Raw genomic sequence first — 48,408 nt, 5'->3', positions numbered from 1 at the left:
CCGTTCCCATACCGAACACGGAAGTTAAGCTCTCTAGCGCCGATGGTAGTTGGGACCTTGTCCCTGTGAGAGTAGGACGTCGCCAAGCAACTAAAAACACAAGTCTTTTGACTTGTGTTTTTTTTGTATTGTTAAAAAGAATGGGAAAGAAGTAATGGTAATACAAACACGTTGCCCAAGAGTTAATCATATTATATAAGAGATGGGTGTATATTTTTCTGGAAATTGTTAAGGATTAGAAGTATAAAATAGGTTCACTTAAATAGGGAGGGAAGGTTATGAAATTACAAAGTGAAGTTTGTATTGTTTGTGAGACAAAAAGAAAAGAAGGTATATATGTTTATAATAATTTAATATGTTATGAATGTGAAAAGGATATGGTGAATACAGAGACAGATGATCCGAAATATATACATTATTTAAAGCAACTTCGAAAATTAGAAGTATCATATTTTTAAATAGGCATATGCCTATTATTTTTTTTGTTCTGTATAATAGATGGAGAATGAATAATAAGGAAGAGATGTAGATGAATCAAAATCATATGCCTTTATATGAGGCGTTAATCGAGTTTAAAGAAAGAGGGCCGTTATCCTTTCATGTCCCAGGTCATAAGAATGGTTTAAACTTCCCTCAGAAGGCAATAAGAGAGTTTAAAGATATTCTATCTATTGATGTAACTGAGTTAGCAGGACTAGATGATTTGCATAGTCCGTTTGAATGTATAGATGAGGCACAACAATTATTGGCTGAAGTGTATGATACAAAGAAAAGTTATTTTTTAATTAATGGTTCAACAGTCGGGAACTTAGCGATGATTTTGTCTTGTTGTGGGGAACATGATATTGTTCTTGTACAAAGAAATTGTCATAAATCAATTATTAATGGTTTAAAACTAGCGGGAGCAAATCCCATTTTTTTAGATCCATGGATTGATGAAACTTATAATGTACCAGTGGGAGTTCGTAATGAAATTATTAAGAAAGCAATTGGAAAATATCCAAATGCGAAAGCACTCATTCTAACGCATCCTAATTATTATGGTATGGGGATGGATTTAGAGGCAAGCATCGCTTTTGCTCATGCACATGAAATTCCTGTTTTGATAGATGAGGCACATGGGGCACATCTTTGTTTAGGAGAACCATTTCCGAAATCAGCGTTAACATATGGTGCAGATATTGTAGTGCATTCTGCACATAAGACATTACCCGCAATGACAATGGGTTCCTATTTACATATAAATAGTCACTTAGTAGACGAAGAGAAGGTTACTACTTATTTAAGTATGCTACAATCTAGTAGTCCATCGTATCCAATTATGGCTTCCTTGGATATAGCACGCTTTACAATGGCGCGTATAAAAGAAGAAGGTCATGGTGAAATTGTTGAGTTTTTACGGAGATTTAAGGAACGGTTACGTTCTATTCCCCAAATCGCCATTTTAGAATATCCGTTGCAAGACGAGTTAAAGGTTACCGTACAAACTCGTTGTCAGTTATCAGGGTACGAATTACAGTCCGTATTTGAAAAGGTCGGTATATATACAGAGATGGCTGATCCGTACAATGTCCTATTTATTTTACCCTTGCAAGCAAATGAGGGGTATATGAAGGTTATAGAGATGATCCGAGTAGCATTGCAACATTATGACGTGAAAGACAAGAGGGAATCTATTCGTTATACTTATAAAGGTGAATTCTCTCCGTTGCCGTATACGTATAAACAACTAGAAAGATATGGAACAAGGATAGTATCTATAGAAGAGGCTGTTGGAATGATAGCGGCAGAAATGGTGATTCCGTATCCACCTGGGATTCCATTGGTTATGTATGGAGAGAGAATTACTTCAGAGCATAAAGAGCAAATTATGTATTTAGAGAGAGCAGGAGCTCGTTTTCAAGGTAATACGAAATATATGAAAGTGTATGATATAGAAAGTAGGTTTTAGGATGAAGGGATTATTTGTAACAATTGAAGGCCCAGAAGGTTCAGGTAAAACAACGTTAATTAAAAGCTTATTGCCATATTTTGAACAAAAAGCACAAAAGGTAATGGCGACAAGGGAACCAGGTGGTATTGCAATTTCTGAGGACATTAGGACGATTTTACATAAACAAGAATATACGATGATGGAAGCACGTACAGAAGCGCTTCTTTATGCTGCTGCGCGCAGACAACATTTAGTAGAAAAAGTTATGCCAGCACTTAATGAGAACTATCTCGTGTTATGTGATCGTTTTATAGATAGTTCTTTAGCATATCAAGGCTATGCAAGAGGATTGGGTATGGATAAGGTATTTGAAATAAATCGTTTCGCAACAGAGGACTGTATGCCTAGTTTAACAATTTATCTAGACATTGAGCCTGAGGTTGGCTTGGCTCGGATTGAAAAAGATGCAGGACGTGAAGTAAATCGACTAGATATGGAAGATATCTCTTTCCATAAACGTGTGCGCGAAGGGTATTTACAAGTTGTAGAACGTTTCTCGGAGCGTATTGTATTGGTAAATGCTGATCAGCCGATGGAAAAACTTATAGAAGAAGTTGTTCAGATTATAGAAGATAAATTGTTATAATAGAAGGAAAGAATGAAATAAGTGAGGTATGCATTATGATGAAGACGTGGGAGCAGCTTTCTGCTATACAACCCATCGGTGTAAAAATGTTGATGAATAGCATTGCAAAAGAGCGTATATCCCACGCTTACTTGTTAGAGGGAGGGAAAGGTACGGGAAAGTTTGCGACAGCAATTCAAATGGCAAAGAGTTTCCTCTGTTCTCAGCGGAATGGAGTAGAGCCCTGTCATGTATGCACAAATTGTAAGCGAATTGATTCAGGTAACCACCCTAACTTACATATTGTAAAACCAGACGGATTATCTATTAAGAAGCAGCAAATTCATGATTTACAAGAAGAGTTTTCAAAAACAGGATTAGAGGCAAATAAAAAATTATATATTATTGAGCACGCAGATCGTATGACGGCAAATGCGGCAAATACACTTTTGAAATTTTTAGAAGAACCAAGTAGTGATACAACCGCTATTTTACTTACTGAACAAAGTCATCAAATTTTAAATACGATTTTATCTCGTTGCCAAGTTGTTACGTTTAGACCGTTACCTACAGAATCTTTAATTAGAAGATTACAGGAAGAAGGTATTACAGCATCTTTATCGACACTTGCTGCTCAACTCACAAATAGTTTTGATGAAGCTTTAGCTTTATGTAGTGATGAATGGTTTGCACAAGCACGAGCTTTAGTGATAAAATTATGTGAAGCGCTCGAAAAAGATACAACCTCTATTTTTTTTGTACAAGAAAAATGGGGAAAACACTTTGGAGAGAAAGAACAATTACAGCAAGGGTTAGATATGTTACTCCTTATTTATAAGGATTTACTATATGTTCAACTTGGAGAAGAAGATCGTCTTGTTTTTCATGAGCAGAAAGAGATGTTTGAATCGTTTTCCTATGCTCAGAAGCGCATTGTATCAGCTCTCTTTAATATATTAGAGGCAAAAAATAGAATCAACGCTAATGTAAATGCGCAGCTTGTGTTCGAACAGTTAGTGTTGCGGTTGCAGGAGGGATGACCGTTTTGTATGATGTAGTAGGTGTTCGCTTTAAGAAGGCCGGAAAGGTATATTACTTTGATCCAAATCAGTTCGATATCTCTGAAAATGAGTTTGTTATTGTAGAAACGGTAAGAGGTATTGAATACGGAAAAGTAGTTATTACCAAAAAGCAAGTTGATGAAAACGACGTTGTATTACCGCTAAAAAAGGTTATTCGTATTGCAAATGAAAATGATCGTACCATTGTTGAAGAGAACAAACATGCTGCAAAAGAAGCATATCAAGTCTGTCAGCAAAAGGTAGTAGAGCATAATCTTGATATGAAACTTGTAGATGTAGAGTATACATTCGATCGTAATAAGATTATTTTCTATTTTACTGCGGATGGTCGGATTGATTTCCGCGAACTAGTGAAGGACTTAGCGGCAATTTTTAGAACAAGAATTGAACTAAGACAAATTGGTGTTCGTGATGAAGCGAAGATGCTAGGTGGTATTGGTCCATGTGGTCGTATGCTTTGTTGTTCTACTTTTTTAGGAGATTTTGAACCTGTATCCATTAAAATGGCAAAGGATCAAAATTTATCATTAAATCCTGCAAAAATCTCTGGTTTATGTGGTCGCTTAATGTGTTGCTTAAAATATGAGAATGATGAATATGAGGCAGCAAAGGAACAACTTCCTGATTTAGATCAACGTATACAAACCCCGCATGGTACTGGCCGTGTGATCGGATTAAATATTTTAGAAAGATTAATTCAAGTGGAACTAGTAGACAAGGAACGGATAGTAGAATATACGTTAGATGAGTTAGTGAATAAAGGGGTCGTTTCGAGTCAAACCACAGATTAATGAGGTGGGTGCTTGTGGAGAAAAAAGATATTTTTGAATCGGTTTCTAGTATGGAAGAGCAAATTGGACATTTATACAAACAGTTGGGAGAGTTAAAACAGCATCTTGCAGAGTTGTTGGAAGAAAACCAGCATATAAAAATGGAAAATAACAATTTGCGACACCGTTTTGAAGAAGTGCAGAATAAAGAAAAACAAAAAACTCAAAAGCGTAAAGAAGTGAAGCCGAAGACAGATATTGGTGAAGGCTATGACAATTTAGCGAGACTGTATCAAGAAGGTTTTCATATTTGCAATCTACATTATGGAAGTGTACGTAAAGAGGGAGATTGTTTGTTCTGTCTGTCATTCTTAAATAAAAAGTGAAATTACCTTTCCAATTATAATTGGAAAGGTAATTTTTTATACATGAAATAGGGTAGGTTAAGGGTAAGAAAAGGAGCAGTATATGAATTTATATGAAGATGAACGTTTAGATTACTTATTAGCGCAAGACATGAAGATTATACAAAGCCCATCAGTATTTAATTTTTCTTTAGATGCTGTTTTACTAGCAGATTTTGCATGGGTACCAATTCAAAAGGGGAATTTACTTGATTTGTGTACAGGTAACGCAGTTGTCCCCCTTCTATTAAGTACAAGAACAAAAGGAAAGATTACTGGTGTGGAAATTCAAGAACGCTTATATGATATGGGAGTAAGAAGTGTTCAATATAATGGGCTGGAAGAAAGAATTCACCTCATACATGGAGATTTGAAAGATATGCCAGAGAAACTCGGACGTCATCAATATGATGTTGTTACATGTAATCCACCATATTTTCAAACACCTCAAACTTCAGAGAAAAATATGAATGAACATTTAGCGATAGCTCGTCATGAAATTATGTGTACATTAGAAGATGTTGTATCTGCAAGTAGTCAGTTAGTAAAACAAGGTGGGAAAGTGGCGTTTGTACATCGTCCAGGGCGATTACTCGACATTGTCACATTAATGCGTAAATATAAAATTGAACCAAAGCGTGTGCGATTTGTTTATCCTAAGGTTGGAAAAGAAGCAAATACATTGTTAATTGAAGGAATTAAGGATGGAAATGCAGATTTAAAAATTTTACCACCTCTCGTTGTATATGAGAACAATAACGAATATACAAAGGAGATACGTTCAATTTTATATGGAGAAGAATAAGCATTTTTTTTATGTGGTAGAGTGCTCTGATGGAAGTTATTATGCTGGATATACAAACCATATAGAAAAACGAATACAGACTCATAATAGCGGCAAAGGAGCTAAGTATACACGCGTCAGGCTTCCTGTCGTTTTAAAATATGTAGAGACCCATGATGATAAACGTACAGCTATGCAAGCGGAGTATTACTTTAAGCAATTAACGAGAAAACAAAAAGAGGCATATATGCAAAAAGGAGAACGCTATGTGGCAACAAAAAAGCTTTCAACAAAATGAAAAGGGAGTTTTATATTTAGTACCAACTCCTATTGGAAATTTAGAAGATATGACATTTCGTGCAATCCGAATTTTAAAAGAAGTTGATTTAATTGCTGCTGAAGATACGAGACAAACGAAAAAACTTTGTAATTATTTTGAAATTGAAACACCTGTCACGAGTTATCATGAGCATAATAAAGAAGTAAGTGGAAAGAGAATATTAGAGAAGTTAGAGGATGGAAAGAATGTAGCACTTGTTAGTGACGCTGGTATGCCGTGTATTTCTGATCCGGGTTACGATATTGTTGTTGAGGCAGTAGCTGAGCAATATCATGTAATTCCGCTTCCTGGAGCAAATGCAGCCCTTACAGCATTAATTGCATCCGGTCTTGAAACAAAGCAGTTTTATTTCTATGGTTTCTTGCAGAGAAACAAAAAGGAACGGAAGATGGAGTTAGAAAAGCTTCGTTATGTACAAACTACAATGATGTTTTATGAAGCGCCTCATCGTTTAGATGATACTTTAATTTCGATGCAGGAAGTGTTGGGAAATAGAGAGATTGTATTGTGTCGAGAGTTAACGAAAAAATTTGAGGAATTTATTCGAGGGACAATTCAAGAAGCAATTGAGTGGACGAAGCAAAATGAAGTACGTGGTGAGTTTTGTATTTTAGTAGCTGGTTCAACAGAAGAACCTGCTCCAGAAGAACAATGGTGGGAATCTCTTTCAGTATATGATCATATTGAACACTATATAAATGAAAAAGGTATGAATTCAAAAGAAGCGATTAAAACAGTCGCTAAAGATCGAGATTTGTCGAAAAGAGATGTATATCAAATCTATCATGTCGATAAAAAATAAGCTTCTCATAATTGAGAAGCTTATTTTGCTGTTTCGATATAATCTTGAAGTTCGTTTAAGATTTGCTCAGCGCCTTCTTTGCTTAAGATGATTTTACCTTCAGCTAAAGAAAGGTTACCGTCAGATACTTCACCAGTTACTTGGCAAGTCATGTTTGGTTTATATTTCTTTAAGATGATTTTTTCGTCATCAACATAGATTTCAAGAGCGTCCTTTTCTGCAATACCTAAAGTACGGCGTAATTCGATTGGAATTACTACACGACCTAATTCATCAACTTTACGAACAATACCAGTAGATTTCATAATTTTTTTCCTCCTAAATAAATAGTTTATAAGTTTCGAGTCTATTTTTAGATTCGTCATTTTTCGACAAAATACCCTATGGACATATGATACCAATCATTTACATTTCCGTCAATTCTTAAATTCTATATTTTTTAAAAAGATTTATAGATTTCTTATTTCTTATATATAATAGATTGAGAGGAAATTCCACAATTATTTACAATATTTTCAGAAAAAAATAACAAATTCCAAGTGGAGATTGTATATTTTTTTGAAATATGAGCAATAGATGATAAAGATATCGAGCATTAAGACCCAGAATTCAAAATTAGGTTGGCTTAAAGAAGATAAGTGAGATTCGGGCTGCTCGTAAAAGCCCGATTGATGTGGGCTAATAATCAGTGGGGATGAAGAAAAACCCCACTGATTAAAGTTTCACTTTATATATGAGTTTTTGATATACTGTTTATAAATACATATGAGGTTATTCGGGAGGTCCAAAACAATGACAGAGGAAAATAAGTCCTTTTATATTACTACCCCAATTTATTATCCAAGTGGAAAATTACACATTGGACATGCTTATACGACAGTAGCAGGAGATGCAATGGCACGATATAAGCGTATGCAAGGATATAATGTGCATTATTTAACAGGAACTGATGAGCATGGACAGAAGATCCAAAAGAAAGCAGAAGAGTTAAATATTACGCCACAGGCATATGTTGATAATATTGTTGCAGGAATTAAAGAGCTTTGGGAGAAGATGGATATTTCTTATGATGATTTTATTCGTACAACTGAAGATCGTCATAAAGATGTTGTCGAAAAAATCTTTAAGCAATTAGTAGATCAAGGTGACATTTATCTTGATGAATATGAAGGTTGGTATTCTGTACAAGATGAGACGTTCTATACAGAGCACCAATTAGTAGATCCAATTATGGAAGGTGACAAAGTAGTTGGAGGAAAAAGTCCAGATAGTGGTCATGATGTAGAACTTGTTCGTGAAGAATCTTATTTCTTTAGAATGGGTAAATATGTCGACAGACTATTAAAGTTCTATGAAGATAATCCACATTTCATTCAGCCGGAGTCTCGTAAAAATGAAATGATTAATAATTTTATTAAACCAGGATTAGAAGATTTAGCAGTTTCTCGTACTTCATTTGACTGGGGAGTTCGTGTTCCTGGTAACCCAAAACACGTTATTTACGTATGGGTTGACGCATTATCTAACTATATTACGGCGTTAGGTTATGGAACAGCAAATGAAGAGAAATATAAAAAATTCTGGCCTGCAGATGTGCATTTAGTTGGGAAAGAAATCGTTCGTTTCCATACAATTTATTGGCCGATAATTTTAATGGCATTAGATTTACCTCTTCCAAAGAAAGTCTTTGCTCATGGCTGGATTTTAATGAAGGATGGAAAGATGAGTAAGTCAAAAGGAAACGTAGTAGATCCAGTTACATTAATCGATCGTTATGGATTGGATGCATTACGTTATTACTTACTTCGTGAAGTTCCATTTGGATCTGATGGCGTATTTACACCAGAAGGATTTGTGGAGCGTATTAATTTCGACTTAGCAAATGACTTAGGTAATTTATTAAATCGTACAGTAGCTATGATTGATAAGTACTTTAACGGAGAAATCCCTGCATTTAAAGCAAATGTAACAGAATTTGATGAAACGTTAGTAGTGTTTGCACAAGATACTTTGAAAAAAGTAGAAGAAGCAATGGAGAATATGGAGTTCTCTGTAGCGTTAGGATCTATTTGGCAATTGGTTAGTCGTACGAATAAATATATTGATGAAACACAACCATGGGTATTAGCAAAAGATGAGAATGATCGTGAAAAGTTAGCTTCCGTAATGGCTCATTTAGCAGAAGTACTTCGTCAAACAGGTATTATGCTTATGCCATTCTTAACAGTAGCACCAAGCAAGATGTTTGCTCAGCTTGGCCTTACTGATGAGGCTCATAAATCTTGGGAAAGTCTATCTACAATTGGCTGTATTCCAGCTGGAACAAAAGTAGAAAAAGGAAACCCAATTTTCCCTCGTTTAGAAATAGAAGTGGAAGTAGAGTACATTAAAGAACAAATGAAAAGCTCTGCCCCTAAAGTAGAAGAGAAAAAAGAAGAAGAGCCGAAGGCAGAAGAAATTACAATTGATGATTTCTTTAAAGTAGAATTACGCGTAGCTGAAGTACTATCTGCTGAACCTGTGAAAAAAGCAGACAAGTTGTTAAAAATTCAACTAGACTTAGGCACAGAAAAGCGTCAAGTTGTTTCTGGAATTGCAAAATTCTATTCGCCAGAAGACCTAAAAGGTAAAAAGGTTATTTGTGTAACAAACTTAAAACCTGTAAAATTACGCGGTGAATTATCGCAAGGTATGATTTTAGCGGGTGAAGAGAATGGTGTATTGTCATTAGCATCAATTGACCAAAATCTACCAAATGGTACAAAAATCAAGTAATTAAGACAAGAAAAGAGATGTTTCACGTGTAACATGTGTGAAGCGTCTTTTTTCTTTTTACATTCTCTATTTTTGCATTAAGATTGTAGTATTGTTATCGTTAAGTTATTAAAGAACTTATTTTTGTAGAATAAACTTGATTTCAATATAAAAGGAGTTATGTATTATGTTGTTTGATACACATTCGCATTTGAATGCAGAGCAATTTGAAGAAGATTTGCAAGAAGTTATTGCCCGAATGAAAGAAGCGGGAGTTACTTATACAGTTGTTGTTGGTTTTGATGAAGTAACGATAAAAAAGGCGATGGAATTAGCTGAAGCTTATGATTTTATTTACGCTGCGGTTGGATGGCATCCAGTTGATGCAATTGACATGACAGAAGAACATTTAGCTTGGTTAGAAGAACTTGCTTCTCATCCTAAAGTCGTTGCACTTGGAGAAATGGGTTTAGATTATCATTGGGATAAGTCTCCAAAAGAAATACAGAAAGAAGTATTTCGTAAACAAATTGCATTAGCGAAAAAAGTGAAATTGCCGATTATTATACATAATCGCGATGCAACTCAAGATATTGTTGATATTCTAGAAGAAGAGAATGCAGCTGAAGTAGGAGGCATTATGCATTGTTTTAGCGGCAGCGTAGAAGTAGCAGAGCGATGTGTTGATATGAACTTTCTAATTTCGTTAGGCGGACCAGTTACATTTAAAAACGCTAAAAAGCCGAAAGAGGTTGCTACGGAGATTCCATTAGAGAAATTGTTAATAGAGACGGATTGTCCATATCTAACGCCGCATCCATTTCGAGGGAAACGAAATGAACCGAGTTATGTAAAACTCGTAGCAGAAGAAATTGCGAATTTAAAAGGTGTTTCTTATGAGGAAGTAGCAGAAATGACAACCAAAAATGCAAAAGCTTTATTTGGTGTTGAATAAAAAAGAATGGGGAAACCTGTTCTTTTTTATTTTGAAAAAACACTAGTAGAAGTGATGAAGAAAATAAATGTGAATGATGAAGTGTTACAATAAGGACAGAGAACAAAGATTTTTCTATTCTATTTTTTAAAATATAAGAATGAGGAAAATAATAATGGAAAAGTCGTCATTTTTTTGTTTTACTAAGTAGAGACGAAACGAGTGTGGAGGCAAGCATGAAAATAAAAGAGATTATCGTTGTAGAAGGTAAAGATGATACAGTTGCGATTAAGCGTGCTGTTGATGCGGATACAATTGAAACGAACGGTTCAGCAATCGGTGATCATGTTATTGAGCAAGTTAAATTAGCGCAGCAAAAAAGGGGCGTTATTATTTTCACAGATCCAGATTATCCTGGAGAGCGTATTCGAAAAATTATTTCTGACAAGGTTCCCGGCTGTAAGCATGCCTTTTTACCGAAGGAAGAAGCGCTTGCTAAAAGGAAAAAGGGAGTTGGGATCGAACATGCTTCTAATGAGTCGATTCGCCGTGCTCTAGAGAATATACATGAAGAAATGGAAGCTTATACAAGTGAAATTAGTTGGAGTGATTTAGTCGATGCAGGCTTAGTGGGCGGAGAAATGGCAAAGAGCCGCAGAGAAAGAATGGGTAAGCTATTAAAGATTGGTTATACAAATGCAAAACAGTTACATAAACGATTACAGATGTTTCAAGTTTCAAAGGAATCATTTGGAGAAGCTTATAAGCAAGTAATACAGGAGGAAAAAAAATGAAGGATATCGCAACGCCAAATCGTACAAAAGACATTGTTGAAAAGTATGGATTTTCATTCAAAAAAAGTTTAGGACAAAACTTTTTAATTGATACAAATGTATTAAATCGTATTGTCGATCATGCAGAAATTGGTTCAGAAAGTGGTGCAATTGAAATTGGACCAGGTATCGGTGCATTAACAGAGCAATTAGCGAAGCGTGCTAAAAAAGTAGTGGCTTTTGAAATTGATCAAAGACTATTACCAATTTTAGATGAGACGTTAGCACCATATGGTAACGTTACAGTTATTAATAAAGACGTACTAAAAGCGGATGTACATGAAGTATTTAATGAGCAATTTGAAGAAGGGCAAGATGTAATGGTAGTAGCTAACTTGCCATACTATATTACAACGCCAATTTTATTTAAATTGCTTGAAGAAAAGTTACCAGTTCGTGGATTTGTTGTTATGATGCAAAAAGAAGTTGGAGATCGTTTAGCTGCTAAACCTGGAACGAAAGAGTATGGTTCTTTATCGATTGCTATTCAGTATTATACAGAAGTTGAAACAGTTATGACTGTACCGCGTACAGTGTTTGTACCACAGCCAAATGTTGATTCTGCAATTATTCGCCTTCTAAAGCGTCCGAAACCGGTTGTAGAGGTGACAGATGAAACATTCTTCTTTGAAGTAGTACGAGCAAGTTTCGCACAGCGCCGTAAAACTTTGATGAATAATTTATCAAATAATTTAAATGGTTTCCCGAAAGATAAGGAATTATTGGATCGAATTTTAACAGAAGTAGGAATTGATCCAAAGCGAAGAGGCGAAACGCTATCTATTGAAGAGTTTGCAACATTAAGTAATGCATTGGTTCTTCATAAATTATCATAAGAATATGAAAGGGACAGTTCAACTTGAACTGTCCCTTTTGTCACCTTTCTCCCTCTAAATTCATATTTTAAAAACAGGTAAGATGGCCTAATGAGTTTGGAGGTAGGAGAATGGCTTTACATGTTGGAGAATTAGTGGAACGATATTCTCATAAGAGGGATATTCTTTTTCGTATTATAGAAATAAAAGGCGAGATAGCTATATTGTTTGGAGAGGAAATTAGACTGGTGGCGGATGCGCCACTTGAAGATTTAATTAGTATAGATCAACGAGAACATAAAAAAAGGGTGAAGCGTGAGAAAGAAACAATGGAGCGCACGTATCGTTTGTTTCAACAAGATTATGTGTTAATGAAACAAAGGCATGAACATACTTCAACTGGTGGATACACAAGTGAGGTGAATTATTTTCAAATGCCGGGACGTGTATTGCATATAGATGGAGACCCTTTATATTTGCGCAAGTGCTTAGACTTATATAACAAAATTGGCGTTCCTGTACAAGGTATTCATTGTAAAGAAACGGAGATGCATGAAAAAGTAGTAGACTTAATAGATCACTTTCGCCCAGACATTCTCGTTATTACGGGGCATGATGCATATACAAAATCGAAAGGAGTGAAGGGAGATTTAGCGGCATATAGGCATTCAAGGCATTTTGTACAGGCTGTTCGAGAAGTGCGAAAAAAATATCCATCATTGGATCAACTTGTTATTTTTGCTGGGGCATGTCAATCGCACTTTGAGGCACTAATTCGTGCAGGGGCCAATTTCGCTAGTTCACCATCTAGAATTAATATTCATGCACTAGATCCTGTATATGTAGTTGGTAAAATTAGTTTTACTTCATTTATGGAGAGAGTCAATGTATGGGATGTCGTACGTAATACAATTACTGGTGAAAAGGGACTAGGTGGAATTGAAACGAGAGGGATTTTACGAACGGGATTACCTTTTCAACATTACGAAGAGTAAGCAGGGTACATATGTATCTTGCTTTTTTGTATGGAAGGATTTAAATGAATTTGGATAAAAAGAGACAAGAACGTACAGACTACGTAATGATACTTTTACAATATAGTATTTCTTCTATCTATTCAAACGCAAGATGATATTAGCTGTGAATCGAGGTTAATAATTAGGATAGATATATCGTGTTTTAAGTGTTCAATCTAAATTACAGCGAGGTGTAGCGAAGTATATGTCAAAACGTTTAGATGAAATTAAAAGCGAATTAGATCACCATCTTGGACAGCGACTTATGTTAAAAGCAAATAGTGGAAGAAGAAAAACTGTGGAGCAATCAGGTGTACTAGCAGAAACATACCGTTCTGTTTTTGTTGTACAATTGGATCAACAAGAAGATGCGTTGCAACGTGTATCTTATAGTTATGCAGATGTTTTAACAGAGACAGTAGAGTTAACATTTTATGGAGACCCTCATGATGAGGTCATTTTATAATCCGTATATCATTACATATATTTCCATAAATGAAAAGCTATATTATTTTGCATACTAACTATACCGTAGCAAAATAAGGAGGGACTCTGCATTGAGTAGACGAAGAGGTGTCATGTCAAACCAATTTAAAGAAGAGCTAGCAAAAGAGCTTGGTTTTTATGATGTTGTTCAGAAAGAAGGATGGGGCGGAATTCGTGCGAAAGATGCTGGTAACATGGTGAAACGTGCTATAGAAATTGCAGAACAGCAATTAATGAAACGAAACCAGTAGTTGTAAGATACTTTCTATGCTACGGTAGCCGAGGAGACATTCCTCGGCTTTTTGTACTCTAAAAGGTGCCATCATTTTACATAAGTAGTTTCATTCTGAATGCTTTTCGTTATAATTAGGGAAGTGTCATCGTCTTACTATAAATTTATGGTAAAATAAACGATAAAAGATTGAGTACATAGAGTGGGTGAATAGATTGAAGCTACTAGTGAAAGCACCAGCAAAGATTAATCTGTCGTTAGATGTACTGGGAAAAAGACAAGACGGATATCATGAAGTGAAAATGATTATGACAACCATTGATTTAGCAGATCGTCTAGAACTAACGGAATTAGCAGAAGACCGTATTGAAATTTTATCCCATAATCGGTATGTCCCAGACGACCAACGAAATTTAGCTTATCAGGCAGCGAAATTATTAAAAGAGAAGTTTAATGTAAAAAAAGGTGTATCTATTACTATTGAAAAAACGATTCCAGTAGCAGCTGGATTAGCAGGTGGAAGTAGTGATGCAGCAGCGACATTACGTGGTCTTAATAAATTATGGAATTTAGGGCTTACAATTGATGAGTTAGCAGAGCTTGGCGCAGAAATTGGATCAGATGTATCTTTCTGTGTATACGGCGGCACAGCAATTGCCACTGGAAGAGGAGAGAAAATTGAGCATATAAAGACTCCGCCTTCTTGTTGGGTTATTTTAGCGAAACCACATATAGGTGTATCTACTGCTGATGTGTATGGAAATTTAAAGTTAAATCGAGTTACACATCCAAATGTAGATAAAATGGTTGATGTCATAAATTCTGGAGATTATAAAGGGATTTGTGATACTGTTGGTAACGTTTTAGAAGATGTAACATTTGGAATGCATCCTGAAGTTGCACGTATTAAATCACAGATGAAGCGATTCGGAGCGGATGCTGTATTGATGAGTGGAAGTGGTCCAACTGTATTTGGACTTGTACACCATGATTCTCGAATGCATCGCATTTATAACGGATTAAAAGGATTTTGTGAACAGGTCTATGCGGTACGTTTATTAGGAGAGCGAGAAACGCTTGAATAAAGACGTATAATACGTTATGATTTGTTTAGAATATTCGTGATTTGAGGTGAGAGTATGAAAATTAGAAGAAGTACAAGATTAGTCGATATGACTTATTACTTGCTACAAAACCCTCGTCAGCTAGTATCTCTCACTTTTTTTGCTGAAAGGTATCAATCGGCTAAGTCTTCCATTAGTGAGGATTTAGTTATTATTAAGCAAACGTTTGAGCAACAAGGGGTCGGCACATTGCAAACGATACCAGGAGCAGCAGGAGGAGTGAAATATATACCGTATATAAGTGAAGAAGAGGCAGATCTAATTATTGATGAGCTTTGTGGCTTATTTGAAAACCCAGATCGTATTTTGCCTGGCGGTTACTTATACATGACAGATTTATTGAGTAATCCTCGCCATATTAATGGCGCAGGTCGTTTGTTTGCTTCTGTTTTTGCTAGGCAATCAATTGATGCGGTTATGACAGTGGCAACGAAAGGGATTCCACTTGCTTATGCAGTGGCAAATTACTTAGATGTACCAGTTGTAATTGCAAGGAAAGATAATAAGGTAACAGAAGGTCCGACTGTTAGTATTAACTATGTGTCGGGTTCTTCTAAACGAATTCAAACAATGACGTTAGCAAAACGCAGCCTTCCAGAAGGATCGAATGTTTTAATTATTGATGACTTCATGAAAGCTGGTGGAACGATTCAAGGTATGATGAGTATGTTAGAAGAGTTCAAGGCTAATGTTGTTGGTATTGGTGTATTAGTAGAATCCACAGATATTGAAGAACGACTAATTAATAATTTTGTATCATTAATTCGTCTATCGGAAGTTGATGTGAAAGAAAAAACGATTCAAGTGGAAAAAGGGAATTATTCTCTTGCACCATTTGATGAAGGGCTTGTAGAGGCTGAATAAAAGGTAGAGCAGATAGCTCTATCTTTTTTTATTTTATTTATAGATTATAAAATAGATGGACAAACTGCCTTTCGTACACTATTTTTAAAGAGTAAAATAAATAATAAAAGGGTGAAAAGTATGAAAGTTGTTCAAACAAGCAAGGCACCACAAGCGATTGGACCTTACTCACAAGGGATTATTGTAAATAATATGTTTTATAGCTCAGGACAAATTCCATTAACGAAAAATGGGGAGCTTGTAACAGGAGATGTAACAGTACAAACAGAACAAGTATTTCAAAATTTACAAGCGGTATTAGAGGAAGCGGGTGCTTCATTTGATACAGTCGTAAAAACAACAGTATTTTTAAAGGACATGGATGATTTTAATGCTGTGAATGAAGTATATAGCTCTTATTTCTCTACTCATAAACCAGCTCGATCTTGTGTGCAAGTAGCAAAATTACCGAAAGATGTTTCCGTTGAAATTGAAGTAATCGCCCTAGTTAAGTAACCTTTTGTAAGCGATAACCTCCACTAATCTCTATATTCAACTACATTAAAAATTTTTATCTTAAAAATTTTTAAAAAATTAAAGGGAAAATAGAAAATTTGTGGAATTTATACAAATATATCGCTTATTTAGAAAAGGGTGGTGAACACAAGATGGAAGTGACTGACGTAAGATTACGCCGCGTAAACACAGAAGGCCGCATGAGAGCAATTGCCTCTATTACTTTGGACCATGAATTTGTTGTTCATGATATTCGTGTAATTGATGGTAATAATGGATTATTTGTAGCAATGCCAAGTAAACGTACTCCAGATGGAGAGTTCCGTGACATTGCACATCCGATTAATTCTGGTACACGCTCTAAAATTCAAGATGCGGTTTTAACAGAGTATCATCGTTTAGGCGAGTTAGAAGAGGTTGAGTTTGAAGAAGCAGGTGCTTCGTAAAATTCGAATGAAAAGGGCTTTGACGAAAAGCCTTATAATTTTGTAGCAAACTCCTGTAAGCATTTACAGGAGTTTGTTTTTTTTTGCTTTATATTTGAAAATTTCATAATTCATTAACATAAAAAGAAGAAACTACTAATTTTTTCAAAATCATTTTAAATAGTATAGCTTATTTCTTAAAAAAGATACTAAAGAGTAAAACATCTTATAAGAATTATGGTAAAATTTAATAGTTAAAATGTGTTTCTTGAAATATATGATGATTTAGGATAATATCTTTAATGGATAAATAGGTTGCGATGGAGGGTCTATATGTCAAACAGATTTGCAGTGATTCTAGCTGCAGGTAAAGGCACACGTATGAAGTCTAAGCTATACAAAGTGCTGCATCCTGTATGTGGAAAACCTATGGTACAACACGTAGTCGATCAAGTATCTCAATTAGGATTGCAGAAACTTGTAACGGTTGTTGGGCATGGTGCTGAAATGGTACAAGAACAGCTAGGAAACGTAAGTGAGTTTGCATTACAAGCAGAACAACTTGGTACAGCACATGCTGTAGATCAAGCTGCAAGTGTACTTGCAAATGAAGAAGGAACAACTTTAGTTATTTGTGGGGATACGCCGCTAATAACTGCTGAAACGATGGAAGCATTACTTCAGCAACATAAAGAAGCGGGAGCAATGGCGACGGTGCTAACAGCGTACATAGAAGAACCTGCTGGATATGGCCGTATTGTTCGTAATGAGAATGGTCATGTTGAAAAGATTGTTGAGCATAAAGATGCAAATGAGAAAGAATTAGCTATTAAAGAAATCAATACAGGTACGTATTGTTTTGATAATAAGGCTTTATTTGCTTCACTTTCTAAAGTTTCAAATGATAACGTACAAGGTGAATATTACCTTCCAGATGTTATTGAGATTTTAAAAAATGAAGGTCATATCGTATCAGCTTATCAAACAGAGCAGTTCGATGAAACGTTAGGTGTTAACGACAGAGTCGCTCTATCGCAAGCGGAAATTATTATGAAAAACCGTATCAACCGAAAGAACATGGTAAATGGTGTTACAATTATTGATCCAAGTAACACTTATATTTCTGCTGATGCAATTATCGGTAGTGATACAGTTCTTCATCCAGGAACAATTATTGAGGGGAACACTGTAATTGGTTCTGATTGTGAAATTGGACCACATACAGTAATTCGTGATAGTGAAATTGGAGATCGTACGACAATTCGTCAATCTACTGTACATGATAGTAAACTTGGTACAGAAGTATCGGTTGGTCCATTTGCACACATTCGCCCAGATTCAGTTATTGGAGACGAAGTACGCGTTGGAAACTTCGTGGAAATCAAAAAAACTGTCTTTGGTAATAGAAGTAAAGCTTCACACTTGAGTTATATCGGGGATGCACAAGTTGGAGAAGACGTGAATCTTGGTTGTGGTTCAATTACGGTGAACTATGACGGTAAGAATAAATTCAAAACTGTGATTGGTAATGGGGTATTTATTGGATGTAATTCAAACCTTGTTGCTCCAGTAACAGTTGAAGATGGTGCTTATGTGGCAGCAGGCTCTACAATTACAGAGAATGTTCCATCAAAAGCATTATCGGTAGCACGTGCACGTCAAGTTAACAAAGAAGACTATGTTGATCAATTGCTGAATAAGAAAAAATCATAATGTGGAGGGTTAATCTAGATGTCGACTCAATATCTAAATTCTAATTTGAAAGTATTCTCTTTAAACTCTAATAAGGAACTTGCTGAGCAGATTGCAAAGCATATTGGAGTAGGACTAGGAAAATGTTCTGTTGATCGTTTTAGTGATGGAGAAGTTCAAATTAACATTGAAGAAAGTATCCGTGGTTGCGATGTATTCATTATTCAATCTACAAGCTTCCCAGTAAACGAACATATCATGGAATTACTTATTATGATCGATGCATTAAAACGTGCATCTGCGAAAACAATTAATATTGTTATTCCTTATTATGGTTATGCGCGTCAAGACCGTAAAGCGCGTTCTCGTGAACCAATTACATCGAAACTTGTAGCAAACTTGCTTGAAACAGCAGGTGCAACTCGTGTAATCACTCTAGATTTACATGCTCCACAAATTCAAGGGTTCTTTGATATCCCAATCGACCACTTAATGGGTGTACCGATTCTTTCTGATTACTTTGAAACAAAAGGTCTTAAAGATATCGTAATCGTGTCTCCTGATCATGGTGGTGTAACTCGTGCAAGAAAAATGGCAGATCGTCTAAAAGCGCCAATCGCTATTATTGATAAGCGTCGTCCTCGTCCGAACGTATCAGAGGTAATGAACATTATCGGTAATATTGAAGGCAAAACAGCGATTTTAATTGATGACATCATTGATACAGCTGGTACAATTACATTAGCAGCAAACGCTCTTGTTGAGAACGGTGCTTCTGAAGTATATGCTTGCTGTACACACCCAGTATTATCTGGCCCAGCAATTGAGCGTATTCAAAATTCAAATATTAAAGAGTTAGTTGTAACGAACTCTATCGTATTACCAGAAGAGAAGAAAATCGACAAAGTACATGAACTTTCAGTTGCTCCATTAATTGGAGAAGCAATCATTCGTGTGTACGAAGAAGAATCTGTGAGTGTATTATTCAATTAATTGGATAGAATGAGACGTAACCAATTTTGGTTACGTCTTTTCGTATCGAAAAAAGAAAGTAGTGGTACAAGAATGAAATTGATAGTAGGACTTGGGAACCCAGGTAGAGAATATGAATTAACAAGGCATAATATTGGATTTATGGCCATTGATGAACTTGCGAAGCGTTGGAACATTTCTTTGAATGAACAAAAATTTAAAGGTGTATTTGGTGCAGGGTTTGTTAATGGAGAAAAGGTAATCTTATTAAAGCCGCTAACATATATGAATTTATCTGGGGAAAGTATTCGTCCACTCATGGATTATTATAAAATTGATGTTGAGGACTTCGTTGTTATGTACGACGATTTAGACATTCCTGTAGGTAAATTGCGTCTTCGCATGAAAGGTAGTGCTGGTGGACATAATGGTGTAAAGTCAACGATTTCGCACCTAGGAACACAAGAATTTCAACGTATCCGTATGGGAATCGATCGCCCGAAAAATGGAATGAAGGTAGTCGATTATGTATTAGGACGCTTTACATCTGAAGAGATTCCGGATGTTAACCATTCTATTGAAAAAGCAGCGGATGCATGTGAAGAGTGGCTAAATAAGCCTTTTCTCCAAATCATGAATACTTTCAATAGTTAAAAATGAGATTGGGAATATTTCTCTTTTGTTTTACCCATACTAGTAGTAATTGAATTTTTAGGAGGCTAGTATGGAAGGGTATTATTATTGCAGACACTGCGGAGGTAATGTAGGCTCCATTAACGCAGAAAAAGTATATAGCGACGTTTTATTTCAACTAACAGAGCAGGAAGTAGTAGAGATGATTCATTTTCATGAGAATGGAAATATATATATAAAAACAATTTGTGAATCGTGTCAAGAAACGCTCGCATCTTATCCTGAGTATTATGAGTATGAAAAATTTCTGCAATAAAATGTTGTCGCTTTGGCATGTCCAAAGCATTTTTCTGTTTTCCTTTTCCAAAATATTTGCATAAAATAGAATGACTTGCTCTTTATGTTGAGAGGAGTTTTAAAAATGATAGGTTTATTAGAGCAATTTTATAAAAATGAAGAGATACAATCGGTTATTAATGGATTAGAAGATGGGTTAAAAGAACAACTTATATCAGGGATGGCAACGTCTTCTCGTTCATTATTAATGGCGGCTTTATATAAAAAAACAAAAAAATCACAATTAATCGTTACACATAACTTATACCAAGCACAAAAAGTACATGAAGATTTAGTGGCGTTACTTGGTGAAAAAGATGTGTGGCTATATCCAGTGAATGAACTGATAGCATCGGAAATTGGGGTTGCAAGTCCAGAATTGAAGGCGCAACGTATAGAAGTGTTAAATCGCTTGGCTGCGGGAGAGAATGGAATCATTGTAGCGCCAGTGGCAGGATTGCGTAGATTTTTACCAATAAAAGAATTGTGGAAGCAAAAGCAAGTTGAAATCAATCTAGGGCAAGAGATTGATTTAGATGCGCTCTTGCATACTTTACATCATATTGGCTATGAACGTAAGTCGATGGTAGAAGCTCCAGGGGAGTTCAGTTTGCGCGGGGGAATATTAGATATTTATCCTTTAACTGAAGAACTACCATTTCGTATTGAATTTTTTGATACAGAAGTCGATTCTATTCGATTATTTGATGTGGATGAACAGCGTTCTCAAGGTAAAAAAGAAAGCGTTAGGTTTGGTCCGGCAACAGAGTTTTTATTTTCACAGGAAGAATTAAAATCAGGAATTCAGCATCTTGAAGAAGGTTTGACTAAGACGATGCAAAAACTTTCTGATGATAAACTAAAGACTACAGTGCTTGAGACGGTAAGTCATGAAATTGAGATGTTGAAAAACGGGCAAAGTATAGAACAGATGTTTAAATACTTATCTATTTTCTATAAAGAACCTGCTAGTCTGATAGATTATTTACCAGAAGATGGTGTTGTAATTTTAGATGAGATTTCCCGTATTCAAGAAACAGCATCACATCTTGAAACAGAAGAGGCGGAATGGTATATATCACTTCTTGGTGAAGGAACAATTATTCAAGATTTATCTTTCTCTCACGCATTTGAGGGGTTTCTTCATCATAAAAAAAGAAGTTTTGTATATTTAACGTTATTCTTGCGTCATATCGCACACACACATCCGCAAAATATTGTAAATGTAACATGTAAAACAATGCAAGATTTCCATGGACAGATGAATTTGTTAAAAACAGAAATTGATAGATGGAATGAAGGGCATTTTACGACTGTTGTACTTGGAACAGATGATGAACGTGTGAAGAAATTACAACATATTTTAAGTGATTATGATATTGAGGCAGATATTGTAGAAGGCACAGATATCTTATTGCCTGGAAGGCTACAAATTGCTGTAGGTGATTTACATGCAGGGTTTGAAATGCCGATGCAAAAGCTTGTTGTCATTACTGAAAAGGAGCTTTTTCATAAGAAAGTTAAAAAATCACAACGTAAACAAAAGTTATCGAATGCTGAACGTATTAAAAGTTATTCGGAATTAAAAGTTGGAGATTATGTAGTTCACGTAAATCATGGTATAGGTAAATTTTTAGGTATTGAGACATTAGAGATTAATGGTGTTCATAAAGATTATTTAAATATTAAATATCAAGGTAATGATAAGTTATACGTTCCAATTGAACAAATTGATCAAGTCCAAAAATATGTAGGGTCTGAAGGTAAGGATCCGAAAGTTTACAAATTAGGTGGAAATGATTGGAAAAAGGTTAAAACGAAAGTTGAAAAATCTGTACAAGACATTGCGGATGACCTAATTAAACTATATGCTGAGCGCGAAGCTTCAAAAGGCTATGCATATACGCCAGATACGGCAGAACAACAAGAGTTCGAATCATCTTTCCCATATCAAGAGACAGAGGATCAGTTACGTTCTATTGACGAGATTAAAAAAGATATGGAACGCGGACGCCCGATGGATAGGCTCCTTTGTGGTGATGTAGGGTATGGAAAGACGGAAGTGGCTATTCGTGCGGCATTTAAAGCAATTATGGATGAAAAACAAGTTGCAATTTTAGTACCGACAACGATTCTTGCGCAGCAACACTATGAAACAATTCGAGAGCGTTTTCAAGATTATCCAATCAATATAGGATTATTAAGTAGATTCCGTACGAGAAAACAACAAAATGAAACGATTAAGGGCTTAAAGGATGGCACAATAGATATTGTAATCGGAACACATCGTATTTTATCTAAAGATGTCACTTATAAAGATTTAGGGCTTCTTATTATTGATGAAGAACAAAGATTTGGTGTAACGCATAAAGAAAAAATTAAACAATTGAAGGCGAATGTTGACGTATTAACATTAACGGCAACTCCGATTCCGCGGACGCTTCATATGTCTATGCTTGGTGTGCGCGACTTATCTGTTATTGAGACACCGCCAGAAAATCGTTTCCCAGTCCAAACGTATGTAGTAGAGTATAATCCAGCATTAATGCGAGAGGCGATAGAGCGAGAGCTTGCAAGAGGCGGTCAAATTTACTTCCTATATAACCGTGTAGAGGATATTGAAAGAAAAGCAGATGAAATTTCGATGTTAGTTCCAGATGCTCGCGTAACGTACGCACATGGGAAAATGAACGAAAGTGAATTAGAGTCTGTTATGCTATCATTTTTAGAAGGACAGCATGATGTTCTTGTAAGTACAACAATTATTGAGACGGGTGTAGATATTCCGAACGTAAATACGTTAATTGTATTTGATGCAGATCGTATGGGGTTATCACAGTTGTACCAGCTTCGTGGGCGTGTTGGACGTTCTAATCGTGTTGCATATGCATACTTTGCCTATAAACGTGACAAAGTGCTGTCAGAAGTTGCAGAGAAGCGTCTGCAAGCAATTAAAGAGTTCACAGAACTTGGATCTGGTTTCAAAATTGCGATGAGAGATTTATCTATTCGTGGAGCAGGTAATTTGTTAGGAGCAGAACAGCATGGGTTTATTGATTCTGTCGGATTTGATCTATATTCTCAAATGTTAAAAGATGCAATTGAACAGCGAAGAGGAACAGATGGAGCTGAAAATACAGTTAATGTTGAAATTGACTTAGAGGTAGATGCATACTTACCAGATGCTTATATTTCAGATAGTAAGCAAAAAATTATGATGTATAAACAATTTAGAGGTGTTTCTGCAATTGAGGATATTGAAGAATTGCAGGAAGAAATGATCGATAGATTCGGTGATTACCCACAAGAAGTTGGTTATTTATTACAAATTGCAAATATTAAAGTGTTGGCAATGAAAGAACAAATTGAGTTAATTAAGCAGAATAAATTTGAAGTAACATTCCTGTTTTCTGAACAAGCAAGTCAAAATATTGATGGTGGAAAATTATTCATGCTCGGAAATAGTTTTGGGCGTATGATTGGTCTAGGAATGGAAGGATCACAATTGAAAATTGTTATGAAAACAAATGGCTTAGAGACATCGAAGTGGTTAACAATTGCTGAAAATTTATTAAAAGGCTTACCAGATGTGAAAAAAGAAGTAATAAATGCCTAAAATAAGATAAAAAAATACAATTCGACGTGCATAGAAGAACTAATGTGTAAAATACTATGTCTAACAGTTGGTGATTTTTACATGAACAGGTAAATTCACCACTTTGATCATCAGTAGAAAGTGAGGCAGCATTAGAATGAAAGCAACTGGAATCGTACGTCGAATTGATGATTTAGGCAGGGTAGTAATCCCAAAGGAAATTCGTAGAACTTTACGTATTCGAGAAGGAGACCCACTAGAAATATTTGTTGATCGCGATGGAGAAGTAATTTTAAAGAAGTATTCTCCAATTAGTGAACTAGGTGATTTTGCAAAGGAATATGCTGAGGCTTTATATGACAGCTTAGGACATAATGTGCTTGTCTGTGACCGAGATTCTATCATCGCAGTATCAGGCGTATCGAAAAAAGAATACTTAAATAAAAGTGTTGGCGATCTAATCGAAAAAACGATGGAAGAAAGAAAGTCTGTTATTATGACGGACGAAAGTGATATTTCCATTATCGATGGTGTAACAGAAAAGGTTCATTCTTATACAGTTGGACCGATTGTTGCAAACGGAGACCCAATTGGAGCCGTCATTATTTTTTCAAAAGAAGCTATTATAAGCGAAATCGAGCATAAAGCGGTTAATACTGCTGCCAGTTTCTTAGCGAAACAAATGGAACAGTAAGGGTATATTGATTTTAGAAGTAGCAATCTTTCCTAATTATGATCTTTCTTTTTGAGAAATCAATTATTTGGAGATATATGTATATTGAATGAAGGTAGCGCTTTGCTACCTTTTTTCGTTGAATATTTTTAACGTGTAGGGACCTAGTATTACCCGTGGTGGTAAGGGATTTTGTACTTTTCTTTATGATATAATACGAGAGGTGAGAATAGAAAAAGGAGTTTTCTTGTATGGAAGCGAAGAAGTATCAAGCCTTTTGGCGTGGGGCTATTATATTAACGATTGCAAGTTTTGTTACAAAAGTATTAAGCGCTTTTTACCGTATTCCATATCAAAATATAGCAGGGGATATTGGTTTTTATATTTACCAACAAATTTACCCGTTTTATGGATTTTGTTTAATTTTAGCTACTTATGGGTTTCCTGTTATCATTTCAAAAATGGTTGCAGAACGACTAGAGTGGGGAAAACAGAGAGAAGCAGAAGAAATTATTTGTGTATCTTTTTGGTTTTTATTAGGAATTGGTTTTATAGGTTTCTTTACATTGTTTTTTGGGGCCGAAACAATCGCGATAGCTATGGGCGATATGCACTTAGATAAGTTGCTACGTGTTATTTCATTTTCGTTCTTATTGATGCCGTTTTTGTCTGTAGCAAGAGGGTATTTTCAAGGGTTCAATAATATGATGCCAACGGCTGTTTCGCAAGTAATAGAACAAACAATTCGAGTTTCTATTATTGTATTTTTATCGCTATTCCTAATTGCTCACGGATTTGATTTATATACAGTTGGTGCAGGGGCTATGTTAGGCTCAATTGCGGGTGGACTTATTGGGATTATTGTACTTATGTTGTATATGCGTCGAGATTTTCGTTCCATATTTTTTAAACGTGTAGCGAGAATTAAGGGTAAAAGGAAGATAATTAAAATCTTTTTTTGGCAGGGGTTAGCGATTTGTGTTAGTAATTTAGTGCTTATTTTTATACAGATGGCTGATTCAATGTCCTTGTACACTTTACTTATTGGTGTGGGAGAACAGACTGAAAGTGCAAAAGTATTAAAGGGTGTTTATGATAGAAGTATTCCGCTAATGCAATTAGGTACTGTTGTGACGACTTCTTTCTCGTTATCACTTATTCCAATTATTACAGCGGCGAAAGAAAGAGGAGATCTTTCCTTTATTCAAGAAAAGGTAAAGTTAGCAATGAAAATAACATTTGTTATTGGATTTGCAGCAGCTATTGGACTAACTTGTATTATTCAACCTACGAATATTATGTTGTTTGAAAATAGTGATGGATCAGATGTTTTATCTATTTTATCTTTATCTATTTTATTTAGTTCATTGTCAATTACGACGGCTTCTATTTTACAAGGGTTGGGACAAACATTTAAGCCAGCATTATTTGTTGTATTTGGAGGTTGCTTAAAGTTAGCGTTAAATTATATATTCATGCCTTATTTTGGTGTGAAAGGGGCAGCCTTAGCGACTTTATGTGCGTTAATCATAATTTCTGGACTAAATAGTTTGTTGCTTATGAGAGCTGTATCAGGGTCACTTATCAATAAGCGAAATATGTTAGGTGTAGTAATTAGTGGTATCTGTATGGGGTTTGTATTAATGATGTTCACGCGTGTGTTGCAGATGTCTGGATTAGTAATTGATACGGAACATAGAGCGAGCGCGACGCTTGAAGCGTTGTTAGGTGTAGCCATCGGCGGATTGACATATATGTTTTTTATTTTAAAATTACGTGTATTTACAAAAAAAGAATTAGGAACTGTTATGAAACAAGAGAAAAAAGAAGGTTCATTGAAGAAGAGTGGATAGAGGTGACAGGTTGTGAGTGGAATCATTACTGTTTTAGGTTTAGGTGCTGGTGAATTAGATCAGCTAACGATGGGTGTATATCGAAAAATAAAAGAAGCAGATCATCTGTTTGTTAGAACGAAGGAACATCCAGTTATAGAAGAATTGGAGAAAGAAGGCATACAATATACGGCTTTTGATGCTGTATATGAAGCACATGATACGTTTGAAATTGTATATGAAACAATTGCGAATAAATTGCTAGAACAAGCTGAAGGTACAGAAATTATCTATGCGGTTCCGGGGCATCCACTTGTAGCAGAAAGAACAGTTCAGCTATTGTTGGAAAAAGGAGACGTTTCAAATGTTGAAGTGCGAATTGAGGGTGGACAAAGTTTCCTTGATCCTATGTTTACAAGCCTAAAAATTGATCCGATTGAAGGATTTCAATTACTTGATGCTACATCATTTGAAAGAGGGCAATTAGAATTACGTCAACATTTAATCTTTTGCCAAGTATATGATGCATTCGTTGCATCTGATGTGAAATTAACATTAATGGAGATGTTGCCAGATGATTATGAAGTGTATATCGTAACAGCTGCAGGAACTTCATTTGAACAAGTAAAGAAGGTACCGTTGTACATGTTAGATCATGAAACGGAATTGAATAATTTAACAAGTGTGTACGTGCCACCTGTTCAGGAGCGTGCGTCCTTGTATCAACAGTTTGATGTTCTTAGAGAAATTATTGCAGACCTGCGTGGTCCAAATGGTTGTCCGTGGGATAAAAAGCAAACGCATCAATCATTAAAGAAATATTTAATTGAGGAAGCTTATGAGGTGTTGGAAGCAATTGATGAAGAGGATGATGATCACTTAGTAGAAGAATTAGGTGATATATTATTACAAGTTATGCTTCATGCTCAAATCGGAGAAGATGAAGGTTGGTTCTCTATAGATGATATCATTCGAACTCTATCTGAAAAAATGGTTCGTCGTCATCCACATGTATTTGGAAATACGGATGTAAACAATGCTGATGAAGTGATTGCCAATTGGGAAGAGATTAAAAAACAAGAAAAAGGATTCGTGAAAGAATCTGTTTTAAATGGCGTTCCTAAAAGTTTGCCGCAGTTACTACGCGCCTTTGAAATTCAGAAGAAAGCTGGTAAGGTTGGATTTGATTGGGTTGATGTGCAGCCGATGATAGAGAAAGCTTTGGAAGAATGGCAAGAGTTCCAACAAGAAGTTACAAACATGGATGAGGAAAAGATGCTAGGTGAGTTTGGTGATTTACTATTTGCATTTGTTAATATAGCCCGTCATTACAAAATAGATCCAGAAGAGGCGTTACGTTCAACTAATGAGAAATTTACTGGTCGTTTTTTATACATGGAGGCAAAAGTAGCTGAAATGAATAAAGAGATGGAAGATTTATCATTAGAACAGTTAGATGTTTTATGGGAAGAAGCGAAACAAACAGAGCGTTAATAGGGGGATTTGATATGCGTCTAGATAAGTTTTTAAAAGTGTCACGTTTAATTAAAAGAAGAACATTAGCGAAAGAAGTAGCTGATCAAGGAAGAATATCTATTAATGGTCAAGTGGCAAAAGCGAGTTCTGATGTGAAAGTAGCTGATGAATTAACAATTCGTTTTGGTCAAAAAATAGTGACTGTAAAAATAAATGAATTGAAAGAAACAACTAAAAAAGAAGATGCAGCAAATATGTATAGCTTAGTTCGTGAAGAAAAAGTAAAAGCGGAAGAAGGCTTGTTCTAAAATCATGTATCCCCTCATACATTACTATTAGCTAGTAAAAACCTATGGGGGGATTTACGTGAATAATGGTTACTCACCTACGTCTTCTAATCAACAAAATGTTTCTGTAGAACATGACATTATTATGCGTGGCAGGCGTATAATTGATATTACCGGTGTGAAGCAGGTAGAGAGTTTTGATAGCGAAGAGTTTTTGCTAGAGACCGTAATGGGTTTTTTAACGATTCGTGGTCAAAATTTACAAATGAAAAATTTAGATGTAGAAAAAGGTATTGTGTCGATTAAAGGGAAAGTTAATGAGATGCTGTATATTGATGAAAATCAAGGGGAAAAAACTAAAGGTTTCTTTAGTAAGTTGTTTAAATGAGTCTAACAATTCAGTTGTATACAATGCTTTCAATGATTGGAATGGGTGCTTGGATTGGAGCGTCTTTAGATACATATCAACGTTTTTTAAAGCGCCAAGAACGTAAACGTTGGCTTGTATTTATACAAGATATATTATTTTGGATTGTCCAAGCATTATTCGTCTTTTATGTATTGCTTCTCGTAAATGAAGCTGAACTACGTATATATGTGTTTTTGGCATTGTTATGTGGTTTTGCGGCATATCAAAGCTTACTGAAAGCACTATACATGAAGCTGTTAAATTTTCTCATCTATATTTTTATGCAAACAACATATTTTTTTGTTCGAATTATACAGCTACTCATGATAAAACCTGTTATTATTATAGCGCAGCTATTTATTGCATTTATATTATTCTTATTTCGTATACTGCTTTCAATTGGACATGTGTTATGGAAAATTGTGATTTGGATATTACTTTTCATATGGAAAGTTTTTTTCTGGCCTGTTCGATTTATTGCTTCGCTCATATGGAAACTTCTCCCTAATCGTGTTAAACTTTTTATAGTGAAACATATAGGGTTCCTGCAATATATAGCAAAATTGAAGGGACATATCTTCCAAATATGGGAGCGTATAAAAAAGAAGTTAGGGGGACCTCGGAAATGAGGGAACTGAGACAAAGAACAATCGAAAAACAGAGTCCAAATCCTGTTAAAGAGCATATAATACAAACGGATGAGAACAGGAAGCGACTTTATCGCCGTTTAGCGGTTTTTCTTGTCTTTACTTTTACAATTATTGCGAGTATTAGTGTAACGTTTTATCAACAAAACAGTTCCATTAAAGCAAAAGAAGCAAAAGTTAAGGACATGAAAAAAGAACTGGATTCATTAACGAATAAAGAAAAAAGTCTAAAAGACGAAGTTCAAAAGTTAAATGATGAAGAGTACGTATTAAAGATTGCTAGAAGGGATTATTTCTTCTCTGGTAAAGGGGAGATAATTTTTCCTGTTTCGAAGTAGAGTATGTCTTATTGACACTATATTTTAGGATTATATATAATAAAGTAAAATTTGACTTTTTAACCACTAAGGAGGAGCATTTTTTTTATGTCAATCGAGGTAGGCAGCAAGTTACAGGGTAAAGTAACAGGTATTACAAATTTTGGGGCTTTTGTGGAGCTGCCAGAAGGCTTAACTGGTCTTGTTCATATTAGTGAAGTTGCTGATAACTATGTAAAAGATATTAACGATCACTTAAAAGTGGGCGACCAAGTAGAAGTAAAAGTTATTAATGTTGAAAAAGATGGAAAGATTGGTTTATCTATCAAAAAAGCGAAAGAACGTGAAAAAACAGAAGGAGATCGTCCACGTGGTGAATACCAACGCGGTGGTGATCAACAACGTTCTGGACGTCCACAACGTAATAATCGCTCTTTCAACAGAGATAATCGTGGTGGCGGTAACGACCGAGCTCCAAAAGAAACATTTGAGCAAAAGATGGCACGCTTCTTAAAGGATAGCGAAGATCGTTTAACTTCTTTAAAGCGTAACACAGAGTCTAAACGTGGTGGCCGTGGCGCACGTCGCGGATAATAAGGCCGTTTAGTTTTTAACATATAGAGAGGTACCCAGAGTGATGGCTCAGGGTGCTTTTTTATATGTGAAAATATATTTTAAAAAAGTTTTCAAGATGTGTTGACTTTAAATAATATCTGATGTAAGATACTAATTGTCCGTTAAATACGACGACATGGCGGTGTAGCTCAGCTGGCTAGAGCGTACGGTTCATACCCGTGAGGTCGGGGGTTCGATCCCCTCCGCCGCTATATTTATTTTAACGGCCCGTTGGTCAAGTGGTTAAGACACCGCCCTTTCACGGCGGTAACACGGGTTCGAATCCCGTACGGGTCATCTAAAAAGATCATGCAAATTTGCATGATCTTTTTTTGTTAAATGGATTAAGACATACAACACTTCTACAAAATCACCCTATATTTTCTGAATATTTAATTAAAAAATCAAGGATAACTTACATACCGTGTATATCTGTAGAGTTATTTCGAATAAAAAGTCGAACGATTATAAAAGTGAAAACTGTTGTTTTGACAAAAATCCCAACAATCATCTTTTATAATGACAGTAATTAAACTATGCAGGTGGTGTTAAAAATATGCCTAAAGCAGGAAGGAATACTATGAATACAAGTGCATTGGCAATGAATGAGAGTCAGCTTGGAGGAATAAAGTGGACGAGTAAGTTGCGAATGAAATTCGAACAAGTTTTCTTTAGATGGGGATTTATTATTGTTGTTATTGGTTTTCTTTTGGGAAGAGCATATATATTAACAAATATTTTACCGTTTGCACTACCGTTTTTTGCTGCTGTTTATGTTATGAAGCGGGATAAGATGCCGCTAGCATTTTTAGCTCTAATGGGAGGAGCTCTTTCAGTCTCGATAGATAATTTGTTTTTTACTTTTGCATCTATCTTTACTTTCTTCATTTATAATATCTTCTTTAGTAGATTTACACGTAAAACCGTTGGACTTGTTCCATTTCAAGTATTTATCTCCGCATTAACCGCACACTTAGTTGTTGTATATTTTGCGCAACAAACTGTCACCATGTACGATTTACTCGTTAGTACCATTGAGGCTGGGCTTAGTTTCGTATTAACTATGATATTTTTACAAAGTGTCCCGCTTTTAGTGGAAAGGAAAGGAAAGCAACAGGCGTTAGAGACGGAAGAAATTGTTTGTTTGATTATATTACTAGCATCTGTTTTAACGGGTACAACAGATTGGTTTGTATATGATGCTTCTATTCAACATATTTTTACAAGGTATTTAGTACTAGTATTTGCATTTATTGCGGGTGCTGCTACAGGATCTACAGTGGGGGTCGTAACAGGATTGATATTAAGTTTAGCAAATGTGTCTAGTTTGTCTCAGCTTAGCCTTCTCGCTTTTTCTGGATTACTTGGTGGGTTGTTAAAAGAAGGGAAGCGTTTAGGTGTTAGTTTAGGTTTATTAATAGGGACAAGCTTAATTACATTATATGTAGACAAGCAGACAAATATTGTAACAACTTTAATTGAGTCAGGTGTAGCGATTGCTATCTTCTTATTAACGCCAAAGCTTGTTTTGGATCGTATTGCTAAATTTATGCCAGGTACACAAGAGCATTCGCAAGATCAACAACAATATTTAAGAAGGATGCGTGATGTTACAGCGAACAAAATCAACCAATTCGCAAATGTATTTGCTGCTTTATCTAATAGTTTTTCTGTATATGGGTATGTAGAGGAAGAAGATAAAGAGACAGAAGCAGATTTGTTTTTGAGTACAATTACTGCGAAAACATGTCAAACGTGCTTTAAAAAGGATCAATGCTGGGTAGTGAATTTCGATAAAACGTACGATTATATGAAACAAATAATGAATGAAACGGAAGAAGGAACCCTGCAACATAATCGTAAATTAGTTCGTGAGTGGGATAAGCATTGTGTGAGAGGGAAAAAAGTGACGGATTTAGTAGCGGGTGAATTAGATCACTTCTATGAGGGGCAAAAATTGCGAAAACAAATGAAGGAAAATCGTAGAATAGTAGCGGAGCAACTATTAGGTGTATCAAAGGTTATGGAAGATTTTGCTAAGGAGATACAACGAGAGCGTGAAAATCATCAAGTGCAGGAAGAGCAGATTATGCAAGCGTTCCGTGATTTTGGTGTCGAAGTAGAGCATGTTGATATTTATTGTTTAGATAGAGGAAGTATTGATATTGAAATGTTGATTCCAGTTGCATCTAATGAACATGGTGAATGTGAAAAGTTAGTTGCACCGATGCTTTCGGATATCCTTAAAGAAAATATTGTCGTTAAACATGAAGAAAAGTCTTCTTATCCGAATGGCCACAGTTTAATATCATTTGGTTCGGCGAAGACGTATTCTCTTGATACAGGATTGGCTACAGCCGCAAAAGGCGGTGGGTTTGTTTCGGGTGACTCTTATGCGATGATGGATTTAAGTGTTGGTAAATACGCACTTGCGATTAGTGATGGTATGGGTAATGGGCAAAGAGCTCATATGGAAAGTAAGGAAACGGTGAAATTATTACAAAAAATACTCCAATCAGGTATTGATGAAGAAATAGCTATTAAGTCTATCAATTCAATTCTTTCTTTGAGAACGACAGAAGAGATGTTTACAACATTAGATTTAGCTATGGTAGATTTGCGGGATGCGAGTGCTAGGTTTTTAAAGATTGGATCAACCCCGAGTTTTGTTAAACGCGCGAATAATATTTTGAAAATTGAAGCAAGTAATTTGCCGATGGGAATCATCGAAGATGTTGAAGTTGATGTGGTGGGTGAACAATTAAAAACGGGCGATATCCTTATTATGATGAGCGATGGGATTTTTGAGGGCGCGCAGCATGTAGAGAATCATGAATTATGGATGAAGCGGAAAATTAAAGAATTGCAAACCGAAGACCCGCAAGAAATTGCTGATATCATTATGGAAGAAGTGATTCGCTCTTGTGATGGTTATATAAATGATGATATGACTATTGTGGTGGCAAAAGTGAAGAAAAATATGCCGAAGTGGGCTACGATTCCGATTGTAGGAATGCAGGCGCAGTAAAATATAAGTGGAATGTTTATCTATAATTTGATTTTAAAAACCTAGGTGAATACCTAGGTTTTTTTGTGGGAAAAGGTAATGTTATTGATTTTATGAATATACACGGAGGATGTAAGATAAAAATGTAATTTTTGTATATCTTTTTTTTGCACAATGTTTGTAAAAGTTGTACCATTATAGACAAGGTAACTAACGTTGCTGTTCTTGTTTAATGAAAGGTGATTGCGAAGTTGAAAGATACATTTGTTGAAAAAGTAGATGACTTTGTAAAGCAGCATGATGTATTAAAGAATGATTCAACAATTGTTGTGGGAGTTTCTGGTGGTCCTGACTCGTTAGCCCTTTTATATTATTTATTAGAAAAAAGAGCGGAAAAACAGTTGGAAATTGTAGTAGCTCATGTAGATCATATGTTTAGAGGTGATGAATCTCATGAGGATTTACAGTTTGTGCAGGACCTTTGTGAAGAACTAGGAATTATTTGTGAAACGATAAGGATTAATGTATCACAATATCAACAGCAATACGGAATGAATGCACAGGTTGCTGCTAGAGAATGCAGATATGCATTTTTGGAAAGAATAATGAAGAAATATGATGCAAGATATGTTGCTCTTGGACATCATGGAGATGATCAAGTCGAGACAATTTTAATGCGTCTTGTAAGAGGGAGTACTCCGAAAGGATATGCAGGAATTGCAGTGAAGCGTCCTTTTCATAATGGATATTTAATTAGGCCGTTACTTGGGGTAACGAAGGAAGAAATTGTTGATTACTGTAATAAGCTAAATTTAATTCCACGTATAGATCCGAGTAATAAAAAGGAAGTATATACAAGGAATCGATTACGTAAATATGTCCTTCCTCACTTAAAAGAAGAAAATCCACAAATGCATGAGAAATTCCAAAAATTTAGCGTGCAGATGCAAGAGGATGAGGCTTATTTGCAGGAATTAGCTTTTGAGAAAATGAATAAAGTAATTACAAAAAAAAGTGATAAACAAATTAGCTTATCAATTCCTGCCTTTGAATCCATGTCTATGCCTTTACAAAGAAGAGGGATTCAACTAATATTAAACTATCTTTATGAATATAAGATTCCATCTTCTCTTTCTTCTATACATATTGACAAGGTGATTGAGTTTTTTAAGCGGACACAACCTTCAGGTTCACTTGATTTTCCAGGTGATTTGAAAATTGTTCGCACATACGAGGAGTGTAGCTTTAGATTTAAACAAGAAATTGTCTCTCCTTTTTTGCAAGATTTATCAGTACCCGGGACCATTACACTATTGAACGGGGATGAATTTGTAACAGAGGTGAGCGAAGATATACCAAGTAACATGAATGAAACAGTATTTGTTGCTAAGTATAATGATATATCATATCCACTTCGTATTCGTTCTAGGGAAAATGGAGATCGCATGTCAATACAAGGTATGGATGGCACGAAAAAGATAAAAGCTATTTTTATCGAAGCGAAAGTACCAAAAGAAAAAAGAGAAGAATGGCCGGTCGTTTGTGATGCAAGTGGGAACATTATTTGGGTACCCTTGTTGAAGCGATCTGCATTTGCAATTTCGAAAGAGATGGCAAAGAAGGGTAAATATATGATTATTCACTACAAAAGCAAGGAGTCTTCCGGGAGGATAATGAAATGATGAATCAAGATATCGAAAAAGTATTAATTTCTGAAGAACAAATACAAGAAAAGGTGCGCGAACTAGGTGCAGTTATTGCAGAGGATTATAAAAACACAGTACCTCTTGCAATTGGTGTATTAAAAGGCGCAATGCCATTTATGGCAGATTTATTAAAGAGAACAGATACATATCTTGAAATGGATTTTATGGCTGTATCTAGTTATGGTCACTCTACAGTTTCAACAGGCGAAGTGAAAATTTTAAAAGATCTTGATACTTCTGTAGAAGGTCGCGATATTTTAATCGTCGAAGATATTATTGATAGTGGTCTTACACTAAGCTACTTAGTAGACTTATTCAAATATCGTAAAGCGAAGTCTGTAAAAATTGTTACATTATTAGATAAGCCAACAGGCCGTAAGGTTGATCTGAAAGCGGATTATGTTGGATTTACTGTTCCACATGAATTTGTAGTAGGATATGGATTAGATTATAAAGAGCAGTACCGTAATCTTCCTTATGTAGGCGTATTAAAACCAAGCGTTTACTCAAATTAATTAAATACAGGCTTTACAATTGTATAGGAAAGTTTTTCTATGTTACGATTTACTATAGTGTTTATGCCGTGAGAGGAGGTTAGGAATGAATCGTATCTTCCGTAATACCATCTTTTATTTACTGATATTCTTAGTAGTAATTGGAATCGTGAGCTATTTTAATGGTTCGACACAAAAAACGACATCAGTTAGCTACGACAAATTCATTACTAAACTAGAAAGCGGTGAAGTGCGTAATGTGCAACTTCAACCGAAAAATGGTGTATTTGAGGTAAAAGGACAATTCAATAACTCTAGCCAAGGAGAACAATTTGTTACTTATGCACCAAATACTGAGGAATTACAAAAGAAAATCAATGATAAAGCGAAAGGTGCCGAAGTTAAGTATCAACCAGCAGAAGAAACAAGTGCTTGGGTAACATTCTTTACTTCAATCATTCCGTTTGTCATCATCTTCATTTTATTCTTCTTCTTATTAAACCAGGCTCAAGGCGGCGGTAGCCGTGTTATGAACTTCGGGAAAAGTAAGGCGAAGTTATATAATGATGAAAAGAAAAAAGTTCGTTTCAGAGATGTTGCTGGGGCGGATGAAGAGAAACAAGAACTTGTCGAGGTAGTTGAATTCTTAAAAGACCCTCGTAAGTTTTCTGAAGTTGGTGCCCGTATTCCGAAGGGTGTCCTATTAGTTGGACCTCCAGGTACAGGTAAAACTTTATTAGCACGTGCTGTTGCAGGTGAGGCTGGCGTTCCATTCTTCTCTATCAGTGGTTCTGACTTTGTAGAGATGTTTGTCGGTGTCGGTGCATCACGTGTACGTGATTTATTTGAAAATGCAAAGAAAAATGCTCCTTGTATCATTTTCATTGATGAAATTGATGCAGTAGGTCGTCAACGTGGCGCAGGTCTTGGTGGTGGTCATGATGAGCGTGAGCAAACATTGAACCAGTTACTTGTTGAAATGGATGGATTCGGTGCAAACGAAGGTATTATTATCATTGCTGCGACAAACCGTCCAGACATTCTTGACCCAGCGTTATTACGTCCAGGTCGTTTTGACCGTCAAATTACAGTAGATCGTCCAGATGTAAATGGCCGTGAAGCTGTACTGAAAGTACATGCGCGTAATAAACCGCTTGATGAGCATATTAATTTAAGAGCAATTGCGACTCGTACACCAGGATTCTCTGGTGCGGATCTTGAAAACTTATTAAACGAAGCTGCTTTAGTAGCTGCACGTCGAGATAAGAAGAAGATTGATATGAGTGATATCGATGAAGCAACGGATCGTGTTATTGCAGGTCCAGCTAAGAAAAGTCGTGTTATCTCTGAAAAAGAACGTAATATCGTTGCTTTCCATGAAGCAGGCCATACTGTAATTGGTGTTGTTCTTGATGAAGCTGATGTCGTTCATAAAGTAACAATTGTCCCTCGTGGTCAGGCTGGTGGATATGCGGTAATGCTTCCGAAGGAAGATCGTTACTTCATGACAAAGCCAGAGTTACTTGATAAAATCACTGGTTTACTTGGTGGTCGAGTAGCTGAGGAGATTGTATTTGGTGAAGCAAGTACAGGTGCTCACAACGATTTCCAACGTGCAACTGGTATTGCAAGACGTATGGTTACGGAATTCGGTATGAGTGATAAGCTTGGACCGATGCAATTTGGTAGCTCACAAGGTGGTCAGGTATTCTTAGGAAGAGACTTCCATTCAGAACAAAACTACAGTGATGCAATCGCACATGAAATTGATGTGGAAATGCAAACAATTATTAAAGAATGTTATGCTCGTGCGAAACATATTCTTACTGAAAAACGAGATAAGCTTGATATTATCGCGAAAACGTTACTTGAAGTAGAAACATTAGACGCAGAGCAAATTAATCATTTATATGATTATGGCAGATTACCTGAGCGTCCAACATCTTCAGATGATGTGAAAGTAAACATCAATATGAAGAAAGACGATGAAGATAAAGAAGATAAGTAAGAAATGAAGGAGTGACTATCGTCACTCCTTTTTTGTTTGTTAAGATTTTTGTTAATTACTATTAAGGGCTTAGTGGATAAAGTAATTTAAGTAAAACTAGTATTAAAAATTGAAATAGAGAGCAATCTTTTTGTAAAATGATGAGGATAGGAAAGCTGATTATATAAGTATGTGTGATATGATGTTTTTATAAGTTTTATACATACTACACAAATATAGATTAAATAAGATAAGTGGTGAGAATATGATTTTTGTATTGGATGTAGGGAACACAAATGCTGTACTAGGCGTGTTTGAAGAGGGGGAACTTCGTCAGCATTGGCGCATGGAAACAGATCGTCATAAGACAGAAGATGAATATGGAATGCTTGTAAAACAGTTACTTGATCATGAGGGTCTTTCGTTTGAAGATGTGAAAGGTATTATTGTGTCTTCAGTCGTACCACCAATTATGTTCGCTTTAGAACGTATGTGTGAAAAATATTTTAAAATTAAACCGCTTGTAGTAGGGCCTGGAATAAAAACGGGGCTAAATATTAAATATGAAAATCCACGTGAAGTAGGCGCAGATCGAATTGTAAATGCAGTAGCGGGAATCCAATTGTATGGAAGTCCACTTATTATTGTTGATTTTGGTACGGCTACTACATATTGTTATATTAATGAAGAAAAGCATTATATGGGTGGAGTTATTACGCCAGGAATTATGATTTCAGCAGAGGCTTTATATAGTAGGGCAGCAAAACTTCCTCGTATTGAAATTACAAAACCGAGCAGTGTTGTTGGGAAGAATACAGTAAGTGCGATGCAATCAGGTATTCTTTATGGTTATGTAGGACAAGTGGAAGGTATTGTTAAGCGTATGAAAGAAGAAGCTAAACAAGAACCGAAAGTTATTGCAACAGGTGGATTGGCGAAATTAATTTCAGAAGAATCGAATGTAATTGATATTGTAGATCCATTTTTAACGTTAAAAGGCTTGTATATGTTATATGAGCGTAATGCAAATTTACAGCATGAGAAAGGTGAATAAATAAGTATGAAAGATTATTTAGTAAAAGCGTTAGCGTTTGATGGAGAAGTACGTGCGTATAGTGTACGTACAACAAATACAGTAAGTGAGGCACAAAGACGTCATGATACATGGAGGACAGCTTCGGCGGCACTTGGTCGTTCTTTAACTGCAGGTACAATGATGGGTGCGATGTTAAAAGGTGATCAAAAGTTAACGATTAAGGTAGAAGGTAATGGTCCGATTGGCCCTATCTTAGTAGATGCTCATGCAAATGGGGATGTACGTGGCTACGTAACGAATCCACATGTTGATTTTGAAGGAACGGAACAAGGGAAATTACGTGTATATCAAGCGGTAGGTACAGAAGGGTTTGTAACAGTAATTAAAGATATTGGTATGCGTGAGCCGTTTATCGGTCAATCTCCAATCGTTTCGGGAGAACTAGGGGAAGATTTCACGTATTATTTCGCAGTTTCTGAGCAGACGCCTTCTTCTGTTGGTGTGGGTGTACTTGTAAATGGAGATGACAGCGTATTAGCGGCGGGTGGATTTATCCTTCAAATTATGCCGGGCGCACAGGAAGAAACAATTTCATTCATTGAAGATCGTTTGCAAAAAATCCCGCCTGTATCAACATTGATCGAACAAGGTCTTTCTCCAGAAGAGCTACTATATGCAGTCCTTGGAGAAGATAAAGTAAAAGTATTAGAAACAATGGATGTTCAATTTAATTGTACGTGCTCACGTGAACGTATTGAGAGTGTGTTAATTAGTTTAGGTAAAACAGAGTTAGAGCAAATTCGTGAAGAAGAAGAAGAAACAGAAGTTCATTGTCATTTCTGTAATGAACGATACAAGTTCTCTAAAGAAGATATTACAAATTTAATTGAGAATTTGTAATAAGGGGATTAACCCTCCGAATAGATTGACAAACAGGGAATTTTCTGACAAAATCTAAATATAGATAAAACCAATAAAAATACTCGGTGTTAGGAGTGACAGGAATGCGAGTGGCACAATCAGTTTCAGAATTAATCGGGAAAACGCCGATCGTTAAGTTGAACCGCATCGTAGAATCAGACAGCGCAGATATATACTTAAAACTAGAATTTATGAATCCAGGGAGTAGCGTTAAAGATCGTATTGCACTAGCTATGATTGAAGATGCTGAAAAAAAGGGATTGTTAAAAGAGGGCGATACAATCATTGAGCCAACAAGTGGTAACACAGGGATTGGTTTAGCGATGGTAGCGGCTGCTAAAGGATATAATGCAATTTTAGTAATGCCAGAAACAATGAGTATTGAGCGTCGTAATTTATTACGTGCTTACGGTGCTGAATTAGTATTGACTCCAGGTCCTGAAGGGATGGGTGGAGCAATTCGTAAAGCGACTGAATTAGCGAAAGAGCATGGCTACTTTATACCACAACAGTTCAAAAACCAATCAAATCCAGAAATTCACCGTTTAACAACAGGTCCAGAAATTATTGAACAAATGGGCGACCAATTAGATGCGTTTATTGCAGGTATTGGTACAGGTGGAACGATTACTGGTGCTGGTGAAGTGCTGAAGGAAGCGTATAAAGATATTAAAATTTATGCAGTAGAACCTGCAGATTCACCAGTATTATCTGGTGGGAAACCAGGTCCACATAAAATCCAAGGAATTGGGGCGGGATTTGTTCCGGAGACGTTGGATGTAGAAGTATATGATGAAATTATTCAAGTGAAAACAGAGCAAGCATTTGAATATGCGAGAAGAGTGGCTAAAGAGGAAGGTATTTTAGTTGGTATCTCTTCAGGCGCAGTTATTTATGCAGCAACAGAAGTTGCGAAAAAGTTAGGTAAAGGAAAAAAGGTACTTGTTATTATCCCGAGTAATGGTGAACGTTATTTAAGTACACCACTTTATCAATTTGAATCATAATTAAATGCGATTGAAAAAGCATCCTTGAAAAAGGATGCTTTTTCTTTTTGGATTGGAAATAGGAAAAGAGTGAATGACTAGAAAACTTCATGTAAAATAAGAGGTAGTATAATTAAATTATTTTCACTAGCCTTCGAGTATAATCAATCTCTATATAAATAACTTATGTAGTTGGAGCTGGTTCATCTAAGAGGGTGGGATAAAAGAAGACGGGGTGTTGATATGCAACGAAGAAAATCTTTAGCGCTTTCTATTCCATATCAGTTAGATTTCTTTAAGCAATATAAATTTCTTTCTCAGGATAAGCCGCAACATATTTTGCTGGAAAGTGGACGTGGCGGTCGTTATAACATAGTGGGTTTAAACCCGGTAGCGGTAATCCAAGGGAAGGGTGAAAAGTTACATATAAGTGAAAGCGGTAAGGAAACAATAAAAAGAGGGAATCCATTAGATTTAATGCAAGAATATATGGAGAAATGGAAAACAGACTACAATCCAGAGTACCCGCCTTTTCAAGGTGGTGCAATTGGCTACTTTAGTTATGATTGTATCCGTTATATCGAAAAACTCCCTTCTCTTGCAGAGGATGATCTGAATATACCCGATATATACTTTTTATTATTTGACGATGTGTTTGTCTATGATCAAAAAGAAAAGCTATTGTGGATTATTACACATTATGTAGATAAGCATGCAGAAGCAGAAGAACGTTTAAATGAATGGAAGGATCTTTGGGTGGCAGAAGTGCCTGAAGTGACTATGCCGTTTGAACGTCCTAAAAAGAAAAATGAAGCGGTTGCCTTTACAGAAACAGGCTTTATGAAGGCAGTTGAATGTATTCAAGAATATATTGGGGCGGGTGATGTGTTCCAAGTAAACTTGTCGACGAGACAAGAAAGAACTTTACAAACGCATCCACTAGAAATTTATACAAGTCTTCGTGAAATTAATCCATCTCCATATATGGGTTACCTGGAGCTTGGGGATTTTCAAATTGTTAGTGGATCGCCAGAGTTGTTAATTAAGAAACAAGGAACTGAAGTAAGTACAAGACCAATTGCTGGAACGAGATCTAGAGGCGCGGATGAGCAAGAGGATGAAGAATTAGCAAGAGAATTAATTGAGAACGAAAAAGAAAGAGCAGAGCATGTAATGCTTGTGGATTTAGAAAGAAATGATTTAGGGCGTGTTTGTAAATATGGCACTGTAGAAGTAGATGAATTTATGGTAATTGAGAAATACTCACATGTTATGCATATTGTTTCTAATGTGCGTGGTGAGGTGGAAGAAGATAAAGATGCTTTTGATTTAGTGAAGGCTGTATTCCCTGGTGGAACAATTACTGGTGCCCCGAAAATACGTACAATGGAAATTATTGAGGAATTAGAACCTGTTCGCCGAGGGATTTATACAGGTTCAATCGGTTGGATTGGTTATTCTGGAGATACAGAATTGAATATTGTAATTAGAACACTTCTTGCTAAAGATGGAAAAGCTCATGTACAAGCGGGGGCGGGAATTGTAATTGATTCAAATCCGGAAAATGAATATAAAGAGTCGTTAAAAAAGGCGATTGCTTTATGGCGTGCAAAAGAACGTAGCGAAGAAACGGTTAGGTGAGAGAAATGATATTAATGATTGATAATTATGATTCTTTTACATTTAATTTAGTGCAGTTTCTTGGAGAACTTGGACAAGAGCTCGTTGTTAAACGTAACGATGAAGTGACGATTTCAGATATCGAGAATATGAAACCAGATTTTCTAATGATTTCTCCAGGTCCATGTAGTCCTAATGAAGCGGGGATTAGTATGGAAGTTATTAAATACTTCGCGGGGAAGATTCCGATTTTTGGAGTTTGTTTAGGGCATCAATCTATTGCACAAGTGTTTGGTGGAGAGGTTGTTCGTGCAGAGCGATTAATGCATGGGAAAACTTCGCTTATGCATCATGATGGAAAGACGATTTTTTCGGATATTCCTAATCCATTTACTGCGACGCGCTATCATTCCCTTATTGTTAAGAAAGAGACGTTACCAGATTGCTTAGAGGTAACATCTTGGACAGAGGAAGGGGAAATTATGGCACTTCGTCATAAGACATTGCCGATAGAGGGTGTGCAATTCCATCCGGAATCTATTATGACTTCTCATGGGAAAGAGTTATTGCAGAATTTCATTCGTAAATACAGTCCAAGTGCGACATTATGTTAATTTACGTAAATGGTCAGTATGTAGAAGCAAGTGAAGCGAGAATTTCTCCTTATGATCATGGTTATTTATATGGTCTTGGAGTTTTTGAAACGTTTCGTATTTATAATGGTCATCCTTTCTTATTGGATGATCATTATGACCGTTTAATAGAGGCGCTGGATACATTGCAAATTAAATGGACAATGACAAAAAATGATGTGATGCTTATTTTGAAAGATTTACTCGCTAAGAATGAATTGAAGCATGCATATGTACGTTTTAATGTATCGGCAGGTATAGATGAAATAGGATTACAAACGGAAATATACGAAGAGCCTTCGGTTATTGTTTTTATAAAACCTTTAACAGCTCCAGGAGATGTAGTAGAAAAAGAAGGTGTTATTTTAAAACAAGTGCGAAATACACCGGAAGGGACATTTCGCCTGAAGTCTCATCACTATTTAAATAATATTTTAGGTAAGCGTGAAATTGGAAATGTTGTGAGCAAGGAAGGTATTTTCCTTACTGAAGCAGGTTATATTGCAGAGGGTATTGTTTCGAATCTATTTTTTGTGAAAAGTGATGTTTTATATACACCTTCGTTAGAGACAGGTATTTTAAATGGTATCACTCGTGCGTTTATTATAAAGAGTGCTGAAGAATTAAATATAGAAGTAAAGGAAGGTTTCTTTACAAAAGATGAGCTACTTTCAGCGGATGAAGTCTTCGTAACAAACTCCATTCAAGAAATTGTTCCGCTTTATCGTATAGAAGCGCAGGATTTCCCGGGTAAAGTAGGAGTGGTTACAAAAAGTTTAATGTACCTTTATGGAATGCAAAGAGAGAAATTATGGAGCAGAAATGAATTACGAAGAGGAGATGTGTAGTTTGAAGTGGGATTATGATTTACGCTGCGGCGAATATACATTGAATTTAAATGAAAAGACATTAATTATGGGGATTTTAAATGTAACACCAGATTCGTTTTCTGATGGTGGGAGTTACAACGAGGTAGATGCTGCGGTACGTCACGCAAAAGAAATGCAAGGTGAAGGTGCTCATATTATTGATATTGGTGGCGAATCTACTCGCCCAGGTTTTGCTAAAGTATCAGTAGAAGAAGAAATAAAGCGAGTCGTCCCGATGATTCAAGCAGTTTCAAAAGAAGTAAAATTACCTATATCTATCGATACATATAAAGCTGAAGTTGCAAAGCAAGCAATTGAGGCTGGTGCTCATATTATTAATGATATTTGGGGGGCGAAGGCGGAGCCGAAAATTGCTGAAGTCGCAGCCCATTATGATGTACCCATCATTTTAATGCATAACCGTGATAATATGAATTATCGTAATTTAATGGCGGATATGATTGCTGATTTGTATGACAGTATTAAAATTGCTAAAAATGCTGGTGTGCGAGATGAGAATATTATTTTAGATCCAGGTATCGGTTTTGCTAAAACACCAGAGCAGAACTTAGAGGCGATGCGTAATTTAGAACAGTTAAATGTGCTAGGTTATCCGGTTCTCTTAGGTACTTCGAGAAAGTCCTTTATTGGGCACGTATTAGATTTGCCAGTAGAGGAACGCCTTGAGGGAACGGGAGCTACTGTTTGTCTTGGTATTGAAAAGGGCTGTGAGTTTGTTCGTGTCCATGATGTGAAAGAAATGGCGCGTATGGCTAAAATGATGGATGCGATGATTGGTAAGGGGGTAAGGTAATTGGATAAAATTTATATCCACGATATGGAATTTTATGGTTATCATGGTGTGTTTCCAGAGGAGAATAGATTAGGTCAGAGATTTAAAGTTGACTTAACGGTGGAGTTGGATTTAAAGCGTGCAGGGGAAAGTGATGACTTAGAGCATTCGGTCAATTATGGAGAGCTTTTCGAATTATGTAGAAAAGTTGTTGAGGATAGAAAGTATAAGCTTGTGGAGAGTATCGCTGAAAATATTGCTGCAGATATATTAAAGCAATATAAAAGTATTTCACGGTGTACAATTAAGGTGATTAAACCAGATCCGCCGATACCGGGCCATTATCGCGCTGTAGCAGTAGAAATTACGAGAGAACGTCCATGAATAATATAGCGTACATTGCATTAGGGTCAAATATTGGAGAGCGTTATACGTATTTAACTGAAGCCATTCAGTTTTTAAATAAAAGTCCGTATATTCAAGTTGATGATGTTTCGTCAGTGTATGAAACTGATCCAGTTGGCTATACTGACCAAAGTTGTTTTTTAAATTTAGTTATAAAAATTTCTACCAATTTATCACCGCAAGAATTATTGAAAGTAACACAAAAAGTAGAAAATGACCTAGGAAGAAAAAGGGAAATTAGGTGGGGGCCGAGGACTATCGACCTTGACATTTTACTTTATAATCAAGAGAATATTGAAGCAGAGAATCTTATTGTTCCGCATCCGCGGATGTTCGAAAGAGCTTTTGTTATCGTTCCGTTGTTAGAGATTAATCAAGATATAAAACAAAACATTTCACGTTCACAAGTAGAAGAAATGAAAAGGCGAGAGGGAGTAACGGTATGGAAGCAGAAAAATGGGGAAGACGCATTCGTGCTTTTCGAAAGCTAAAAGGCTACACGCAAGAAGGTTTTGCTAAAGAATTAGGGGTATCAGTATCTGTTTTAGGTGAAGTTGAGAGAGGGAATCGATCGCCTTCTCAAGATTTTGTAGTAGAAGTTGCTAAGGCGTTAAATGTTTCGATAGATGAATTAATGCCAAAGTGACTGTGCAGGAAGGAGTAGGTTGATTGTTAAAGATTGCAAATATTGAGATGAAAAATCCGGTTGTATTAGCACCGATGGCGGGAGTGTGTAACTCTGCATTCCGTTTAACAGTTAAAGAATTTGGTGCAGGTTTAGTTTGTGCTGAAATGGTAAGTGATAAGGCAATATTACTGAATAACAAAAGAACATTAGATATGTTATATATTGATGAGAGAGAAAAACCATTAAGTTTACAAATTTTCGGTGGAGAGAAAGAAACGCTTGTAGATGCTGCGAAATACGTAGATAAATATACGACAGCAGACATTATTGATATTAATATGGGTTGCCCAGTACCGAAAATCGTTAAATGTGATGCGGGGGCAAGGTGGCTTCTAGATCCAAATAAAATATACGAAATGGTAGCAGCGGTTGTAGATGCTGTTGAAAAGCCGGTTACGGTTAAAATGCGTATCGGTTGGGATGAAGAACATATTTTCGCAATAGAAAATGCTAGAGCTGTTGAGCGTGCTGGCGGACAAGCTGTGGCGGTTCACGGACGTACGCGAGTGCAAATGTATGAAGGGAAAGCAGATTGGGATATCATTAAACAAGTAAAGCAAGCTGTGAATATCCCGGTTATCGGAAATGGTGATGTCGAAACACCGCAAGATGCGAAGCGTATGCTTGATGAGATTGGTGTAGATGGTGTTATGATTGGTCGTGCAGCTCTTGGGGATCCATGGATGATTTATCGTACGGTAAAGTATTTAGAGACAGGTGAATTAATGCCGGAACCAACAGTCCGTGAGAAAATTGATGTATGTATGTTGCATCTAGATCGTCTTATCGATTTAAAGAACGAAAATGTTGCTGTAAGAGAGATGAGAAAGCATGCGGCTTGGTATTTAAAAGGTGTTCGTGGTAATGCGAGTGTGCGTAATGGTATCAATACTTGCAACACGCGTGAAGACCTTGCGAATGTATTAGGTGCATTTGTAGAAGAAGTAGAGGCGAAACAACAAACAATTTACGTTGGTTAATAAGGAGGACGGAGAAGATTGACATTCTTCTACACACTTCCTATAATTACGTGAAAGAAAGAAGAACTGCCAGTTAGTTGCTGGCAGTTTTTCTAGTTGAGTAGAAAATGCTATACTGTATATATTGTAAAAATTAATAGAGCTGGAGTGATATCAATATCATGGATAACATGAACCACGAAGAATTAAACGACCAATTGCTTGTTCGTCGTGAAAAGCTACATAATTTACGTGAGCAAGGAATCGATCCGTTCGGTAAACGATTTGAACGCACAAATTCAACAACCGACTTAGTAAGTCTATATGGAGAATTCTCTAAAGAAGAATTAGAAGAGAAGGAAATCACGGTTTCTATCGCTGGTCGTATTATGACAAAACGCGGTAAAGGAAAAGCTGGATTCGCACACATTCAAGATTTACACGGACAAGTTCAAATTTACGTTCGTAAAGATACTGTTGGAGATGAAGAGTACGAGTTATTTACGACAGCAGATTTAGGTGACTTAGTAGGTATTGAAGGTAAAGTGTTCAAAACAAACGTTGGAGAACTTTCAGTAAAAGCAACAGGATTTACGCTTTTAACGAAATCTCTTCGTCCATTACCGGATAAATACCATGGATTAAAAGATGTTGAACAACGATACCGTCAACGTTACTTAGACTTAATTACAAGTATGGAAAGTCGTGAAACATTTGTTACTCGTAGTAAAATCATTCGTGAAATGAGAAGATATTTAGATGACAACGGTTATCTTGAAGTAGAAACGCCTATGATGCACGCGATTGCGGGTGGAGCATCTGCTCGTCCTTTCACTACGCATCATAATGCGTTAGATATGGAATTATATATGCGTATCGCAATTGAACTTCATTTAAAGCGTCTTATTGTGGGCGGATTAGAAAAAGTTTATGAGATCGGCCGTGTATTCCGTAATGAGGGTGTATCAACTCGTCATAATCCTGAGTTTACGATGATTGAATTATATGAAGCGTACGCTGATTATAATGATATTATGAAACTAACAGAAAATATGGTTGCTCATATTGCGAAAAAAGTATTGGGTACAACAACGATCCAATATGGTGATTATGAAATTAATCTAGAACCAGAATGGACACGTCTTCATATGGTAGATGCAATTAAGCAACACTCTGGAGCGGATTTCTGGACGCCGATGAGTGTAGAAGAAGCGCGTGAGCTTGCAAAAGAACATAATGTAGAAATTAAGGATACAATGGAAGTTGGTCATATCATTAATGAGTTCTTCGAGCAAAAAGTAGAAGATAAATTAATTCAACCAACATTTATTTACGGTCATCCGGTAGAAATTTCGCCACTTGCGAAAAAGAATGACGAAGATCCACGATTCACAGATCGTTTCGAGTTATTTATCGTTGCACGTGAACATGCAAATGCATTCACTGAGTTAAACGATCCAATTGATCAAAAAGAACGTTTTGAAGCTCAATTAAAAGAGCGTGAGCAAGGTAATGACGAAGCTCACATGATGGATGATGATTATATCGAAGCTCTTGAGTACGGTATGCCTCCTACGGGTGGATTAGGAATCGGTATTGATCGTCTAGTTATGTTATTAACAAATGCACCATCTATTCGTGATGTATTATTATTCCCTGCTATGCGTCATAAACAAGACTAAGCTTTGGAGATTTCTCCAAAGCTTTTTTATTTGAGTATGAGTTGCGTGGGTATAATAGATCTTGATGATGCGAGAAATTATATTTATATAGAAGAAATGTGCTGTTTTTATACTTTTTTACTAAGTTAAAAATTTTATTAGAAAAACTATTGCATTTTAATAATTAAACTGGTATATTTATATCCGTTGCCACGAAAGGTAACAAGCAAAACAAACGAAAAACAACTTATTGAAAAAAGTTGTTGACGAAAATATAACAAAATGTTATATTGATAAAGTCGCTTGTGAGCGACAACGTAGTTCTTTGAAAACTGAACGAAACAAACAACGTGAAACGTCAATTTTTATTTTTAGATGCTAGACAAACTAACTTTATTGGAGAGTTTGATCCTGGCTCAGGATGAACGCTGGCGGCGTGCCT

General features: G+C 36.1%; 50 protein-coding genes, 2 tRNA genes and 1 rRNA gene. 52 read left to right on the top strand and 1 reads right to left on the bottom strand.

Going from position 1 to position 48,408, the window contains the following annotated elements; genetic code table 11:
* The 10 genes from rrf to rsmI all read left to right on the top strand — a co-directional run.
* A 5S ribosomal RNA gene (gene rrf, locus H6481_RS24215) occupies positions 1–88 on the top strand; the annotation flags it as partial.
* A 190-nt stretch (positions 89–278) separates the two neighbouring features.
* A complete protein-coding gene (locus H6481_RS24210; protein WP_000776279.1) occupies positions 279–458 on the top strand; it encodes a sigma factor G inhibitor Gin in 180 nt (59 codons plus the stop codon).
* Between the two features lie 71 nt (positions 459–529).
* On the top strand, positions 530–1,951 hold the full coding sequence (locus tag H6481_RS24205; protein WP_001073004.1) for an aminotransferase class I/II-fold pyridoxal phosphate-dependent enzyme: 1,422 nt from the start codon (positions 530–532) through the stop codon (positions 1,949–1,951).
* A 1-nt stretch (position 1,952) separates the two neighbouring features.
* Complete coding sequence (gene tmk, locus H6481_RS24200; RefSeq protein ID WP_000677220.1) at positions 1,953–2,579, top strand: dTMP kinase; 627 nt, start codon at positions 1,953–1,955, stop codon at positions 2,577–2,579.
* A 35-nt stretch (positions 2,580–2,614) separates the two neighbouring features.
* Positions 2,615–3,598 (top strand): DNA polymerase III subunit delta', encoded by a 984-nt coding sequence (gene holB / locus H6481_RS24195; protein ID WP_182813397.1) that lies wholly within the window; start codon positions 2,615–2,617, stop codon positions 3,596–3,598.
* A 5-nt stretch (positions 3,599–3,603) separates the two neighbouring features.
* A complete protein-coding gene (locus tag H6481_RS24190; protein WP_000272429.1) occupies positions 3,604–4,431 on the top strand; it encodes a stage 0 sporulation family protein in 828 nt (275 codons plus the stop codon).
* Between the two features lie 14 nt (positions 4,432–4,445).
* Positions 4,446–4,796 carry a DNA replication initiation control protein YabA gene (gene yabA, locus H6481_RS24185; RefSeq protein ID WP_000412063.1) on the top strand — a complete coding sequence of 117 codons (351 nt, stop codon included), beginning with the start codon at positions 4,446–4,448 and terminating at the stop codon, positions 4,794–4,796.
* Positions 4,797–4,878: 82 nt separating this feature from the next.
* On the top strand, positions 4,879–5,619 hold the full coding sequence (locus H6481_RS24180; RefSeq protein ID WP_001055355.1) for a tRNA1(Val) (adenine(37)-N6)-methyltransferase: 741 nt from the start codon (positions 4,879–4,881) through the stop codon (positions 5,617–5,619).
* The gene (locus tag H6481_RS24175; protein WP_000414350.1) at positions 5,606–5,896 is read left to right on the top strand and encodes a GIY-YIG nuclease family protein; all 291 of its coding nucleotides are present in this window, start codon (positions 5,606–5,608) and stop codon (positions 5,894–5,896) included. Before H6481_RS24180 ends, H6481_RS24175 begins: the two co-directional genes overlap by 14 nt.
* Positions 5,865–6,740, top strand: coding sequence for a 16S rRNA (cytidine(1402)-2'-O)-methyltransferase (gene rsmI, locus H6481_RS24170; protein ID WP_000267824.1), 876 nt, complete (start codon positions 5,865–5,867; stop codon positions 6,738–6,740). Before H6481_RS24175 ends, rsmI begins: the two co-directional genes overlap by 32 nt.
* A 20-nt stretch (positions 6,741–6,760) precedes the next feature.
* Here the strand turns inward: rsmI and H6481_RS24165 are convergent, their stop codons facing one another.
* Entirely contained in the window at positions 6,761–7,045 is a 285-nt protein-coding gene (locus H6481_RS24165) for an AbrB/MazE/SpoVT family DNA-binding domain-containing protein (RefSeq protein ID WP_000843036.1), read from the bottom strand.
* Positions 7,046–7,505: 460 nt separating this feature from the next.
* On the opposite strand from H6481_RS24165, the gene metG reads away from it, so the two are divergent.
* The 42 genes from metG to lysS all read left to right on the top strand — a co-directional run bounded on the left by metG (position 7,506) and on the right by lysS (position 47,987).
* Entirely contained in the window at positions 7,506–9,515 is a 2,010-nt protein-coding gene (gene metG / locus H6481_RS24160; protein WP_182813395.1) for a methionine--tRNA ligase, read from the top strand.
* A 166-nt stretch (positions 9,516–9,681) separates the two neighbouring features.
* The gene (locus tag H6481_RS24155; protein WP_000895840.1) at positions 9,682–10,449 is read left to right on the top strand and encodes a TatD family hydrolase; all 768 of its coding nucleotides are present in this window, start codon (positions 9,682–9,684) and stop codon (positions 10,447–10,449) included.
* Between the two features lie 215 nt (positions 10,450–10,664).
* Positions 10,665–11,222 carry a ribonuclease M5 gene (gene rnmV, locus H6481_RS24150; protein WP_000692837.1) on the top strand — a complete coding sequence of 186 codons (558 nt, stop codon included), beginning with the start codon at positions 10,665–10,667 and terminating at the stop codon, positions 11,220–11,222.
* Positions 11,219–12,097, top strand: a complete 879-nt coding sequence (gene rsmA, locus H6481_RS24145; RefSeq protein WP_000651548.1) for a 16S rRNA (adenine(1518)-N(6)/adenine(1519)-N(6))-dimethyltransferase RsmA — start codon at positions 11,219–11,221, stop codon at positions 12,095–12,097. Before rnmV ends, rsmA begins: the two co-directional genes overlap by 4 nt.
* 110 nt (positions 12,098–12,207) lie before the next feature.
* Positions 12,208–13,071 carry a sporulation peptidase YabG gene (gene yabG / locus H6481_RS24140; RefSeq protein ID WP_001173734.1) on the top strand — a complete coding sequence of 288 codons (864 nt, stop codon included), beginning with the start codon at positions 12,208–12,210 and terminating at the stop codon, positions 13,069–13,071.
* 226 nt (positions 13,072–13,297) lie between these two features.
* The gene (locus H6481_RS24135; protein ID WP_000044346.1) at positions 13,298–13,558 is read left to right on the top strand and encodes a Veg family protein; all 261 of its coding nucleotides are present in this window, start codon (positions 13,298–13,300) and stop codon (positions 13,556–13,558) included.
* Between the two features lie 112 nt (positions 13,559–13,670).
* Entirely contained in the window at positions 13,671–13,829 is a 159-nt protein-coding gene (locus H6481_RS24130) for a small, acid-soluble spore protein, alpha/beta type (protein WP_000070633.1), read from the top strand.
* Positions 13,830–14,025: 196 nt separating this feature from the next.
* Positions 14,026–14,895 (top strand): 4-(cytidine 5'-diphospho)-2-C-methyl-D-erythritol kinase, encoded by an 870-nt coding sequence (gene ispE / locus H6481_RS24125; protein WP_000772104.1) that lies wholly within the window; start codon positions 14,026–14,028, stop codon positions 14,893–14,895.
* Positions 14,896–14,949: 54 nt separating this feature from the next.
* The gene (gene purR / locus H6481_RS24120; RefSeq protein ID WP_000702467.1) at positions 14,950–15,798 is read left to right on the top strand and encodes a pur operon repressor; all 849 of its coding nucleotides are present in this window, start codon (positions 14,950–14,952) and stop codon (positions 15,796–15,798) included.
* 120 nt (positions 15,799–15,918) lie between these two features.
* On the top strand, positions 15,919–16,293 hold the full coding sequence (locus tag H6481_RS24115) for a RidA family protein (protein ID WP_000869824.1): 375 nt from the start codon (positions 15,919–15,921) through the stop codon (positions 16,291–16,293).
* Positions 16,294–16,445: 152 nt separating this feature from the next.
* Entirely contained in the window at positions 16,446–16,739 is a 294-nt protein-coding gene (gene spoVG, locus H6481_RS24110) for a septation regulator SpoVG (RefSeq protein WP_000454041.1), read from the top strand.
* A 312-nt stretch (positions 16,740–17,051) separates the two neighbouring features.
* Complete coding sequence (gene glmU / locus H6481_RS24105) at positions 17,052–18,431, top strand: bifunctional UDP-N-acetylglucosamine diphosphorylase/glucosamine-1-phosphate N-acetyltransferase GlmU (protein WP_000071039.1); 1,380 nt, start codon at positions 17,052–17,054, stop codon at positions 18,429–18,431.
* An 18-nt stretch (positions 18,432–18,449) separates the two neighbouring features.
* Positions 18,450–19,403, top strand: coding sequence for a ribose-phosphate diphosphokinase (locus H6481_RS24100; RefSeq protein ID WP_000107420.1), 954 nt, complete (start codon positions 18,450–18,452; stop codon positions 19,401–19,403).
* A gap of 72 nt (positions 19,404–19,475) precedes the next feature.
* On the top strand, positions 19,476–20,036 hold the full coding sequence (gene pth / locus H6481_RS24095) for an aminoacyl-tRNA hydrolase (protein ID WP_000767702.1): 561 nt from the start codon (positions 19,476–19,478) through the stop codon (positions 20,034–20,036).
* A gap of 70 nt (positions 20,037–20,106) precedes the next feature.
* The gene (locus tag H6481_RS24090; RefSeq protein WP_000399438.1) at positions 20,107–20,331 is read left to right on the top strand and encodes an anti-sigma-F factor Fin family protein; all 225 of its coding nucleotides are present in this window, start codon (positions 20,107–20,109) and stop codon (positions 20,329–20,331) included.
* A gap of 105 nt (positions 20,332–20,436) precedes the next feature.
* The gene (gene mfd, locus H6481_RS24085; protein ID WP_000579684.1) at positions 20,437–23,967 is read left to right on the top strand and encodes a transcription-repair coupling factor; all 3,531 of its coding nucleotides are present in this window, start codon (positions 20,437–20,439) and stop codon (positions 23,965–23,967) included.
* Positions 23,968–24,103: 136 nt separating this feature from the next.
* Positions 24,104–24,640, top strand: a complete 537-nt coding sequence (gene spoVT, locus H6481_RS24080; RefSeq protein ID WP_000648306.1) for a stage V sporulation protein T — start codon at positions 24,104–24,106, stop codon at positions 24,638–24,640.
* Between the two features lie 230 nt (positions 24,641–24,870).
* The gene (locus tag H6481_RS24075; RefSeq protein ID WP_182813393.1) at positions 24,871–26,472 is read left to right on the top strand and encodes an oligosaccharide flippase family protein; all 1,602 of its coding nucleotides are present in this window, start codon (positions 24,871–24,873) and stop codon (positions 26,470–26,472) included.
* Between the two features lie 12 nt (positions 26,473–26,484).
* Positions 26,485–27,945 (top strand): nucleoside triphosphate pyrophosphohydrolase, encoded by a 1,461-nt coding sequence (gene mazG, locus H6481_RS24070; RefSeq protein WP_182813391.1) that lies wholly within the window; start codon positions 26,485–26,487, stop codon positions 27,943–27,945.
* Between the two features lie 14 nt (positions 27,946–27,959).
* Positions 27,960–28,235, top strand: coding sequence for an RNA-binding S4 domain-containing protein (locus H6481_RS24065; protein WP_001234876.1), 276 nt, complete (start codon positions 27,960–27,962; stop codon positions 28,233–28,235).
* A gap of 58 nt (positions 28,236–28,293) precedes the next feature.
* A complete protein-coding gene (gene yabP, locus H6481_RS24060; protein WP_001059104.1) occupies positions 28,294–28,602 on the top strand; it encodes a sporulation protein YabP in 309 nt (102 codons plus the stop codon).
* Positions 28,599–29,252, top strand: coding sequence for a spore cortex biosynthesis protein YabQ (gene yabQ, locus H6481_RS24055; RefSeq protein WP_000059781.1), 654 nt, complete (start codon positions 28,599–28,601; stop codon positions 29,250–29,252). The genes yabP and yabQ overlap by 4 nt, the downstream gene beginning before the upstream one ends.
* Positions 29,249–29,608 (top strand): cell division protein DivIC, encoded by a 360-nt coding sequence (gene divIC, locus H6481_RS24050; RefSeq protein WP_001208739.1) that lies wholly within the window; start codon positions 29,249–29,251, stop codon positions 29,606–29,608. The genes yabQ and divIC overlap by 4 nt, the downstream gene beginning before the upstream one ends.
* Before the next feature lie 87 nt (positions 29,609–29,695).
* Positions 29,696–30,181 carry a S1 domain-containing RNA-binding protein gene (locus H6481_RS24045; RefSeq protein WP_000021451.1) on the top strand — a complete coding sequence of 162 codons (486 nt, stop codon included), beginning with the start codon at positions 29,696–29,698 and terminating at the stop codon, positions 30,179–30,181.
* Positions 30,182–30,340: 159 nt separating this feature from the next.
* Positions 30,341–30,414 (top strand) — tRNA-Met (locus H6481_RS24040).
* Between the two features lie 13 nt (positions 30,415–30,427).
* Positions 30,428–30,499, top strand: a tRNA-Glu gene (locus tag H6481_RS24035).
* 259 nt (positions 30,500–30,758) lie between these two features.
* The gene (gene spoIIE, locus H6481_RS24030; protein WP_001123550.1) at positions 30,759–33,230 is read left to right on the top strand and encodes a stage II sporulation protein E; all 2,472 of its coding nucleotides are present in this window, start codon (positions 30,759–30,761) and stop codon (positions 33,228–33,230) included.
* A gap of 230 nt (positions 33,231–33,460) precedes the next feature.
* Positions 33,461–34,891, top strand: a complete 1,431-nt coding sequence (tilS, locus tag H6481_RS24025) for a tRNA lysidine(34) synthetase TilS (RefSeq protein ID WP_000655457.1) — start codon at positions 33,461–33,463, stop codon at positions 34,889–34,891.
* Positions 34,888–35,430 (top strand): hypoxanthine phosphoribosyltransferase, encoded by a 543-nt coding sequence (gene hpt / locus H6481_RS24020; RefSeq protein ID WP_000981846.1) that lies wholly within the window; start codon positions 34,888–34,890, stop codon positions 35,428–35,430. The genes tilS and hpt overlap by 4 nt, the downstream gene beginning before the upstream one ends.
* An 85-nt stretch (positions 35,431–35,515) precedes the next feature.
* On the top strand, positions 35,516–37,417 hold the full coding sequence (gene ftsH, locus H6481_RS24015; protein ID WP_001079669.1) for an ATP-dependent zinc metalloprotease FtsH: 1,902 nt from the start codon (positions 35,516–35,518) through the stop codon (positions 37,415–37,417).
* A gap of 244 nt (positions 37,418–37,661) precedes the next feature.
* Positions 37,662–38,450, top strand: coding sequence for a type III pantothenate kinase (locus H6481_RS24010; protein ID WP_000578365.1), 789 nt, complete (start codon positions 37,662–37,664; stop codon positions 38,448–38,450).
* Positions 38,451–38,456: 6 nt separating this feature from the next.
* A complete protein-coding gene (gene hslO / locus H6481_RS24005) occupies positions 38,457–39,332 on the top strand; it encodes a redox-regulated molecular chaperone HslO (protein WP_000656367.1) in 876 nt (291 codons plus the stop codon).
* Positions 39,333–39,436: 104 nt separating this feature from the next.
* On the top strand, positions 39,437–40,360 hold the full coding sequence (gene cysK, locus H6481_RS24000) for a cysteine synthase A (protein WP_001261712.1): 924 nt from the start codon (positions 39,437–39,439) through the stop codon (positions 40,358–40,360).
* A gap of 222 nt (positions 40,361–40,582) precedes the next feature.
* Complete coding sequence (pabB, locus tag H6481_RS23995; protein ID WP_016513294.1) at positions 40,583–41,980, top strand: aminodeoxychorismate synthase component I; 1,398 nt, start codon at positions 40,583–40,585, stop codon at positions 41,978–41,980.
* Between the two features lie 5 nt (positions 41,981–41,985).
* Positions 41,986–42,573 (top strand): aminodeoxychorismate/anthranilate synthase component II, encoded by a 588-nt coding sequence (gene pabA, locus H6481_RS23990; protein ID WP_000602297.1) that lies wholly within the window; start codon positions 41,986–41,988, stop codon positions 42,571–42,573.
* Entirely contained in the window at positions 42,567–43,439 is an 873-nt protein-coding gene (gene pabC, locus H6481_RS23985) for an aminodeoxychorismate lyase (protein ID WP_000909882.1), read from the top strand. The genes pabA and pabC overlap by 7 nt, the downstream gene beginning before the upstream one ends.
* The gene (gene folP / locus H6481_RS23980) at positions 43,414–44,274 is read left to right on the top strand and encodes a dihydropteroate synthase (protein WP_002103948.1); all 861 of its coding nucleotides are present in this window, start codon (positions 43,414–43,416) and stop codon (positions 44,272–44,274) included. The genes pabC and folP overlap by 26 nt, the downstream gene beginning before the upstream one ends.
* Positions 44,275–44,637: a dihydroneopterin aldolase gene (folB, locus tag H6481_RS23975; RefSeq protein WP_000358070.1), complete on the top strand. Its 363-nt coding sequence runs from the start codon at positions 44,275–44,277 to the stop codon at positions 44,635–44,637.
* Positions 44,634–45,149, top strand: a complete 516-nt coding sequence (folK, locus tag H6481_RS23970) for a 2-amino-4-hydroxy-6-hydroxymethyldihydropteridine diphosphokinase (RefSeq protein WP_001059456.1) — start codon at positions 44,634–44,636, stop codon at positions 45,147–45,149. Before folB ends, folK begins: the two co-directional genes overlap by 4 nt.
* Positions 45,101–45,304 (top strand): helix-turn-helix transcriptional regulator, encoded by a 204-nt coding sequence (locus tag H6481_RS23965; RefSeq protein ID WP_000387030.1) that lies wholly within the window; start codon positions 45,101–45,103, stop codon positions 45,302–45,304. Before folK ends, H6481_RS23965 begins: the two co-directional genes overlap by 49 nt.
* Positions 45,305–45,327: 23 nt before the next feature.
* Positions 45,328–46,326 carry a tRNA dihydrouridine synthase DusB gene (gene dusB / locus H6481_RS23960; RefSeq protein ID WP_000912249.1) on the top strand — a complete coding sequence of 333 codons (999 nt, stop codon included), beginning with the start codon at positions 45,328–45,330 and terminating at the stop codon, positions 46,324–46,326.
* A gap of 161 nt (positions 46,327–46,487) precedes the next feature.
* Positions 46,488–47,987 carry a lysine--tRNA ligase gene (lysS, locus tag H6481_RS23955; protein ID WP_000369686.1) on the top strand — a complete coding sequence of 500 codons (1,500 nt, stop codon included), beginning with the start codon at positions 46,488–46,490 and terminating at the stop codon, positions 47,985–47,987.
* Positions 47,988–48,408 lie beyond the last annotated feature (421 nt).

This window comes from Bacillus sp. ME78 (genome assembly GCF_903970865.1).
GTDB lineage: Bacteria > Bacillota > Bacilli > Bacillales > Bacillaceae_G > Bacillus_A > Bacillus_A cereus.
Note: the sequence above shows the minus strand (reverse complement) of the source record. Positions and strands in the feature narration are given on the sequence as shown.

Bases quoted from the DNA above. Each gene is read 5' to 3' on its own strand.
- H6481_RS24210 (WP_000776279.1), top strand. From the start codon at position 279: ATGAAATTACAAAGTGAAGTTTGTATTGTTTGTGAGACAAAAAGAAAA.
- H6481_RS24205 (WP_001073004.1), top strand. From the start codon at position 530: ATGAATCAAAATCATATGCCTTTATATGAGGCGTTAATCGAGTTTAAA.
- tmk (WP_000677220.1), top strand. From the start codon at position 1,953: ATGAAGGGATTATTTGTAACAATTGAAGGCCCAGAAGGTTCAGGTAAA.
- holB (WP_182813397.1), top strand. From the start codon at position 2,615: ATGATGAAGACGTGGGAGCAGCTTTCTGCTATACAACCCATCGGTGTA.
- H6481_RS24180 (WP_001055355.1), top strand. From the start codon at position 4,879: ATGAATTTATATGAAGATGAACGTTTAGATTACTTATTAGCGCAAGAC.
- H6481_RS24175 (WP_000414350.1), top strand. From the start codon at position 5,606: ATGGAGAAGAATAAGCATTTTTTTTATGTGGTAGAGTGCTCTGATGGA.
- rsmI (WP_000267824.1), top strand. From the start codon at position 5,865: ATGTGGCAACAAAAAAGCTTTCAACAAAATGAAAAGGGAGTTTTATAT.
- H6481_RS24165 (WP_000843036.1), bottom strand. From the start codon at position 7,045: ATGAAATCTACTGGTATTGTTCGTAAAGTTGATGAATTAGGTCGTGTA.
- metG (WP_182813395.1), top strand. From the start codon at position 7,506: ATGAGGTTATTCGGGAGGTCCAAAACAATGACAGAGGAAAATAAGTCC.
- H6481_RS24155 (WP_000895840.1), top strand. From the start codon at position 9,682: ATGTTGTTTGATACACATTCGCATTTGAATGCAGAGCAATTTGAAGAA.
- rnmV (WP_000692837.1), top strand. From the start codon at position 10,665: ATGAAAATAAAAGAGATTATCGTTGTAGAAGGTAAAGATGATACAGTT.
- rsmA (WP_000651548.1), top strand. From the start codon at position 11,219: ATGAAGGATATCGCAACGCCAAATCGTACAAAAGACATTGTTGAAAAG.
- yabG (WP_001173734.1), top strand. From the start codon at position 12,208: ATGGCTTTACATGTTGGAGAATTAGTGGAACGATATTCTCATAAGAGG.
- H6481_RS24135 (WP_000044346.1), top strand. From the start codon at position 13,298: ATGTCAAAACGTTTAGATGAAATTAAAAGCGAATTAGATCACCATCTT.
- H6481_RS24130 (WP_000070633.1), top strand. From the start codon at position 13,671: ATGTCAAACCAATTTAAAGAAGAGCTAGCAAAAGAGCTTGGTTTTTAT.
- purR (WP_000702467.1), top strand. From the start codon at position 14,950: ATGAAAATTAGAAGAAGTACAAGATTAGTCGATATGACTTATTACTTG.
- H6481_RS24115 (WP_000869824.1), top strand. From the start codon at position 15,919: ATGAAAGTTGTTCAAACAAGCAAGGCACCACAAGCGATTGGACCTTAC.
- spoVG (WP_000454041.1), top strand. From the start codon at position 16,446: ATGGAAGTGACTGACGTAAGATTACGCCGCGTAAACACAGAAGGCCGC.
- glmU (WP_000071039.1), top strand. From the start codon at position 17,052: ATGTCAAACAGATTTGCAGTGATTCTAGCTGCAGGTAAAGGCACACGT.
- H6481_RS24100 (WP_000107420.1), top strand. From the start codon at position 18,450: ATGTCGACTCAATATCTAAATTCTAATTTGAAAGTATTCTCTTTAAAC.
- pth (WP_000767702.1), top strand. From the start codon at position 19,476: ATGAAATTGATAGTAGGACTTGGGAACCCAGGTAGAGAATATGAATTA.
- H6481_RS24090 (WP_000399438.1), top strand. From the start codon at position 20,107: ATGGAAGGGTATTATTATTGCAGACACTGCGGAGGTAATGTAGGCTCC.
- mfd (WP_000579684.1), top strand. From the start codon at position 20,437: ATGATAGGTTTATTAGAGCAATTTTATAAAAATGAAGAGATACAATCG.
- spoVT (WP_000648306.1), top strand. From the start codon at position 24,104: ATGAAAGCAACTGGAATCGTACGTCGAATTGATGATTTAGGCAGGGTA.
- H6481_RS24075 (WP_182813393.1), top strand. From the start codon at position 24,871: ATGGAAGCGAAGAAGTATCAAGCCTTTTGGCGTGGGGCTATTATATTA.
- H6481_RS24065 (WP_001234876.1), top strand. From the start codon at position 27,960: ATGCGTCTAGATAAGTTTTTAAAAGTGTCACGTTTAATTAAAAGAAGA.
- yabQ (WP_000059781.1), top strand. From the start codon at position 28,599: ATGAGTCTAACAATTCAGTTGTATACAATGCTTTCAATGATTGGAATG.
- divIC (WP_001208739.1), top strand. From the start codon at position 29,249: ATGAGGGAACTGAGACAAAGAACAATCGAAAAACAGAGTCCAAATCCT.
- H6481_RS24045 (WP_000021451.1), top strand. From the start codon at position 29,696: ATGTCAATCGAGGTAGGCAGCAAGTTACAGGGTAAAGTAACAGGTATT.
- spoIIE (WP_001123550.1), top strand. From the start codon at position 30,759: ATGCCTAAAGCAGGAAGGAATACTATGAATACAAGTGCATTGGCAATG.
- hpt (WP_000981846.1), top strand. From the start codon at position 34,888: ATGATGAATCAAGATATCGAAAAAGTATTAATTTCTGAAGAACAAATA.
- ftsH (WP_001079669.1), top strand. From the start codon at position 35,516: ATGAATCGTATCTTCCGTAATACCATCTTTTATTTACTGATATTCTTA.
- H6481_RS24010 (WP_000578365.1), top strand. From the start codon at position 37,662: ATGATTTTTGTATTGGATGTAGGGAACACAAATGCTGTACTAGGCGTG.
- hslO (WP_000656367.1), top strand. From the start codon at position 38,457: ATGAAAGATTATTTAGTAAAAGCGTTAGCGTTTGATGGAGAAGTACGT.
- cysK (WP_001261712.1), top strand. From the start codon at position 39,437: ATGCGAGTGGCACAATCAGTTTCAGAATTAATCGGGAAAACGCCGATC.
- pabB (WP_016513294.1), top strand. From the start codon at position 40,583: ATGCAACGAAGAAAATCTTTAGCGCTTTCTATTCCATATCAGTTAGAT.
- pabA (WP_000602297.1), top strand. From the start codon at position 41,986: ATGATATTAATGATTGATAATTATGATTCTTTTACATTTAATTTAGTG.
- pabC (WP_000909882.1), top strand. From the start codon at position 42,567: ATGTTAATTTACGTAAATGGTCAGTATGTAGAAGCAAGTGAAGCGAGA.
- folP (WP_002103948.1), top strand. From the start codon at position 43,414: ATGAATTACGAAGAGGAGATGTGTAGTTTGAAGTGGGATTATGATTTA.
- folK (WP_001059456.1), top strand. From the start codon at position 44,634: ATGAATAATATAGCGTACATTGCATTAGGGTCAAATATTGGAGAGCGT.
- H6481_RS23965 (WP_000387030.1), top strand. From the start codon at position 45,101: ATGGAAGCAGAAAAATGGGGAAGACGCATTCGTGCTTTTCGAAAGCTA.
- lysS (WP_000369686.1), top strand. From the start codon at position 46,488: ATGGATAACATGAACCACGAAGAATTAAACGACCAATTGCTTGTTCGT.